The sequence below is a fragment of the Acinetobacter entericus genome (assembly GCF_026168575.1).
In the GTDB taxonomy this organism is placed as follows: Bacteria; Pseudomonadota; Gammaproteobacteria; order Pseudomonadales; family Moraxellaceae; genus Acinetobacter; species Acinetobacter bouvetii.
The window spans coordinates 1-56,578 of the sequence record NZ_JAPEQW010000022.1; the positions used below are offsets into that span (position 1 = coordinate 1).

The window sequence follows — 56,578 nt, forward strand, 5'->3', positions numbered from 1 at the left end:
ATTTTTATTGGTGAGAATATAGACACTTTAAATGGGTTCTAACAGCTTGAAAATTCCCTGTAAGCATCAATACCTTATCCGAAACCATGACGGGGTTCAGCGCACTATGGTTCATAAACCTCTTAAAGAAATTCTAGAAGAATGGGAACTCTGCAACCGTTGCAGATATGACATTTATGTATTCACTGTAGATGCACTGGGCATCAAATCCACATGAACGATACCAAATAGCGGCCCGCCTGAAAAGGCGGTTTTTTTGCGCAAAAAATTATTGGGAATTTTATAAAAATAAATAAATGAAAAATAATAAGTATTTTATAAAAAATCTATATTTTTTGAAAAGTATACAAATTTTGAAATAATTTAATTAAAATAAATTTGTATACTCATTTGTATACAGTACGAATCCTAAATGCACCAATTCACTACATTACCGTACAACTTAAAAAAGTCAATAAGGTATTGTATTTACAAGGTAATATAGTTAAATGCAAGACTTTCCAATCCAGTCAAAACTAGGTGGATTCTACTTCTTCTACTACGCGATTGTTGGCACATTCATGCCATTTTGGAATTTGTATTTAGAAGGCCAAGGGTTTAACTATCAAGAAATAGGCATTCTTTCTTCAATTGCTATTATTACCCGTTTTTTTGCGCCGTTCATTTGGGGCTGGATAGCTGACAAATCAGGCAAACGCATGCTGCTGGTGCGCTTTGCAACATGGATGGAATGCTGTATTTGGCTATTGATTTTTGTCATTCCAAACAGCTTTCAATCTATCGCCTTTTTGATGCTGATTTTCAGCTTTTTTCAGAATGCGATTTTAGCTCAATTTGAAGGCGTGACTTTATTTTGGTTGGGCGAGAAACGGACTGAGTTTTATGGCAAGGTCAGAAAATGGGGATCAATTGGTTTTATAGCGGGTGTATTTTGCATTGGCGCGCTGCTCGAAATTATTCAAATTTCCTGGCTGCCAATTCTGTTGCTTTGCATAGCGTCATTGGCATTTCTATGGTCTTTTTGCATTAAAGAACCGACTTCTGCGCCTCATTCACAAAAACAGCTGGAGCCTTTATGGCCCATTTTAAAAAGGCCTGCAGTGGCTTGTTTTTTTATCATTGAATTTGTGCTGCTCTTTTCACATGCGCCTTTTTATAGTTTTTACAGCAATTATTTACATCAAATGGGGTATTCAATGGGGCAGATCGGCATGCTTTGGTCCGTTGGTGTGATTGCTGAAATTATCATGTTTACATTTGCCAATGTATTTTTAACCCGGTTTTCATGGCGGGCATTGATATGTTTATGCTTGATTCTAACAGGGTTCCGCTGGGCTATTGTGGGATTATATCCTCATGAATTTGCATGGCAGTTTGTTGGGCAAACCATTCATGCTTTCAGTTTTGGTTTATTTCATATGATTGCAATGCGTATTATTTTTCAAAATTTTTCTGCAGGGCAGCAAGGCCGAGGCCAAGCTTTATATAGCACCATGTGGGGCTTAGGTGTCGCAAGCGGCAGTGTGCTTGCGGGGCATTATTGGAGCCTGCTTTCAGGTCAAGTGGTTTTTATACTGGCAGGCGCTTCCACATTGGCAGGCCTATGTTTTACAGTTGGATTGCCGAAGAAAATTCAGAGGAACTAAAGCTGGCAACTTGATTACGGCCCTGTTTTTTAGCTTGATACAGGGCATTGTCGGCATTATTGATCAGATTCTGCAGGGTTTTCTGTTCTGTAAAATTATGATGCATAATACCGATACTGACGGTAATGTGCAGCGGCGCCTTGGTATGGATGCTAATTGGAGAGTTTTCTGTAATTGCGCGAATGCGTTCGGCAATTACATGAGCTTCTTGCAATTGCACGTTTTGCAGAAAAATTACAAATTCTTCACCGCCGATTCGGGCAAACAAGTCATTATTGCGTAGATTGTGCTGCACAGTTCTTGCGAAATGCTGCAGAACGAGATCACCAGCATAGTGCCCATGCTGATCATTCAGATTTTTAAAATGATCAATATCCAGCATAATAATTGAAAATGGTTGGCGCTTCGCATTTTGCATCAGCAGCTCACTTTGCTGAAAAAAATACCGGCGCGTCATTGCGAGAGTTAGGCTGTCATGGTTGGCTAAATACAGCACCTGTTTGAATAGCTCATGACGGTTTTGACTGATGATGCATAGGATCAGCGGCGCTAAACTTAGCATGAATAAGCCAATCCGCACGGAAATTGACGTGGACAGATATGCGCTGGATGATTCTGACAGATAGAATTGATTCAAGCTGTGGTAGGTTGCCAGCAGTACTGCAAAGTTAATGACTGCTACCGAAAATAGCCTATACGTCAGCGCTGCCCAAATTAAGGCGGCAAGCGGGTAGAGAAGCGCTCCAGGACCCGCTAGAAAATATGTCATAAGCACGCAAATAAAAATCGCAATGAGCGGAAAAATATGACTGAGCGGATATTGCTTATGTCTTCTTTCGTGAAATGCAAGCTTAAGTTCGCTCAGAGTCGGCATGGACAAAATTAAAGGGATAATTAAAATTGCATTAACCAATTCGCCAGTCCACCACATTCCAAAATCTATCCAAAAACGGTCGGCAGACATAAAGGTATTGGGCACATGCGGTATGGTCAATACGGCAAAGGCCGCGCCAGCTAAACAGCCGGCAAATGCGCAAATGGCAAACAAATATAAAAAGGTAAAACCTTTATTATAATTGCGGTAATTGATTTGAAAGTAATTAATAAAAAATAAGGAGACAGAGACGTTGAGTAAGTTTGAAAGAGACAGAAAAAAAGTCAGATCAAAACCATTTCCAGTCAGCAGGTCTGCTGTCATATAGGCAGTAAATGCGCCAATCCAGCCTCCAGCATTATTCAGCTGCGGGAAGCGCAAAAAAATGGCCAATAAAGCAGCATTAGCTGGCCAAAAGAAGGCAAGGAAAGAAAGAGGGCGAGTCAAAATTCCGAGAAGGCAGCACAGAAAAACGGTGATTGCAATAATGGCAAATGCCTTGCCTTGTTGGGCCATGGGCACGGGGAATAATCTGGGTTATACAAGTAGACGCATCTCTTCCTGAAAATAGCCTAAGCTTTTGGAATTATTAGACTAAAGTTTAATCAACTGGATTATTTTAATCGATAAATTGCTGATGAATGTGAAGAAATTATGGAAATTGTGAGTTTCTTTTGAAAAATAATGAAGTACATTATCTAAATCAGCAGAAGGCTGCGCTGCCTGAAAATGATTGTTATAAAATGGTGATAAATGAATGTTTTTTAAAAAAATGTGGTAATTTATAGCACATGGTTTATATGACTGAATAAACGTATGAAAAAAACATATTTAACAGTTTTACTTATGCTGTTTGCTTCTGGCGCAATTGCTGCAGACAATAAAAAATTACCGCAAAATCAAACTGCGGATGATCAGGTTCAAGAAAGTACGGCAACAAATTACCGCGTGACAACACGTCCAGAAATTGTTGGTCTGTGGGGGATGGAAATTCCCAATAACCGCAAATGCCGCGAATATTATAATTTTAAAAGCAATAATGAGGTTGTGATTAAAAGCGGTGCGGAATGGTCAACAGGCATATATGATTATCAGCCTTCACAGGATCAAGGCGTGCAATTGCCTGCGCTTATTTTACAAGTGAAATATGACAATAACGAGGTTGACTGCTCTGGCAATCAGTCTGATCAAACGGGTGAGATTTCACAGTATTTTGTACAATGGCAAAATCCCAGCACAATTAGCTTCTGTTCTAATGAAAAAGCAGAACAGTGCTTCGCAATACTGCGCCGTGTGCTGCCTTAATTAATTTAAAAATTGGAAGAATAAAAAAACCGCTCATTGAGCGGTTTTTTTATTTCATTCAGACTTATGCTTTGTCTTCATGGCCTTCAACTTGTTTCAGCAGATGTTTCTCTAGATAGTGGATGTCCATTGCTTGTTTCGAGAAGTTTTTATCTTCTAAGATCAAATCTTTATGAAGCGGAATATTGGTTTTAATACCCGTTAGGATCATTTCTTCCAGCGCTTGCTTCATGCGGGCAATTGATGTTTCACGGTCTTTGCCGTGAGCAATCAGTTTGGCAATCATTGAGTCGTAGTACGGCGGAATGCTGTAGCCCTGATAAATATGAGAGTCTAAGCGAATGCCTGCACCGCCTGGCGCGTAAAAATGCTCGATTTTACCCGGTGATGGCATAAAGGTGGTTGGATCTTCTGCGTTAATACGGCATTCAATCGCATGGCCTTTACACACCACATCTTCTTGCTGAATATCCAGCCCAAGGCCGCCCGCAATGCGAAGCTGCTGTTCAATAATATCTACACCTGTCACCATTTCAGTGACTGGATGCTCTACCTGAACACGGGTATTCATTTCAATAAAGAAGAATTCACCATCTTCGAATAAAAATTCGAATGTGCCTGCGCCGCGATATTGCATTAATTTACATGCATTTACGCAAGCTTCTAAAATATCTGCGCGCGCTTGTTCCGGCAAACCGGGAGCTGGAGCTTCTTCCAATACTTTTTGATGGCGGCGCTGCAAAGAGCAGTCACGGTCAAAAAGATGGATAGCATGACCATTGCCGTCACCCAGAACCTGAACTTCAACATGGCGTGGCTTCTGCAGGAAACGCTCCATATAGACCGTATCATCGCCAAACCACATTTCTGCATCACGCTGCGCCGCTTGAACAGATTCAAGCAGGGTATCCACACGTTCTACAATCCGCATGCCGCGTCCGCCGCCGCCTGATGCCGCTTTAACAATCAGCGGGAAGCCGATTTCTTTTGCTTCAGCAAGGGCATTGTGAATGGTGACTGCATGGTCGCAGCCTGGAACCGTTGGGACACCGGCTTTTTTCATGGCAATAATGGCAGAAACTTTGTTCCCCATTAAGCGGATGTGTTCTGGGCGCGGGCCGATAAAGATGAAACCTGAATTTTCTACAATTTCAGCAAATTCCGCATTTTCAGATAAAAAGCCATAGCCGGGGTGAATAGCGTCTGCGCCTGTGATTTCCGCTGCGGTAATAATCGCAGGAATATTCAGATAGCTTTCGCTGCTTGCACCAGGTCCAATGCATACGGCTTCATCACAGAAGCGCAAATGCATTAGGTCTTTATCTGCATCGGAATAAATCCCTACGGTTTTTATTCCTAAAGTTTTGCAGGCCCGAGTGATACGCAGCGCGATTTCACCACGGTTTGCAATTAAAACTTTCTGCAACATTATTTTTCCCCGAGGTCTTAGGCGCGGTAGCGGAACAATGGTTGACCGAATTGGATGACATCACCGTTTTTCACTAAAATTTCTTCAACCACGCCGCTTTGAGTTGCTTCAATTGGGTTCATGATTTTCATTGCTTCAATAATGCCAAGTGTTTCACCAGCTGAAACTGTTTGACCTACTTTAACAAAGGTTGCTTCACCTGGGCTTGGCGCGGCATAGAACACACCCACCATTGGTGAAGTTTCTACTGCACCGCGAGGTGTTTTAGCGGCAGGCGCTGCTGCAGCTGCAGGCGGGGGCATTGCAGGAACTGCTGCCGCTACAACTGGACTGCGACGAGTCAAAGCAATCGATTGATCGCCTTCTTTAACTTCTATCGCCTGTAAGTCAGATTCAATCATCAAATCGATGAGTTTCTTGATTTTACGGATATCCATGAGACAGTATTCCTAATTTTAAGATTGTAAAGATGGCTGGATTTTGTCGATAGCATAGTCAAGTGCGGCTGCATAGCCTTTTGCACCTAAACCGCAAATTACGCCAACGGCTTTATCCGACAAATATGAATGATGGCGGAATGCTTCGCGCGCATGCACATTAGATAAGTGAATTTCAATAAACGGGATCGCTACACCCAGCAGGGCATCCCGGACTGCCACAGAAGTGTGTGTCAATGCTGCTGGATTAATAATGATGAATTGCACGCCGTCGATCTGTGCTTGATGAATACGGTCGACAATTGCACCTTCCCAGTTGCTCTGGAACGTATCGAGTGAAATTGATGCATTTTGCGCTTGTGCAATGAGCTGCTGATTTATATCCTCAAGGGTGAGATAGCCATAAACTTCTGGTTCTCGCTTTCCCAGCAAATTTAGATTCGGTCCGTGAATGACCAATATGGTCGAACTCATTCAGCTTGCTCCAATTGAAAGTTGCAAAAATACTTTGCAAGATATCTGCAAAGTTTGCTTATTATGGCATGAAATTCCACATTTCTTTTATAATTTCTTTGAATTGACGTAGAAAGCATATGCCAGAATTGAACAGTATAATGAGAACTTTGCAAAGAATTGGCAATGTTAAAAGATTACATTTTTTAGAATTATCTGTTTTTTTTTATTTTAAACTGAATTGGCGAAAACTGTTCATATCATTTGTGTAAAGGATGCAGATCAGCCCACACTTAAAAGTTCTTTCCAGCAGGTTGTATACCGCGGTGAACGGTGCTCTTGCTTCATTTTCCATGTTTGCATTGCAGAGGAGTATCCCGTTTGAATGCAGTCCGAACCATATCTATTTCGCATTTTTAATAGAGTATGCATCAGTTGATCCCGCTGCTGAATTTTTGCTAACGGCTGCCATAGATCATAAATGTGATGCTTTTTTTCATGCAATGCGCCAAACATGACGGCAACCTTTACATATTGGGTATTTTCTTTAAATAAAACATCAATTTGATGCAAGCATGCGTGGTTAATCATAAGCAGATCATCTGATGCATACTCTAGGCCAACTGCGTGGGAAATACTCTTTTTATAAGGCGGATAAGGGACTTTTTCGTAGAGGGACACATGCAGTGAAGCGCAAAGCTGCTGCTGTTTGGACAGCCTGATGTGCGCTCGGCCCACGTGAAAGATCACTGCTTGTTTAATGATCTCTTTATCTGTTAAGGGTTTAGCGAAACTCCGTGATGAAAGAATTTGTTTAGATGGAATGCCGGAGGCATCCAAGGCAATGCAGGATTGACCTTTTAGCTCACGAATGGTGCGGGCGATCAGGACTGAAAACTGTTTCGCCAGGTGGTGTTCATTGGCAAAAGTTAAATCGTAGCAGCTGAGGATGTTATAGCTGTCGAGTTTTTTGCTGATTTTACGTCCAATTCCCCAGATTTCGGATACCGGTGTTTCCATCATTAAACTTTCGACACTGCATAAATCCATTTGAGTCAGGTTGCAGACTGACTCAAATCCAGAATACGTCTTGGCAAAATGATTGGCAAGTTTGGCTTGCGTTTTACTGCTGCCAATGCCGATGCAGCAGGGAAGCCCAAGCCCTTGCTGAATGGTTTTGATTAGTCCGCGGCAATAATGTTCCAGTTCAAAAAGGCTGCTGTAACTGGTCAAGCGGATAAAGCATTCATCGATAGAGTAAGCTTCTAAGTCATCGGGGTTGAAATGCTGTTCCAAAATCATAAAGAAACGGCGGGACATATCTGCGTAGAGCGCATAGTTGCTGGAAAAAACCTGTACACCGACCTGTAATGCATCTTTCCTGATCTCATGCCAAGGCATTGCCATGCCAATGTTCAGCGCCTTGGCTTCATTGCTGCGCGACACTACACAGCCGTCATTATTGGATAAAACGACGACAGGCTTTCCATTTAGTGAAGGGTTAAAAACCCGCTCACAGCTGACATAGCAGTTGTTGATGTCAATTAAAGCGAAAATTTCGTCAGACATATTGCAATGATTTTGAAAAAGTTACAAATTCAAAATAAAGCTTAAATGGATTTTTACCTGAGATCAAACGGTCTGTAAGAAATCAGATGAAAGGTGTAAATTCTGTGAGTGTTTTGCCTTGAATTGCAGGAGGAATATTTAAGTGAGTGGGTACATATCCGCTTTATTAAAAGGCGGAAAACCGCATTCATTCTGCTGGCAGGGAATGCTAAATCTGTCGAAAAAACAGGCATGTCAAAAGGGGAAAGCAATAAATTCCGGCTGCTGCTGTGTAAAATAATGATTTTTCTTCGGATCACGGTATAGTAAACACTGAAAGAAGCATTAAAGAACAGTTCATGAGAACGCAAACAGATTACATCGTATAAGAGGGTAAGATGAAAAAGATAATGGGCTTAGCCCTTAGCGCAATGCTGATGTCTGGCTGCGCAGCGCTTCCAGAAAGTGAAAATGTAGGAACCCGCGGGCTGCTTCTGTGTGAAGCGAATGAAATATGCCCTGCAGTGCTGGTGAGCTGGAATGAACAGAGAAAAGATGTTCTGGATATGAAAATCAGCCTGAATAGCGTCAGCCATTACTATGCAATCAAGCATGTCAGCTTCAGCAATGGTCAGAAAACATTAGGCTTTGACCCAGCTGCTGCGACAGAACAGGAAATGATTCTCGGCATGTACCGTTCACGCGCTGAAGTGACTGTTCCAGTTAAGCTGATGGCTGATTTAAAAGTGAAAGGTCAAAAACAAGATCAGTCTATTACCATGAGTTTGGAAACAGACAAAGGCACCATTACCCGCTATGTGCTGAAAAATGGTCAAGAATCATTGCTTTTTCAGCAGTTTAAGCAAGTATATTCAGCGTCATAAGCTATAGCTTATTTATATTTTGACTCAAATAGCGTGATTTAAGCGCCAGAATATCTGGTGCTTTTTTATTGCGGCGCAGATTTAGGCGTGTATATGCATAGCCGCTGAAAGTTTAGCGCAGTTTTTTCAGCACGCAGGTGACTACACCCCAAACCAGAAACTGCTCTTCACTTTGAAAGTGGATATCTGGGTATTCAGGGTTTTCGGCCTTAAGCCATATATTCTCTGAGCCATCATCCTGCTTTTCTTTCATTAATCGCTTTACCGTAAACTCATTGTTAATCAACGCTAAGACAATATCGCCATGCTCGGCCGTCAAACTGCGGTCAATTAGGATTTTATCTTCTGCATCAATGCCGGCATTCTTCATGGAAAATGAATTGACCCGCAATACAAAAGTCGTTGCGGGGTTATGTACCAGATATTCATTCAGGTCGATTGATTCTTCTGCATAGTCCTGTGCCGGAGAGGGAAAGCCGGCAGCTACAGACTCCAAAGGCGATGGAATTTGCAGCGCCGTGCGGAATTGAATCGGCATGAATTCGGCTTGAGGACTGCGGTCATCAGCAGGCACAGGTTTGAGCCATTCTTTGATGGCAATAACTTTAGATTCAGGCACGCGCATCACCACCGTTTTTTCCTGATAGTGAGCTTTGCGCCCTGCATTTGTGCGTTTGCCGCCCCGGGCTTCCTGTGTAGAATCTTTCATGAAATTGCTCTGTAGTAAATGGGAGGGGGTATTTTTGAAATTGTTACTTTTTCAAAATTTAGCAGAATACGCAGTGTATAGAAAGCGCTTTATATTCTATTCGCTGAATATCATCCAGCTGCCGGCAGAGATTGATTTTGCTGAGTGAAAAATAGCGTCTGTTTTCACACCGAAAATAACTATCTGACATATTGATCGGATACAATGCATTTTTCAAAGCAAAGATGAAAGCCTGAAAACTATGGATAAAGAGCTGATTGAAGAACAAAAACTGGTATGCGAAGAATTTGGCTCTGCATATCTGCCTGTTAAAGAAACGGATGTTGTTGCCATTGCGCTGCAAACCTTAAAGAAAGAGCCGATTGTCGGTTTGCGTAAATTGCCGGATGAAAATAAAGTGTCTTGGTTTATTTATGGCGGTGAGCTGGGCGATGGTGAAGAGTTCTTTGAAATTATCAGCGTAAAAGAATTGGAAAAAGAATTTCCCGATGCACTTCCATATTTAGCGCTGGATACAGGCTACCGTTTTATGATTGATGCAGATGATTATGAAGATGTTTGGAAAGAAGGCGATGAAGCTTAAGCGGAGCGTTTTCCTCTTCTGCAGCGTGATGATAAGCTTTTCTCATGCAGAAGTACTGACACAGACAGATTATGATCAGCAAATTCAGCACCACACACAGATCATTCAGCAAACAAAAGCTGTTTTAGATGAACCGAATTCTAAAGCGGATGCTAACCAGCAAAGCCAAGCTTTTTGCGACCGCTTAAATGCTTATGAACAGATTGCAAAATTATCGAAAGACAATGCCAATTTAGAAATGGCTTCGATTATGCTGATGGCGTCGCAAAGCTTTTTAGACAAGCAGAAAGCGCGTTTAGGCGGCTCAGGCATGACTACAGAAGTATTTTGTGCTGGAAAAATTAAGCAATAAATCCTTTTGAAAATTCAAATTGTCAGGAAATGACAAGAATTTGGAGAGAAATGATAAGTGGTTCGCATTAATATGGTTATTGTTAGAGAAAATAGTCCGGTATCCCTGGCTGAGCATTTTTCTTTAATACATCAGGTTAATGTTGTTCCTTGGTAGCCACTGAAAAGTGGCTTTTTTTTCTCGACGAATAAGCCTGCGCTGTAATTTCAGCTGTGTTGAGTTAAATTTCATGGCTATATCGAAGCATAATCTAATAGCAGGGTTGCTGATGTTTTTGATCTAAGCATGCTGTTGAAGAAATAGACAAATTAAGCCAGTATGCTAAGATGATACCAGCACCATGTGTTTAATTTTAGGAGTTGTTGAATGACAGCTTATACTTCAGTCATCAAAGCAGGCAAGTATGAGGATGATATGATCCCTAAACTTGCAATACATGCATTCCGTCATGCTTTTGAGCGCGCGTGCGCATCATCTGAAGTGGTATATGCTAAGAATCAGCAACTCATGCGCCGTGCACAAAACGGGCAAGAAACAGCTGTAAAGGATTTGTCACGAGCTTATGTCGCTGCGGATCATTTGCCTAAGGTGCTTAAGCGGAAAAAAAATTAGAGAGAACAATATAGCGTATGCCTCGACAGCCTCGCATCAGGATGTTTGCGGGCCCAAACGGTTCCGGAAAAAGCACTGTAAAAGAATATTTATTGCCCCATCATATTGGGGCATATTTAAATGCGGATGAGCTGGAACAGCAGCTTCACCAAACGCAGCGCATTGATTTAATGGCTTACCATCCCTCATTGAAAGCGCTTTCCCTGCTGGATTTTTTAAAGCAGAAAAAGCGTCCGAAAGCAGGTGAATATAAGCCGCTGCTTTCTAAAGAACCTGTGATGCTGGATGAATGGAACATTCAGTTTGATGCCAGTGAAATTGATTCCTATCTTTGCGCCAGAATTATTGACTATATCCGTCTGACATTTTTGGATTTGAAGGTCAGTTTTACCTTTGAAACGGTGATGTCGCATATTTCTAAAGTTGAGTTTTTACAAGAAGCCAAGCGTAAAGGTTACCGGACGTATTTGTATTTTGTGTCTACCGTTGACCCGATGATCAATATTGCCCGTGTAAAATATAGAGTTCAAACAGGCGGACATGGCGTTCCTGAACAGAAAATTATAGAACGCTACCAGCGCAGTATGGACTTGCTGATGCAGGCTGTAGAAGCTGCAGACCGGACTTATATTTTTGATAATTCTGCAGATGGTCAGATTGCATCCTTTATTGCAGAGATCGAATCGGCAGAAATTCTCAAGATGAACCAAAGCCTAAAAATTCTTCCTAAATGGTTTGCAGAAAAAGTTTTGAAAGATTTTGAAGCTTAGACTCACGATCAAGGATAGAGAAGGTTAATTAAAATTTTAATACTTAAGAAAATCTTAATATAAAAAGTAAAAGTATAAAAATATTCGGGAGTTTATTCAGTTTAATTTTAAAATAATTAGTTTATTTAAATAATCTTTCTTTTAAGGCGCTGTCTGTATCTGATTTTTCAGCATGTTAATGCTGTATTTGAAAGATATGTCCGCGTTTTTTTGTACGGAGATGGATAGTGAATAAGCTAAAAAACGATAAATAAAAAAGAAAAAATGCTTGAATTAAGCTGAAGATAACATATTATAAAAACATATATTGTTTTATGGGAAGTGGGCTGTGCATGATTTCATTTTAGCCTTTATAGGCGGCACGCTATTGGGTGCATCTGCAGTGGGATACTTATATGTGCATGGGCGAATTGCTGGAATCAGCGGTTTAATCGGGCAGCTGTTTAATGTTGGCCAGTTGATGCAGCGTCCAGCAGTCTGGTTCTTATTAGGACTGTTTTCTGTGCCGTTTATCTATGGATTTTTGGTGCAGCCAGAAATTACCCTCAACGCTAGCCCATGGATGATGATCATTGCAGGCATGCTGGTTGGTTTTGGCACGCGCTTAGGTTCTGGCTGCACCAGCGGTCACGGCATTTGCGGGATTAGCCGGCTTTCTAAGCGCTCTTGGGTTGCAACAGCCGTATTTATGGCGGCAGGCATGATGACTGTTTTTGTGATGCGCCATGTACTTGGAGTTTCAGCATGAAAAATTTTCTGGCATTTCTATTCGGCGGTTTATTTGCCGTAGGCCTTATGGTGTCCGGCATGGCGAATCCTGAAAAAGTTTTGAACTTTTTAGATATTACTGGTCAGTGGGACCCCAGCTTGGCCTTTGTGATGGGTGGTGCAATTTGTGTGGCATTTATTCCATTTCAGCGCGCTGTACGGCATCCTGAAATAAAAACAGTCTATGGCGAAAATATTGAATTGCCTCAAAACACCCATTTAGATGCTAAGCTGATTGCAGGCAGCTGCTTATTTGGTATTGGATGGGGCATCGCTGGAATCTGTCCTGCGCCAAGTTTTACGTTAATTGGCTTAGGTCATTATCAGGCGCTGTATTTTATCGGTGCTATGTTTGCTGGCGTTTGGCTGCACCGCATTTGGGCTGGAGGAAGTAAATAATGGCAAAGCCTTGGGTACAAGCCTTTTTTGATGACAAGAGCAATACCTACAGCTATGTAGTGACAGATCCGGAAACTCGGAAATGCGCCGTAATCGATAGTGTGCTGGGCTATGATGCCGCATCGGCAACAACATCAGCTGAACAGGCCGAGCAAATACTGGCATTTATTCAGAAAAATAGCCTAAGCGTAGAATGGATTTTAGAAACGCATGTGCATGCTGATCATTTGACTGCTGCTCAATATATCAAAGCGCAAACAGGCGGAAAGACTGCCATCAGCCATAATATTGCACTGGTGCAGCAGACGTTTAGCGCTATTTATAATTTCGACATGAAGTACTTTAATTCAAATCAGATTTTTGATCATCTATTTGAAGATCATGAAGCTTTTAAAATAGGCGGGATGGATGCTTATAGCATGCCGACACCAGGACATACGCCCGCATGCCTAAGCTATGTGATTGGTGACGCCGTATTTGTCGGAGATACTTTATTTATGCCGGATTATGGCACTGCACGATGTGACTTTCCCAAGGGGAGCGCATCGGTTTTATTCGATTCCGTACATCAGCTGTATACGCTGCCAGAGCAAATGAGAGTATTTTTATGCCATGATTATTTGCCGGAAGGGCGGAAAGAATTCCATTGTGAAACAACTATTCAGGCGCAAAAACAGGGCAATATTCATATTCATGAAGGCATTCAAAAGCAAGATTTTATTGAAATGCGCAACCGCCGTGACGCGTCCTTAAGCATGCCAAAATTAATATTGCCAGCGATTCAAATTAATATGGATGCAGGCCGTATGCCAAGACCTGAAGGAAATGGCATCGCTTATTTGAAGCTGCCGCTCAATTATTTTCATTCATAAAATAGGTAAAAGCTGAGTCCATATGATTGAGCTTTTGTCATTTCATAAAAATAGCCTAAGCAAATTTATAAATTAAATAAAAAGGCAATTGATTAAATTCCATCTTAGAATCATCATAAATCATCTTTAAAAGTACCCAAAACCAGTATGATTCTTAATTATGAACTGCATCAAAATACAGTTTCAGAAAAAAATCCCATCGTATTCATTCACGGTTTATTTGGCAGCTTAAGCAACCTTGGCATGCTGGCGCGCGCATTTATGCAAACTCATACGGTCATTCAGCTGGATGTGCGCAATCATGGAAACTCAGGACATTCTTCAGAAATGAACTATGACCTGATGGCGCAGGACGTGATTGAAACAATTAATGCAGCTGGCCTGCAGCGGGTCAGCTTAGTCGGTCATTCAATGGGCGGTAAAATTGCCATGCGTACTGCCAGTTTTGATCCTGACCGTATTGCGCATTTAGCCGTTTTGGATATTGCGCCATTTGCCTATCAGCAGAACCACCATGAAAAAATTTTTAAAGCACTTTTCGCAGTAGAGCGGGCTGACATTCAGACACGCCATCAAGCCATTGAAATCATGAAACAGTTTGTATCTGAAGACANCATGAAAAAATTTTTAAAGCACTTTTCGCAGTAGAGCGGGCTGACATTCAGACACGCCATCAAGCCATTGAAATCATGAAACAGTTTGTATCTGAAGACATGGTCATTCAATTTTTATTGAAATCTTTTTCTAAAGGCAAATGGCTATTTAATGTTCCCGCTTTATATGCGCATTATGCTGATATTTTAAGCTGGAATGAACAGTCTTCGTGGTCAAAACCCGCATTATTTTTACGAGGAACAGCATCTCCGTATATCGGAAAAGCTGAATATATGGATGCAATTGCGTGTCAATTTCCTTTGGCGGAAGTTAAAGGTATTGAAGGTGCAGGGCATTGGCTGCATGCGGAAAAAACGGCAGAAGTTCTAGATCAGCTGCAGCGGTATATAAATAACTGAAAAGGAATAATTTCTTAAATTGCCTGTTTACGGCGCAGTTGAAAAGCTGCCGGCCTGCAGCTGACCTTCTGATATCAGCTGCTCGGCCATTTCCCTAGTTTTCTTTAAGCCAGGCATACGGTATTCCGTGTGTCCGTAATCTTGAATGGATTTCCAGCGTCCGCCCCAAGTCAAGCCAACGGATTCCGCGACTTGCCCATACAATTGATAACCGCGCATCGCCCAAGGATCCCGCTCTGAAATAACCACTTTTCCATTGCGTTTAAATGCAGCATCTGCGGCTAAGCCAAATTGATGATAGCTTTGATATCCGCGTGCGCGTGTGGTGTGGATATTCAATGCGAGTGAATTTTGACGGTCGGGGCTGCGGTAACCTTCTAAAAGAACCATGTCATAGCCATGCTGTTCCCGCATAATTTTAAAGACCATCAGCAGCCGCTGCTTATAGCGTGGATTAATTTTATTCCACTTGCGGTCGGCAGAGGCAAAATCTGTATGATGATATTCAAATAGGTTTTCATCAGCTGAATTCATTGCAGCAGATGGGGCAATCTGAGATGCTGAAATAACAGCAGTGCTATTTTCTAATGCAATCGCATTATTTACAGCTTCTTGCACCAAGGCATCATCAACTTCTGGCGGAATGTCCAGCATTTGACCATCCAGCATGGCATAGATTTGCGGATCTGCTTCCTTTAAATAGTCGGCTTCAATGGTAGAAGCGGTAATGGGCCGAGTAAATGCATACAGTAAAATACTGGAAAACAAAAAGAGTCCTGCTATTAAAATCCACCATTGCTGCAAATGCCAGTGAGACTGAATTTGGTCTGGCGATGCGGCTGCATTCAGCTGATGTGCAATTTTTTTTGCATTAAACAGTTTATTTTTGCTGGCTAAAAAGACATTGCTAAAGGCTTGAAGAAGCCAATGCCTGAATTCGTAAGATATCAATAGCGCCATGGCAAAGGTCAGCATAAAAAAACTGCAGGCGATAATAGCAATCATTGCGCTGCTGTTCGGTCTTTTACCGGCGAAAGTGTTTTTGTCACTGTCATTTGAAGTGAGCCGCGAGGGCTGGGGATTTCGGGGTCACTGGCTACCGTTTGCTTTGCGGGTGCCGGTGTATTTTTTTCTGGCGGCGGTGCTTTTACCGCCAACTTGCTTTTTACTGCGGGTAAAGCATTGGATTTTATTGCCGGCTTCACTTTTTGAACAGTTTTAGCGGCCTGAGGCGGGTGGAGTTCTGCTTGTGCAAAGGGGGAATGATGCTGAACTGCGGGTTTTTCATGCTTAAATGCATTCAGTAAATCACCGTCATAAATTTGGCTGGCTTCTTCTTCATCTGAATGTGGATTTTCTTGTGCAAGTTTATGACTTGGTGAAGAAATAGAAGGACGGTGCTGAGTGACAGATTCTCCTTGCCGAAGATTTTCCTGAGAAATCAGCGCATCATTGGCTTTATGATTAAAATTTATAAACATCAGCCCTGTGGCGCCAATAAGAGCCATGCCGGCAAAGAAGCCGCAAACAGCATAAACAGCGGGATGAAGCGGTTTCTTTTGAGTAGACTGCAGTATGCGTAGATTATTTTTTTTCTCGTTTGCCATTTTATATAGTTCTTATGGTAAATGAATGATGATATAAGCTGGTTCTGCTGGCGCTGTAATCACATTTTGGAACTTTGCAAAAGACTGATTCCCTTGGCTGGAAAGCATAAAATGCAGAGAGGCAAAAGAGCTGAATGCAAAAACCAGCCAAAAAATTAGAATCCAGAAGAATGGCAGTTCACGGTGAATAATATGCTTGATTTGATCGGGCAGCGCGGCAAATGGTGAGAATGAAGCTTTTTTGCCTTTCAAATAGTCAATTTCATCACCCACACGTGAAGCAAGGAGATTCAGGCTTTCAATCGACTCTAAGCGGTATTTGCCATGAAATCCTAACAGCATGCAATAGTGATAGGCTTCAAGCGCGGCCAGACGCTCTTTTCCTTTACTGCGTATCTCATCCATTTTTTCAAAAAAACGGTATCCTGCAAGCTGTGAACCGAATAAGCTCAGCTGCAAAGGGCACATCATCCAGTTGTTCTGCAAGTCAAAAAAACGGGCATTCTGCTGCGTTACAATGGTTTCATCCAATAAGGCGCAATATGCATATTTAGCATCCTGAATATCCTCATTGCTGAATTGCAATTTGCGCGCCTGACTTTCAAAACGGTGCAGCAAAGTTAAAATTTTATCTCTGAAACTGTCAGCATTGGATGGCACATACTGATTTTTTAGTAAAAAAACAATATAAAAACCGTCATGCATTAAATCAACCAGATTGGCTGTGCTGGCTATTTTTGTTTCAATCGCAGCGGGGGCCATCCCGATGCCAATGTGGCCATCATCAAACAATGAAGGTGCATTATTCTGTATATTCATCATAAATTACCCATTCATGACTGCAATTAATTCAATTGAAATATCTTGGAAGCCGCTCGGAATATAGACACAGATGGTTTCTGAATCCAGCATCCGCTGGTACAGATCATTGTTTGGCTCTATCTCAAAATAGCTGACCCCGGATCGGACGGGAATTGCCGTCGGCACTTGCATTAAATGCTGTAATGGAATGGCAGGCAGCGCGGCGACAACACGCTGTTCAACATCAACGGTATTGCCGACTTTAAAACGCAATGGAACATAGGAAATGAGGTCATGTGCCGGCATCACACCGCTGGAAACTGCCAGATAAAAACGGGTGTCGCGGGTGATTTTGTCTGATTCCAAACTGCCAATCCAATAGGATGGACGAGCTTCTTTCAAGGCAATGCTGATGTAGCGGTTGGAAATAATGGTATCCAGCAAATCACGTAGAATCAGGTCTAAACTGCTGAAGCTTTCTTCTAAGTGATCATGCTGATACTGCGGCAATTGATCTACTTCATAGGCGGTTGAAAAGGTCAGTAAAGAACCGCTCAAACGGAGCAATTCAAAAAAAAGCCGTTCAGGATGAATATGCGGATACTGCAGTAAATGGTTTAAGGCCGCATGAGCTGTATTCAGGGCATTCACCAGCCAAAAAGAAACGATATCACCTGAGCGGAATTCAATCAGTTTCTGCTCGTTTTCTCGATTGTTCGCCTGAATGGCTTTAATCTTAGCCTTAATGACATTTAATGTGCGTTTCAGACTGGAAATGAGCGACTCGCTGGATTCGATATGCAAGATAGGCGGAATAAATTTGGCATCCAGTACAAAACTGCCTGAACTTTGGCGCTTAATCCGTCCAATAGGCAGATACAAAAAGCCATCCAGCTGATGCGGCTCATGATCCAGTTCAAAAAGCTTGAATTCAGCACGGCGCCGCAGCATTGTAATTTCAGCGCTGCTCGCATCGGTAAATAAATCATGCGTTTCAATTAAATGTGAATGATATCTGCTGGATTGGCTATTTTCAGACTCAAAGCTGACGTTCTTTCTATTTGGCTGCAAGATAGGTAAAGCTAAGTAAATCTGCATTTCGCCTTTTAGGTTCAGCACATCCAGCATAATCGGCTCAGGCAGCAAATCTTGGGCTGGCGCCTGGTAAATTTCCCCATCTTGCCAAATCATTTCGATTTGGCTTAAAGCTAAAATATGGGTGCCAAGCTGAGATTCATCAAATTGAAAAGACCGGATGCCGTAAGCAAAAGGAATGGTTGCGCGAACCGTTTGGTTTAACCGCTGTTCATGATAGGCATCCTGCAGCTGAAAATGCTGCGGACGCAAGAATAGGCCTTCGCCCCATAATATTTTTTCTGCTTTAAACATTTCAATTACCAATTACTGTCTGTTTCATTATTTGAGTCATGGGTATTTGCCTGCACACCCAGAAGTTCGTGTACGGTTTCTAAAGGTTTTTCATTTTTTAGAACCTGAGCCAGCCATTCATGCAGCGGCATATGGCTCCACTTAATGGTTTTTTGCAGCAGATAGCTCACAGGGCTATGCGGTTCATTGGCTTGAAAATAGTCTGCAATTTCCTGCAGCACGAGCATGGCCTGTGCACGGTTTGCCAAATGATTTTGCAGCTGCGGCTGAAAGGACTGCTGATGATTCATATGCTGGACAGCGTGGTTTGCAGAAAAGTCAGCATGATTTACCGGTTCTGATGCTGTGTTGGCAGATTCAGCAGATGAACTGTAAAAAGCATCCGCTTTATAAATTTTTTTTATGGTCATATGGATTGTTTCAATTTGAGAATCGATGGATGCAAAACTTGGTGCATCTAGCCCCATTAAGCTGTCCAACGTCTCTTTCAGCAGCTGCCATTGATTGATAATGTCCAAAAACTGCTGAAAATTCTGATATTGAACCGATTTAGAAGTATTGAATAAAGCCTGCTCAAATTGCTCTAGATAATTTGCAGTTTCTTCATTGAGCTCATCCTTAGCATTCATTTTGAGTCTTTGATTTTGATGATGCCGCATACTGTCATAATCTGAAAGGGTATATGCTGCTGGCGTGCTGACAACAGAAATGCCTTTCAATAAAGCCGGAAGCAGATTGATAAATCCTTGAAGCAAGCCGATACGCTGATCTAAATCACCATCTTCAATTTCAGGATGCAATAGGTCCCAATAAACATTCAAGCTCCGATGTGTCAGTTCAAGCGCTTTGGCAATGCCATCAAAGCCATACAGATGGGGCCACGCTTCCAAAAGCCAGGTCAACAGGCGGAGATCTTTGGTTTTCTCGGTCAATAATTCTGTTGATTTGGCATGAATAAAAGCCCAATCGGCCTTCTTTTGCTCAGAAACCCAGTCGCCTTGTTCGAGTAAAGGGTCATCTTTAGTTTTCGCTTTTTTAATCGCATGAAACTCATTGGAAAAAGAGCAATCTATGCCGCAGGGGCGGCTCTCTGAAATGGGCTGCAATAAATGGTCGAGTTCTAAACTCATATTCTGCCTTTCTTGTTAAAATTAAGTTTCTAATGCTTTTGATTTTTTTGTTTTCTGCTTTTTAGCCATTTGATTTTTAGGATCAAGTGCATAATGAATTTCATCATTTTTGACACTGATTTCAATCAAACGCGGAACTTTTTGCTCACTCATTGCCATTAAAATTTCTGTCGCCAGTGCGGGAAGAACAGATGAGTTTAAAATGTTGTCAACATTTCTGGCGCCACTGTCTATTTCAGTACAGCGGTTCAGCAGCAATTCAATGAGGTCATCTTTATAAATAATTTCGGTTTGATACTGTTTTTTAATTCGGGCGGTAATTTTGCCCAGTTTTTGCTGAATAATTCGAATCAGTAAATCATCATGGAGCGGGAAATAAGGCACAATGCGCATGCGTCCTAAAAAAGCCGGTTTAAACTGCTTGTACAATGCGGGTTTAAGCTGATCAATCAGTTCTTCCGCAGCCGGCCATTTATCAACTGGCGTATTCAGGCAAGCCTGCATAATAGAGCCTGAACCCGCATTCGAGGTCAAAAGAATCGTGGTGTTTTTAAAATCGATCAGGCGTCCTTCACCATCCTCCAATACGCCTTTATCAAAAACTTGATAGAACAGTTCCTGCACATCATTGTGGGCTTTTTCAATTTCATCTAAAAGTACAACGCTGTATGGATTGCGGCGAACAGCTTCAGTTAAAACTCCGCCTTGCCCATAACCCACATAGCCGGGGGGAGCCCCTTTTAATGAAGATACGGTGTGAGCCTCTTGATACTCAGACATATTGATCGTGATTAAGTGGGATTCACCGCCATACAATTCATTAGCCAATGCCAAGGCAGTTTCAGTTTTACCGACGCCGCTAGGGCCTGCCAGCATAAACACTCCCTGCGGTTTATTGGGGTCCTCTAATTTGGCTTTTGAGGTTTTTATGCCTTGCGCCAATTGATGCAAGGCATACTCCTGTCCCATTACACGCTGGCCAAGCTTTTCCTCTAAACAGAGAATGTGCTTAATTTCATCGTTAACCATTTTCCCGACGGGAATACCAGTCCAGTCCGAGATAATCTCATTAATAATGTGCGCATTTACCCGTTCAAAAACTAAAGGGGATTGGCCTTGCAAATCAGCCAGCTGCTGGCGCAATACAGCGACCTCGCCATTATGGTTCTGTTCGGAATCTTGCTGTAAACGATGAATTTGCTGGACTAAACCCAGCTCTTGCTTCCATCTGAATTCCGTTTGGGCAATTTCTTCATTTAAGCTGGTGATGGTTTTTGCCAATTTGTCTAACCGTTCATGATGAATCGGCATATTTTTATTTTCTTGAATTAAAATGTTTTGCTGCAGTTTCAGGTTATGTAGCTGCGCGTAAAGCTGATCCAGCTGAACAGGGACTGCATTTTGCGTCAGTGCAACGCGGGCTGCTGCAGTATCCAAAACACTGATGGCTTTATCAGGCAGTTGCCGGCCAGTAATATAGCGGTGTGAAGCATGCACAGCATTGACAATCGCTTCATCATCAATTTGCAGATTAAAATGATCTGCCATGATTGGAATCATCGCGCGCAGCATATCTATGGTGACTGCTTCAGTTGGCTCTTCAACTTTTACGACCTGAAAACGGCGGCTCAAGGCTGCATCTTTTTCAAAATATTGTTTATATTCTACCCAAGTAGTCGCGGCAATGGTGCGCAATTCACCCCGCGCTAAAGCCGGTTTCAGCAAATTAGCTGCATCATTTTGTCCAGCTTGACCGCCTGCGCCAATCAGAGTATGCGCTTCATCAATAAATAATATAATGGGATGGCTTGAGGATTGAACCTCCTGAATCACTTGTTTTAAACGATTTTCAAATTCACCTTTAACGCTGGCGCCGGCCTGCAGCAGCCCCATGTCCAATGTATGCAGCTGAACATTTTTAAGCGCATCGGGCACTTGATTTTGAGAAATTTTAAGGGCCAAGCCTTCGACAACGGCAGTTTTGCCGACGCCAGGCTCACCGGTTAAAATAGGATTATTTTGGCGGCGTCGCATTAAAATATCCAGCATTAAGCGGATTTCAAATTCACGGCCAATGACTGGATCTATACTGCCATTTTTAGCTTTTTCAGTTAAATTAATAGTGTATTGGTCCAAAGCTGGCGTTTTGATAGCAGTGGCGGCATCAGGATCGGCTGTGGAAGGCCCTTTTTTTTGCTGCTGCGGCTGATGCTGGTTTTCACTGCTGCTTTGACATAAATCTATAAATGTATGCTTTATGGTATCAATGGGGAACAGATCAAAAAGCGATGATGCGCGGGCAGCAATTTGATATAAGTCCTGAGCCGTCAGCAGGGCTATGATTAAATGGCCACTGCGTATTATTGGATCCTGTTCAGCGGAAGCCAGCAGCCAGGCTTGTTCCAGCAAGCGGACAATCGACTTGGCAAAAATTGGTGTCCGGGTATTGCCTTTTGGCAATAGGGCGATGCTTTCCGTTAAGTCGCGGACGAGATCATCTTTCGGAATATTATATTTATTGATTAAAATTTGAATGTCATTGCCGTTTTTTTGCAGTAGCTCTAATAAAAAATGTTCAATTTCAATTTCATAATTTTGCTGTGATATGCAGGTATTGGCTGATTTTTCAAGTGATAAGCGTGATTGTGCTGATAATTTTGTAATTAAAATTTTTAAATTATTCATAGATATCTCTGTCTTTTTAATAACACGCAGCTTATTGGAATAAGTCTATTTACGGGCTAATTTTAATTAAATAATAATATTATTTTTTAAATCAATGCTTTAAGTTGTTTTTTATAATAAAGCGGTCGGCCTATTCTACATATTTTAAAAAAAAAGAAAAATTAATTTGCACTTTTTTCCAAAAAAAATCAAAAAATGACACTTTTTGTTAGATAAATAAAATTTTGTATTGACTTTTAGTGACTGTTTTTTGTTAAATCTGCTCCGTAAAACTAAAAATGATTAGAAAAAGGAAGAATCACAAATTAATAATAAGTGATGAACCTTGCTGATAACGACTAAATTTAGAGAATAATAAATGCGTATTTTGACCAAAGGCATGCTTTTCGTGCCGATGATTGTTGCTGTCTGTATTGCACAAGTAAGCTATGCCAAGAAAGAAGATTCACTTGAATTGAATAAATCCTGCGTCAAGTTGTATCCGCTGGCGGCTGGAGATACAGATGCTGATTTAATCAGTCTCTATACTCAAATGTGTGATAAAACTAATAGAAAGAATCAAGCGCTGCTTTCAGGGCTGCAGATTCAGATAGCGCAGAAATATCAAGCACAAGGCTATAATTTAAAAGCCCTTCAAGCTGTTGCTCAATTGCGTAATCAAAATATCAGTACGCCAGAAATGACAGATGCTGAATTTTTAGCCGGGACGGCAATTTCGCAAAATGCATTAAATCATATGCGCACAGTAGAGCTTCGTTCATTATCTGAAGAAGCGTATCTGCCGGCAAAAATATTAGTTGATACAATCCGTTTTGCCCAGCCTGTGGTGCAAAACAGAGAAACTGCGTTTTCAGAAAATGCCTATAATAAAAAGAAATCAAATAAAAAAGCGCCACCGAAAATAGCAGCAGTAAAAAAAACCAAAGCGGAAGCTCCGAAAAGCGCAGCAGCTAAGGCGCCTAAAACCAATAGAACAACAGCACCTGTGGTGAAAGAATCTGCCGAAAAAGCTTTAAATTCATCACCATTTGAAACATTTAATAAAAAATAAAAAGGAAAAGAAGATGGCCAAGCGTGAAAGTGTACAGAAAAAATTGCAGCGGATCAGACCTCCGCGAGTGCAGCTGACTTATGATGTTGAAGTAGGAGATGGCAGAGAGATCAAAGAGTTGCCATTTGTTGTAGGGGTTTTGGGAGACTTTTCCGCGGCCTCTGAATTAGAAAAAATCAAACTGAAAGATAAAAAGTTCATTAATGTTGATTTGGATAATATTGATGAAGTGATTGAATCTTTAGCGCCGCGGGCAAATTTTCAAGTCGATAATACATTGACGGAAGAAGGCGGGAAAATATCAGTCGATTTAACGTTTAAATCAATGGATGATTTCCGCCCTGAAAATGTCGTGCAGCAGGTTGATCCTTTAAAAAAATTGGTTGCCGCGCGTGAACGCTTGACCGATTTGCGCAATAAAATTTCCAATAACGAACGTCTGGAAGATCTGCTGGATGATGTACTGCAGAATACTGATCAAGTGCGTAAATTGAGTTTGGAGGCTGAAAATGAGTAATTCAAATTTGGCTGCCGCATCCAATCTTACAGTGAAAGAAGATTATACGTTACTGGACTCAATCGTTGAGCAAAGCCGCATAGCGCGTACAGACGATGAACATGACCGTGCGAAAAGCCTCATTGGCGAGCTGGCGAAAGAAGTCATGGCAGGGACCATTACCATTTCTGAAAATATGGCTTTATCTATCGATAAGCGCATTGCAGAGATTGATGCACTGATTTCAAAGCAGCTGAGCCAAATCATGCATCATGCGGATTTTCAAAAAGTAGAATCAACATGGCGCGGGTTATATTATTTTTGCCAAGAAACACCTTCTAATTCTTTAATTAAAATCCGGATGCTCAATACAACAAAAAAAGAATTGATTAAAGATTTTCAAGGTGCGGCAGATTTCGACCAAAGCACGCTGTTCAAGAAGATTTATGAAGAAGAGTATGGCTCATTTGGCGGTGCGCCCTATGCAACGCTCATTGGTGATTTTGACTTTGACCGGACGCCTGCAGATATGTATCTGCTGGAGCAAATTTCACATGTGGCCGCTGCTGCGCATGCGCCATTTATTTCAGCAGCCAGCCCAGAAATGTTCGGTTTAGAGATATTTACGGATATAGACCGTCCGCGTGATGTCTCAAAAATTTTTGAAACGGCTGAATATGTGCAGTGGCGGTCTTTCCGTGAAAGCGATGATGCGCGCTATGTGGCATTAACCATGCCGCGCGTGCTAGGGCGTTTGCCGTATCATCCTAAAGAAGGCACGGCGACTGAAGGCTTTAACTATGTAGAAGAAGTCTCAGGAGAAAACCATAATGAATATTTATGGATGAATGCGGCATATGCTTTTTCGACCCGTTTGACCAATGCGTTTGATATGCACGGCTGGTGTGCGGCAATTCGCGGTGTTGAAGGCGGCGGCTTAGTGGAAGGCTTGCCTGTGCATACATTTAAAACCCATGATGGCGAAGTTGTCTTTAAATGTCCGACAGAAATTGCCATTACAGACCGTCGTGAAAAGGAACTGAGCGACTTAGGTTTTGTGCCCTTGGTGCATTGTAAAAATACTGATTATGCAGCATTTTTTGGCGCGCAATCTGCACAGAAAGCTAAAAAATATGACAGCGATACGGCCAATGCCAACTCAGCTTTATCCAGTCAAATCCAATACATCATGGCTGTTTCGCGCATTGCGCATTATTTAAAAGCGATGATGCGCGATAAAGTAGGAAGTTTTGCATCTGCGGGAAATGTCGAAGCTTTTCTGAATAACTGGCTTTCTCAATATGTACTGCTGGATGACGGCGCTTCGCAGGAAGCTAAAGCTCAATATCCGCTGCGTGAAGCGTCTGTAAAAGTTGTAGAAAACCCAGCAGCGCCTGGACACTACAAGTCTGTGGTCTTTTTAAGGCCGCATTTCCAGTTGGATGAGTTATCAGTGTCTTTGAGACTTGTTACTGAGCTGCCTCAGTCCTCAAATTAATTTGAGGCAACATAATAATAACTTGAAATTAAAATCAGGAAAAATATAACAATGAAAGATATATACGTACAGTTTCGCGGAAAATATAAAGTCGATGGCGAATCTCGGGATTCTGAACATAAAAATTGGCTGGAAGTAAATTCTTGGTCACATAATATCCGCCAGCCTAAATCAGCAACATCTTCAAGCGTCGGCGGCCATACGGCAGAGCGTGTTGAACATTCAGATATGATTTTTGTAAAAGATTTGGATGCTACCAGCCCAAAGCTTTGGGAAGCATGTTCTGCAGGCTATACATTTGATGAAGTGCAGATTGACTTTTACCGCGCAAATGGCGACAAGCGCATAAAATATCTTCAAATTAAACTGAAGCATGTTTTGGTTTCAAGCGTAACGCCGAATGTAAATGATGAAGGCGTGCCGCATGAGGCATTTGGCCTGAAATATGCCGCTGTTGAATGGACATACAATCAGCAGGATATTAACGGCACGCAAAAAGGCGCTGTAACGAAGAAATGGTCGCTTTCAAATAATACCGCTTCTTACGCTGCATAATTAAAATTAAGATGGAGGCTGATCCTTTTTGGCCTCTATTCTTTGATTTAAAATATTAAAAATAAAAATATGAACTTAGACCAGCTTTATCCTTATGGCTTTAAAACCACTTTATTTGACCGCCTGCTGCCGAATGAGCTGTACGGGCAGCAAGGCTTGTCTCTGCAGCAGCTACGCGAATCGGTAGCGTTGGATTTGGAAGATTTGCTGAATAGCCGTACCGCTAAATTAAGTCCTGAAATTGATGATTTTCCATTAGCAAAACAGTCTATTTTACAGTTTGGCATTATTGATTTTGTCGGGTTATCGACATCAAATCCGTTAGACCGGGACAAGATATGCCAGTCCATTGAACAGTCTATTGCTGCGCATGAGCCCAGACTGAAACAGATTAAAGTCGAAATGCTGATGGAAGGGCATAATATGGGAGCGCTGTGCTTAAGCATTCAGGCTTTTTTAAATATTCACCCTTTATATGAACCCGTCATTTTTGATGCTTTATTAAAACCGACAACACAACAATATGTTATTTTGACTAAAACTTAAGTAGGTTTGCTGTGATTGAAGAGCTGTTACCGTATTATGAAAAGCAACTGCAGGAATTTGGCCAGCAATCTCGTGAATTTGCGCATAAATACCCAAAAATTGCGCAGCGTTTATCGTTAAACCAAGAACAGATTGATGATCCGCATATTGAGAGGCTGATACAAGCCTTTGCGCTAATTGCTGCAAGAATTGATAAAAAATTGACAGACAGCTATGACCTGTTTACGCGTTCAATTTTTGAGGTTATGTTTCCTCAGTATCTCAAACCTTTTCCCGCCAGTTCGGTCATTTCACTTGAAGACAGCAGCAAAATCAAACAGCTGACGGAAGTGCATCATATTCCTCGCGGGACAGCCCTAAAATCTAAAAGCATCCGCGGTGTACAATCTGAGTTTTCGTCGGTGCAGGACGTCCGTCTGCTGCCTATTGCAGTTAAACAGCTGCAGTTTAAAGCGCATCCCACAGCGCATATGCACTTAAACCAAAATGCGACGATTAGTTTAGGTTTTGAAGTCTTCAACCAAAAACATGCGCTATTAAAGATGGAAAAAATTCCGATCTTTTTGGATGCAATTTCTAATTTCCCTTTACAGGTATTGGACAGCATTTTTCAAAAAACTACGATCTTTTCCATTAAAGCCGGTCAGCAAACTTTTGACATCGCAAATCCGTTTACATTAGGCGGCTTTCAAGAGCAGGAAGGCATTCTGCCTGTTGATCAGCATACTCATCAGGCTTACCGGCTATTGATGGAATATTTTTGCTGCCCGGAAAAATACAGTTTTTTGACATTAAATTTAGATTTTTTACAGTTTTTGAATGCTTCTCAAAGTGAGTTTGAAGTGCAGATGCACTTTAAGCTTAATTTGAATGATCAGGCTGTCTTGCGGAACTATACAGAATTAAATGCTGCAAATTTCAAATTATTTTGCACACCCGTTGTGAATCTATTTAAAAAGCAGGCTGAACCGCAAAAAATTGACCATAAGCGTATGGAGTATCCCTTAATTACGGATGCCCATCATCCTAAATATTATCAGGCATATTCCATTTTAAGAATGAACATGATCCGTGAAAAAAGTAGCCAAGATCAGGTGCTTCATCCTATTTTACCTTTTTTTGCAATGAGTCATTACCATCAGGAACAGGTGAATTTCTTTTATAGCTTGAATTGGTCATTGCAGAAGAATAAGCACCAGGAATTATCTTATTCGGTGCTTTCAAAGCATTTGGAACCTCACCGCACACAGTCTGACTTTATTAGTATTGAACTGCTTTGCTCGAATGGAGATTTAGCTTATGAAAGCTACAATAAAGAGCACAATATTTTAACCTTAAACGACAGCAGTCTGGCGCGCCGGGCAGTGATGCTGAAAAGGCCAAATAAGCCCTATTATTTTGAGCAGAATAAGCAAGAACAGTGGCGTATTATTTCTCATTTTTCACTGAATACCCTGTCATTGATGAAAGGTGATGCTGTTGCTCATCTTAAAGAATTGCTTGAATTATATAATTTGCCAAAATCGCGTGAAAATCAAATCATTATTGAGGCCATTCAAGCGCTGGATTTTAAGTTGACACAAAAATTGGTGAATAGTCATCCTTATCCATTATTTGTCCGTGGCATCAAAGTCAAAATAGGCATTCAGGCTGAGGTATTCCGCGGCCACAGCCTCTATATTTTCAGCCAGCTATTGGCGCAAGTCTTTAATTTAAAAGTACAAATGAACAGCTATGTGGATGTAGCTGTTTATGATATTCAATCTCAGCAGGAGCTATACCAATGCGTGCAGAACGTTGGTGGCAAAATGCTTCTGTAATTGAAGATTTGCTGGAAAATCCGGCATCATTCGAGTTTATTCAAGCGGCCCGTTTGTTGAGGCATATGCCATATTTGCAGAAAGACCGGCATTGGGCGTCAGATTTCCGATTTAACAGCTCGCTGACACTGAATTTCCCGCAAAGTGAAATTGAAGCGCTGCATATTGATGGTGAACAAGTGCATATGACCAATCTGGTAGTCGGGCTAACGGGCATACAAGGTTCTCTGCCATACAGTTATACCAATAAAATTAAATTAAGCAGCCGCCAGCAGACCGCTGAGGCGCATCAATTTTTAAATTTATTTAATCATAAACTGACCGCGCAATATATTGATGCCAGCCTCAATTACAACCTGCCTATGCGGTATGAAATTGATAATGAAAATAATTACTTAGATATTATTCATGCTTTAAATGGCTATATTAAAGGCCATCATGGGCAAACCGGGCTGGGAGATTATTTTGCAGAATTTTCAGGACTGATGCAGGGGCAAACCAATGCAGTGTATGCGCTGAAAACGATTTTAAGCTGTGTTTTTGATGCAAACTTTGAAGTTCAGGAATATATTCCCGTCAAATTCAGTTTAGCGGATGAACAAAAAACAATGCTGGGCGGGGCACTCTCAAGCTGTTTGGGCATCAATACTTTTTGCGGTGAAACTGTGCGTCAAATAGACGACAAGATCGAACTGACGATTGGCCCGTTAAGCCAGCAGGATTATTTAAGCTTTCTGCCTCGGCGCCCAATGAGTGAAAAACTGAAACAAATCATCAACACATGGTGCAGCCCTGCGCTGAAGGTTGATGTGCGCCTGATCTTAAAAGAAGAACATATTCTGCCTGCCTGTTTAGGCTTGAACACTGTGGCTGGCTTAGCACAGGGAACATTTCTGAGCCCAAATTCATTCATGGACAATGCTGAAACCTGTTATGCATTAATAGGGGATATACAATGATTAAAATAATAATAACGGCTTTTGCTGGCTTAGCTCTTGTCATCAATACATGTGTTATTTATTACTGGCGCGATACTGCTTTTGATCCGGCCAATTCAGATTTAATAAGCTATCTCGTAATTCTACCGATGCTTATCACTGCGCTTGTTCTATCACCTTATTTTATCTTTAAGGCGATTCAGCGCTACAAAGCAAAGAAAGAAGAGAAATTGCAGCAGGCTGCTGATTTTGAACTGCAGTCTGCTGAAAATATCAGCAGGGAGAAAAAGGAAAAATCCAATCAAAGCAGGCAGTTTGCTCTCAATATTTATTCATCAGCTGCACGGCATAGTTTTGGTGAAAATGAATCGATTCTTGCACAGTATAAGCAATTTAGAAGCCCTGAACTGGATGCAGATTTGCTTAATGCTTATGGCTTGCCCGTTTTATCTTTACGGATTCAAGATTTAGATGATGCAGTTGACGCGGAAGATGATGATTCAATGCAGTTATCCCGGCGCGAGAAAAGAGTCCGCCAGCTGATTATGCATCAACTGGAACAGCATGCAGATACTCTATCGTCCACAGCCGAACATTTAAAAAACTCTGCCATGTTTTATGACAGTGAAATAGCATATCAATACCGGATGCATCCCGCATGGACTGGAGAGTATCAGGCAGAGGATGATTTTGAGGAAGATGCAGGAGGAATGGCTGAACCCATTTCCAGGTTGAATAAGCTTTGCATTCATATTCTGCTGCCTGAAAGCATGATTCATCATTGGAATGATGAATCATGCGCACGTATGCAGCATCTGCTGGCAGAACAGTTCTCGATTTTGCGTGCGCAAATTGAAATTAAACAGCACTTTTTCAGTCATCAAACTTCTTATGCTGAGTGGTTAACGCTTTTAGAACAAATCGCACAGCAGGAGTATGTTTTCAATCTCATTATTGGCGCTGACTCTGAGATTGATCAGGATTGGCTAGATGAAAAGTATTGGCAATCGGAACAGTATATTGCCTCTGAATATGCGTCCAGCTGGTGTATTGCTGGTTTAAATACTGAAATCAGCGGGTTGATACCGCAAAAAACGCTCAAAATTATGCTGGATGAAGCCAGTATTGAAAGCTTCTTGCTGAAAAACCAGCTTCAAAGCCATCAGCAGTATCAGCAGGACGAACCTTTCATGCTGATTTTAGATGATGCGCTGAATATCAAAACCTCAAAACAGCTGCAGCGGAAATTTGCCAATTCTTTGATTGAACCGCACCATTTTTTATATACGCATTCCAGTCTTGGGAATACTCAGCAGCTGGCAAAAATTTTCAGCTTCATGCTGGGCATGCATTTGGCTGAAGAGTTAATCAGCATGGTTTTCAGCATTGAGCTAGATCACGCATATTCATTTTTTGAAGCGTATCAAGAAGAACAAACTGATAAAGAATTGCTTCATTCACCGTAATAAAACCAATAAGAGAAACACGTGAATACATTATTTTATACCTTGCTGGGCTATGTCTGGCAGTATGTAACCAATCCTAAAGTAATTATGGCGCTTTCATTTTTTGTGGCCATTTTAGCCATGCATAATGCCGTACCGGATAAAGTGTTTTGGATTATTGTAACTGTCTATATTTTCAGTCTGATCATTTGGGGCATTTACGAGCTAGTTCAGCATTACCGCCATGGCAAGCAAGGCGAAATACTGTCTGAAGCGATTTCTAAAGATACAGAAGCAGAATACGGAAAAATTAAAAATAAAGAGGAATTGCAGCTGATTAATCAGCAAATGAAGGATTCGATACAGCTCATTCGGAAATCGAAATTAGGGGATAAAAAAGGCAGCGCTGCACTGTATGAGCTGCCTTGGTATATGGTGATTGGCAATCCGGCAGCAGGCAAAAGTTCAGCCATTTACAACTCAGGATTGCGGTTTCCATTTGAAGAAACACATCAAAAAATGGTCTCCGCCGGTTTAAGCGGGACACGAAATTGTGACTGGTTCTTTTCTACCGAAGGTGTTCTGCTGGATACGGCGGGACGCTACTCCGTTTATGCAGAAGATCACTCGGAATGGCTGGGATTTCTCAATATTTTAAAGAAAAACCGCACTAAAGCGCCGATTAATGGCTTGATTGTGATTGTCAGTGTGGCGGAGCTGGTCAGCCAAAGCCCTGAAAAGTCGATTAAATTGGCTAAAAATTTACGCGCTAGAATTCAAGACTTAACCGACCGGCTGGAAATTTTTGCGCCAGTCTATTTAGTGTTCTCAAAAATGGATTTGATTGCTGGATTTACGGAGTTCTTTGACTGCTATGACAGCGATGAGTTTAACCAAGTTTGGGGCGCCACTCTGCCGTACGATCCAAATTCTTCAGAAAATTCTTTAGAGCTGTTTGAAAAGCATTACAGCATTTTATATGACGGCTTAAAAAGTGTCAGCACGACACATTTGAGCCGCAGGCATTCGCAGAACATTTCCCCTAGCGTGATGACCTTTCCTTTAGAATTTAAAAGCTTAAAGCCTGTATTAAAGACTTTTATCGGGACGCTGTTTCAGGAAAATCCTTATCAGTTCAAACCCGTATTCCGCGGCTTTTATTTTACCAGCGCTTTGCAGGAGGGTATGATAGAAAGTCCGATGACTGAACAAATTGCTGAAGATTTTCATCTAATTAAGGGGGATGACAGTGATTATGGCGTACCGACTAATTCAATATCCCAAGATCACGGCTATTTTCTGAAAGGGCTGTTTTCCAGTGTTATTTTAAAGGATAAAAATTTAGTCAAGCAGCATATCAATCCTGCACGCAAGCGCCAGCGGTTTTTATTATTTATTGGCGCTTTATGCGCAGTCGCTATTCTTTTAAGTTTATGGGTCTGGTCATATCGGAATAATCAGCAATTAATTGCGGAGGCCAATGCTGATTTGGCCAAAGTCGTTCAGATGGAAGCGCGTTCAGGCGGTGAACTGTCTACACAGCTGGATGCCTTGCTGATTTTGCAGGGGCATCTGCAGCAGCTGGATCATTTTGAACAAGAGCGCCCTTTAAAATACAGTTTTGGCTTATATCAGGGCAATGATATCCGGGAAAAGCTGAAAACCGAGTATTTAAAAGGTATTCAGCAGATTGTCTTGATGCCTGCACAGCAAAATATGGGGCAATATCTGCAGCGCGTGAAGGCCAATGAAGCCGTGCTGAAAGAAAATCATATTAATGTCCAGCTGAATCAAGCCGTCCGCACGAATCAGCCTTTTTCAGAGCCGGCGGATACGAATCCGCAAGATGCATATAATGCTTTAAAAGCATACTTAATGCTCAGCAATCCGCAATATATGGAGTCAAGCCATTTAAGCGATCAGGTCACACGCTTCTGGCGTTCATGGCTGGATGCGAACCGCGGTTCATTGCCGCGCAATGAAATGATTTTGAAGGCGGAACAAGTTTTATGTTACGCGATGACACTGGCCAATGATCCTAAGTTCCCGCGTTTGGAATCTGATGCAAATCTTGTGGAGCAAACCCGTCAAATTTTAACTTCAATTAGCACAGGCATACCGGCGCGCGACCGGGTTTACAATGAAATTAAAATGCGCGGATCTGTACGGTTTCCAGCACTGACGATTAAGCAGATTGTTGGTGAGTCAAGTCAAAACAGTATGCTCGGCAGCTATGCATTGCCAGGGATATTCAGTTATCAGGCTTGGAACGGCTATGTAAAAGAGGCCATAGAACAGGCAGCCAACAGTCCAACGGACAGCAAAGATTGGGTGCTGAATATGACCCAGTCGGATGATTTGACTTTCAGCGGCAGTCCTGAGCAAATCCGCAAGCAGCTGACCGAGCTGTATAAGCAGGAATATATTGCAGAATGGCGGAAATTTTTAAATGGGATTCATTATGCTAAAAATGCGGACTTTAAACAGCAGGCGAAGCATATGGATATCTGGGGCGAGCCTGAAAACTCCCCAATCCGTGCAGTACTGGAACGTACTGCTAAAGAAACCAGCTGGGATAATCCTGCGGTACAGGCTGAATTAGCGGCGCCTAAAACAGGATTTGCGGCTTGGTTTAAGCGTAAAGTGCTTAACCGTGATGACGCAAAACTGGCGCAGCAGAATATGCCAGCTGCTGTTCAAGGCGTGATCGCAAAAGAATTTCAAATGTTCTATCAAATTGTCCGCAAGCGTGACGATCAGCAAAATAAATCATTGCTGGATGAATATATGCTGTCGATGGGACAGGTGCGCAGCAAACTGAATGATTTGCGCAGTGCGGGCGATTTTGGCCCAGCCAGCATGACTTTGGCTAAGCAGACGATCAACGATCAAAATTCGGTATTCAACAGCACTCAAAAGTATGTCGATGAAAAAATGGCTGTTGGGTTAAAAGAATCTGATCAGCAGCTGTTGCATAAACTGCTGATAGCGCCGTTGACGCAGTCCTTTGAGACACTGTTAACACCAGCGCAGGATGAAATGAATAAGCTGTGGATGCTGCAGGCTTATCAGCCCTTTTCAACTAATTTACTCACAAAATATCCGTTTAATCCGAGCGCAACTTTGCAGGCGACCAGCAATGAAATCAATCAGATTTTTGGTGAAAGCGGCAGCATTGCGCGTTTTGTCAAAGAATATCTGGATCCCTTTGTCATCCGCCGCGGCTATACCTTAACCTCTAAAACGTGGCAGGATTTAGGCATTGGCATTAACCCGCAGTTTGCGGCCAATTTCCAAAATTACGTGTCGCCCAGCAATGGAATGGCCACAGGTGAATTGAATCAGCCTGCAGCTGTATCTGCATCTCCCAATCAGTCAAATTTCCAGTTCTATCCATTGGAAAATCAACAGCTGCTGTCTTATACCATTGATATTGATGGACAAAGAATGGTGTTTGAAAATGGTGTACAGCAATGGGTGAATTTTGTATGGCCAAATAAAGGGGCAATACCTGGAGCGAGAATTACCGCAATTGATTTGGAAGGTAAAACCCATACGATTTTCGATGAGCCTGGCGAATATGGCATTAACCGTCTAGTCGAAGGTGCGGAACGCACACAAAAGGGCAACTCTTTTGAAATGGTGTGGAGAAGCAAGCAAGATGCCAATGTATTTGTCAAAGTAAACTTCCGCTTAGTGAGCGGCAGCAATGCCGGCAATATTGGTTCAAACCCAGGCTATAGAGGCATGGCGCTGGCTAATCAAGTGGTCATGAATAAAGCGGTTCGGGTTGTTGCCGCGCAGGAAATGCCGGCTCCTGCATCAGCCGCTGCAGCTGGTTTAACAGCGTCGCTCCAAGCTGGACAAACAGGAGGAACTGCACCATGAAAGCATTAAAGATATATAGGGGCATACCGGAGAAATGCTCATGTATGACGTAAAAACGACGCCGCTTTATTATGGAAAATGCCCAGCGCGCGGTGATTTTTTAAAGTCACGCGGGCAGTACGCTTTGATTCAACTGATTGATCAATGGGTGACTGAAGCGCTGGAAATAGCAATGCGTTCAGAGTATTTTCAAGAGGCTTATTCCAAACTGCCGTCTTTAGATTTTTTTATTGCCAGTCCGCAAGATAAACGGTTTTTGGCCGCGAATTTAATCAGCAGCGAGGATAGTTCAGGCCGGCAGTTTCCGATGGTTCTGTGCCATTTGCTCGAATTAGATGACCCTTTTGACAACATTATCTTTGCACCATACCGCTATAAGCTGACTTTAATAGATTTATATCAGCGCAACCGAATAATGCGGTCAATCCGTGATCCTGATATTTTACTGGATAAGCTGAGCAAGCTTTCAGATGAAATTCAGATTTTCGGCACAGAAGAAACCGCGTCTTTTTATGAGCATCATACTGTGCATTCTTTTGCCAAAATGCTGAATTTAACGCCTTATCAATTGGCGCAAAGCATGATTGGCTTAGGGCTGCTGCTGCAGCCGATTATTCGGCATGGCACCTCACGCTTAAATAAAGTACTGATTTTACCCATCAGCAATATCAGCTATTGCTATGAAATTGCCGCATTTTGGGTCAACTTAATCAGCCGGTTCATCGAAAGCCAAAATGCAGAGCTGCTGATCGGCATCCTGCACAGTGAGTCTCCAAAACTGCTGATTGGCTTTCAAGGCGCTGATATTAGGGCGCTCAGCAGCATTTTCACCCAAGATATCATCAATGATCATTGGGTGTCGCTCATTGATGCACAATGGATTGATCCATATTTAGAGCAGAATGCCGGGCTTGCAGCCTTAGAACAGGCATTAAGCGAGCGACAAATCAGCCTGACACAGGCAATTAAACTGTTCCGACAAACTTTTATAGATGAATAACGATGAATAAATATAAAAAAAAGAGTGGGTTGAGTAAATTCTTGCTCATTGTTTTGCCTATAGTCAGCGTTTTGTCTTATGCGCAGAAGCCTGTTGTGATCGAAGGCGCAGTGCCGAATGAAGCAGCGAAGCAGGAAATTTTGAACAAAGCGTATATGATGTATGGGCATGAAAATGTGGTAGACAAAATACAGGTGCGGACGGTGGCAGCGCCAAATGGCTGGAGCAGCAATGTCAGCAATATGATTGGCGATGATTTGAAAAAAGTGCAGCAGGGACAGTTGTCGGTTCGCGGTACACACGTGAATTTAACCGGGAAAATCACCAATCCTCAGGAGATACAGCAGACATCGGCAAGAATGCAAAGCCTTGTGCCATCAACCTTTAAAGTGAATACACAATTAACTGTAAATGCTGCAGAACAGCAGATCATTGATGCCGCGTTAAAAAACCGAATCATTGAGTTTGAATCCGGCAGTGCCGTTTTAGCGCCATCCGGCATGCAGATCTTGAATGAAATGGCGGTCGCTTTAAATAAGGTTGGCGGTAAAAAAGTCAAAATTATTGGCCATACCGACAGTTCAGGTGACGGCGCTAAAAATTTAGCCTTGAGTCAGGAACGGGCGGTGGCAGTTAAAAATTATTTAGTGAGCAAGAGCATCGCCGCTGACAGCATGAGTGCTGAAGGATTAGGCTCAAATAAGCCTGTCGCGGATAATGCGACGCCTGATGGCCGTAAAAAGAACCGCAGAATTGAATTTGAAGTGCTGTAAAAGATCAATTAAAAAACCGCTTTAAGCGGTTTTTTAATTGAAGGAGCTGTATAAAGTCAATCAAATGTAATTGCAATAAACATACGCTGTGATGATAGGGGCCGGAAATTATTCCGAACCCAGCTGCTGCACATTAATTTTAGTCCATGGCTGCGCTTCTTCCAATTCAAATGCCAGTTCTAAAAGCGTCCGTTCATCCCCTAAATTTGCGGACAATTGCATGCCTATAGGCAGTCCATGGGCTGTGGTTGATCCCATGGGCAGAGAAATTGCGGGCGCGCCGGCAATATTCTGTATCGGCGTGAAGGTGACATAATTTTGAATTCGTGCAAATAGCTCATCAAAAGGCAGCTGCGGTGAGATATAGCCCAGTTTTGGCGTAGTGTGCGCCAGTACAGGAGATAGCAGGACATCAAACTGGGTGAAGATCTGCTGATATTCATGACGGATCTGCTTCAAACGGTGTAAAAACAACGGCGTTTTATAAAAATTCTTTTTATATAGTTTTGATAGCCCGACCGTTAAGTGGTCCAATTCTCCAGGCTGAAAATTTGCACCAAACAGCTGTTTTCCAAATGTTTGCAGCAGAAAAGACAGAAATCCCCAGTACTGGCTGAAGTCATCGACAAAATTTTGTGAAAAAGGCAACTGGAAATACTCAACATCATGCCCCAAACTTTCCAGCAGTTTTGCTGTTTTTTCAAGTGTGGCGCTGGTTTCGGCATCTACAGTGCCAGTAATTGAGCGCTGCGCCACGCCGATGCGCAATTTTCGGTTTGATTTATGTTCAATCAATCCAATTTTCGGCAAATTCACATTATAAAAACTGCGCTCCATGCCTGCAATAAAGTGTGCAGTATCACGCACACTGCGGCTTAGAATGCCTTCTGAAATAATATTGATGGGCAGTTTAGCAGCCGCCTCACTGTCATACGTTCGTCCCCGGGTTGGCTTGAGGCCAATTAAACCGCAGCAGGCGGCAGGAATGCGGATCGAACCGCCGCCATCATTGGCATGTGCAATAGGAACGACACCGGCAGCCACCAAAGCGGCTGAACCGCCTGAAGATGCGCCGCTGGAAAATGCGGTATGCCATGGATTCAGTGTTGCAGAACCGTCTTTATATTCAGTTGTGGCATTTAAGCCAAATTCAGGCATGGTGCTTTTGCCTAAAAAGATAAAACCCTGATCGGCCAGCTGCTGGCTGAATTGAGGCATTTGCGCAATGGGCGGTGTATGAATGGCCCGAGAGCCGTGGTGGGTTGGCAGCCCAGCTAAATCGGTATTGTCCTTCATAAAAAAAGGCACACCTGAAAAAATGCCTTTGTTGGGCAGCTGGCTGCTTTGCAGCGCTTTTTCAAATTGTTCAAATTGAATTGCATTCAATACAGGATTGACTGTTTCAGCACGTTTTATGGCGGCTTGAACAGCTTCTTGAGACGAAATCTCTTTATTTTGAATGAGCTGTGAAATTTTTACTGCATCAAAATCTTCTAAAACATCATTGGTGAAACTATGTACACGTGAGCTGCGCTGTACTTCCATGGTTCAATCCTGATTCTTCTTTTAATGAAATGGAAATTGATAAGATATATTTTGACAACATTAATTGTCAAATTTTATATTTAAAAGCAGATCACAAAGGAAATGTCCACGCAGGTGAAAGGACTGCTGCAAATAATCATTCATCCAGTCGAACTTATGCATAGATTCAATGGCAGTTGATGATATTTCTATCTAATACATAGATATCTGCTTTGTGGTTTTTTGACTGACTATAGACACTTATTTTCAATAACTTTGAGTTGAAAATTAAACATGGCTATGGAGTCAGCAATGTTAAAACAACAAGTGAAGCAGGTATTTGCTTTCAGTCTTCTGGGTATTTCTATTTCTCATACGGTTTGGGCTTTAGAGCCGGGGGCATCGCCGCAAGCACCGGCAGGCAATACCATGGGTATTCCGCTCAGCGCGCCGTTACCGCCAGGCCTGTACTATACAAGTTCGACGAAGCACCTTAATGGTCAGCTTAAGGATGACAATGGCGATAATATGGGGCTGAAACTGAATGCGCCTGCATCAACATCAATTTTTATTTATACGCCTGGGCTGCAGCTGTTAGGCGGTGATTACCGCGCTTGGATGGCGATTCCATTCATTATGGCGGAAGAAGATATCGGCAATCCGATGCTTGGCGATGTTGGCAAGCATTCAAATAACAATATCGCCAATATTGATGTGCATTTTGCCGATATTGCATGGACATTGAATCCTGGGCAATTTGTCAGTGCAGGTTTAGGCGCCATTACTACGACGGGTTCATGGAAACTCGGGGGGACAAATACCAGCGGCGAATATTGGTCGCTTAACCCGCGTGTTGGTTATAGCTTAATGAATCAGAATTGGAACATTTCCCTAGAATCACATTATTTTTATAACTTTGAAAATGACGATACCAAATACGATTCTGGCGATGAGTTCTTCTTTGATGCCACGGTATTGAAAAAACTGGATTCAATCCATCCCGGTTTGCAAATTGGCCCTATCGGCTATGTGCGTGAGCAGGTGACCAGTGATGAAAATAATGGCACGGCATATTATGGAACCATAAATGGCAAAGCGCGCCAGATTGGATTAGGCGTTCAAGTGCTTAAAGACTTCGGCCACGGCTTATTTATAGGCCTCAGCTGGTCTAAAGATATTGAAACTAAAAATGCAGTCAGCAATGATGGTCGTTTTGCTTTGAATATTTCAGTTCCTGTATATATGAAACACAAACCAAAACCTGCAAATGTGCCGTCAGAGCTGTAATTAAAATAATGTGGAAACTGAGAGCCTAAAATAAAAGGTTCTCTGATCAAACACTCATCAAGGAAGAAGCAATATGCTGCAAAATCACACGATATTGATCACTGGCGCGGGCTCAGGCTTGGGGCTGGGCATTGCCAAGTACTGTAAGGCTCAAGGCGCTCAAGTCATTGTGACGGATATTGATCAAGATAAATTGCAGTTGATCGCTTCAGCGTTTGATGAGCAGGATTTATTGCTGCGCTGTGACGTTACTCAGATTGCTGATTTACACGCATGTAAATCAGCCATTCAGGCTAAATATTCAAAATTGGATGCAGTGATTGGCGCCCAAGGAATTTTTGATGGCAACCTGCCGATTCAACGCATGACAGCAGAACATTTAGATCAATTATTTGATGAGATGTTTCATGTCAATGTGAAGGGGTATTTGCTGACGGCACATATTTTTGCCGATTTGCTGAAAGCCAGCAAGGGGGCATTGGTTTTTACCACCTCTACAGCCGCTTATGCCGCGGATGGCGGCGGTGCGGTCTATACGGCGACTAAAGGCGCAATCCGTAGTTTGATTCAGCAATTGGCTTTCGAGTTTGCACCCGAGATCCGTGTCAATGGCGTAGCGCCAGCTGCGATTGGCAACAGTCAATTAAAAGGCCCGAAAGCCTTGAATTTGGATCATCAAAAACAGTCGGATATTCCAAAAGATGCTTTTTTAAATCTATTCCAGTCCATCAGCCTGCTGCAGGATTTGCCGGATGCAGAGGATTATGGGGCAATTTATGCCTTTTTGGCCTCACAGCACAATAAAGTCATGACGGGGCAAACCATCGTGGCGGATCAAGGCTTGCTGAATCGGGCGGTTTTAACTCAAGCGCATTAAATCAGCATTTAATAATCAAACATAAAGCGGCGCTGGCCTAAAACTTCTCAGGCTGGAGAGGTTCCTGCGCTTAAAAATAGGGAAAATGGACTATGCAGATGAATGCATCACCAAGCCATTACCGTACAGGCTGGATTATTCTACTGGCTGTATTGACTGCGATTGCACCATTATCGACAGACATGTATTTGCCTGCTTTGCCAGAAATGGCGAGTGATTTCGGCACATCGACGCTTTTGGTATCCAACTCGCTGCCGGCTTACTTTTTAGGTTTAGCCATCGGCCAGTTAATTTATGGCCCCATCAGTGACAGAATTGGCCGTAGAACACCGCTGATTTTTGGCTTAAGCCTGCACATGGTTGCCAGCATTTTATGTATTTATGCAGACAGCTTAAGCACATTGCTGATTGTCCGTGTGCTGCAGGCGCTTGGCAGTTGTGTGGGATTGGTGCTGGCGCGTGCGGCAATTCGTGATGTTTTAGACACGGCCCATGCCGCCAAAGCCTTTGCAAGCATGATGATTGTCATGGGGATTGCACCGGTCATTGCCCCGACACTTGGCGCATGGCTGCTGATCTTTTTTAGATGGCAGTCTATTTTTGTGGCCTTAACAGCATTGGGTGTTGTCAGTCTAATTTGGGTGCTTTTGCAATTTAAAGAAACTTTGCCTGTAGAACGCCGTTTAAAGTTGTCTTTTATGCAGGCAGGTCAATTGTATGTGCGTATTGCGCAAGACCGCAGTTTTTTATATCCCATGCTGGCTGCTTCAGCTTTGGTATTCTGTTTTGCTATATCAATGCGGCATCGGCAGTATTCATGGACCAATACCATTTCAGCCAACAACAGTTTGCGTATGTATTTGGATTCAATGCGGTAGGGACTGTATTGCTGTCATCTATGAACCATAAGCTGGAAAAGAAATATAGCGTAGCGCAGCGGTTGACATTGGGCGGGGCAGTTCAGGCATTTGGCGTATTTTTATTGCTGATCGCATTTATCTTTTCTGTATTTGAACTGCCTTTAATGCTTGCAGGTTTGTTTTTAGCTGTTGCGGGTATTGGATTAACCGCGCCGAACTCTACAGCTTTAGCCATGTCGCAGCAAGGCCGTCAGGCGGGATCTGCCAGCGCTTTGATGGGCAGTTTGCAATTTGGCTTTGGCCTGCTTAGCGGGATATTGCTGAATGTCCTGCTGTGGGGTGCGCAAATCAATATGTCGCTTTCAATGCTGATCTTTGTCATTTGCTCTAATGCAGCCATTGCACTGGCGCAGCACCATTTAAAATCACAGGTCATTTTGGCGAAATAGAACCACCATAAACAATAAAAACTGCAGCAAGCTTTTCCTTGGTTGCCGCTCGAAAGAGCGGCTTTTTTTTGTATCAATATTATAGAATGAAGCACTATCTATTTCTGCAATATCTAATATCCAGCTTCACAGAACATTGCTTGGGGTGCATTGCGCTATGCTGAAAAAAATCACATATTTCCGATGCATCGACAAGGATGAGCACATGCATATTCAAGCTTTTTTAGATCAGCATGGCTGGTCAAATTTTCAATGGCTTATTTTTGTGATGATGTTTTTTTTCAGTGTAGCTTTAATCGGCGCAGCAATTGGGGGCAATCGTTCTCGGGCCTTTAGCCGATCGATTTGGCCGTAAAACATTACTTTTATTTTCAGTATTTATTTTTTCATGCAGCTGCATGCTCTCCAGCTTTGCCCAGAATTTAACGCAGCTGGAAATTCTGCGGTTTATTGCAGGCTTGGGGGTAGGTGCTGCTTTGCCGAATGCCAAGATGCTGCTGTCAGAATATTGCCCTGCACACAAGCGCGCCTTTATCGTTAATACCATGTACTGCGGCTTTCCAATAGGCGCAGCCACAGGCGGTTTTGCAGTGGCTTACATTGTTCCGCATTTTGGCTGGGAGAGCATGTTGCTGCTGAGCGGTATTTTACCGTTACTGCTGACAATCTGGTGGCATGGCTGCTGCCCGAATCTGTGCGGTATTTGCTGCTGACAGGTGCAGACCAATCGCGGATACAGGATATTTTGCAAAAAATAAATGCATTTGCACTGTAGCAAAGTTTTCGTTTAGAAGCACAAAGTCAGCAACTGTCCGTATTGCAATCTATGCGGATGGTTTTTTTCCAGTCAATATCTTGCAGAAACCTTGAGCCTGTGGCTATGCTTTTTCTGTGGTTTGATGATTTGTGCGGGTACACTGCAAAATACGGCGCAGTCATCTTTACCTGTATTGATTGCCAAGTTCTATCCTGCCGCTGTTTGTACTACCGGGGCTTCCTGGATGTACGTCATAGGCCGCTTTAGTGTAGTTGTAGGCACAACGTGCATGGGGTATTTGGTCAACAATATTGGCTGGAGTCAAATTTTTACGATCCTGGCTATGCCTGCTGCAGTCATGACGCTCTGCATGCTGATAAAAAATATGTCTGAAGCCACTCATGATTCTGCTCGCTTTCCGTTATCACAGCAGGACGCAGAATAAGCAAAAATAGACACTGAACTTTGTTTTGCTATCGCAATTTTGCATAACTGCTTTGAGTGTATTTGGATACAGCGCGCTTTAAAATTTGATTAAGCTCAAATCGGTTAGAAATAAATGCGTTTAAATTAGGATTGGAAATTAAAGGATTAGCCATGAAAATCTTGGTACTTGGCGGCGGTATAGGTGGAATGGCCGCAGCCATTAAACTGAAACAGGCAGGACATATCGTTGAACTGGTGGAAAAGTCAGAAGATTGGAAAGCCTTGGGTACAGGCCTGACATTGTCAGTATTGACACTGCGTGCGCTTTGCGACCTTGGGTTGCAGGATGAAATTGCCGCACAAGGCTTTGTGCATGATGGTGTGGACATTTATGATCAGCAGGGCAATTTTATCCGCACCGTTTTATCTAAACGCGTCATTGCGGATGATTTCCCATCTGAAGGCGCAATTTTACGCCCTGTACTGCATGATATTTTGTCCAAAAAAGTGCAGGAACTAGACATTCCCGTATTTCTGGGCGACAGTGTATCGGAGATCCGCAGCAGTTTAGAGCACGGCAATTTTGTGAAATTTGAAAGCGGCCGTGAACAGCACTATGATTTAGTGGTAGGCGCGGACGGCGTATTTTCTAAATTGCGCAAGCTGCTGATGCCTGAACAGGCTGCCCCTGAATATACAGGGCAAGCTTGCTGGCGCCTGCAATTTGACCGTCCTGCGGACATTGTGCGCGGCCGTATGTTCCAGTCTGAAACAATGAAAGTGGGCTTTAACCCCTGTAGCCCAACGCAAATGTATATGTATATGATGGAATGTGTGCCTAAGGAAAAAGTATGGCGTGAACCTGAAGATTTGCCGCGAATTGCCAAGCAGTTGCTGCAGGAATTTGAGCTGGTATTAAAGCCATATATCGACCGCATTAATGCAGAAACCCCGATTATTTACCGTCCATTAGAACGGGTTATGGTCAATGGCGATTGGCATCGCGGGGCTGCGCTTCTGATCGGTGATGCCGTACATGCAACCACGCCGCATTTAGGTTCAGGTGCAGGCCTAGCAGTTGAAGATGCGATTGTACTTTCGCAAGTGATTGATCAGTTTGGTGATGATTTGGAAAAAGTATTCACTGTTTTTATGCAAAAACGGCTTGAACGCGCCTTGTTTGTTGTGGAAACGTCAGGTGAAATTGGCCGTATGGAAATCGCAGGCGAGTCTATGATGGCGCGCAGCATACTGCTGGCTAAAGGCTTTGAGCAGGTGACGACTGCATATCTATAAAAAAGAAAAAATAGATAAATAAAAAAGCCTGCATCAAGCAGGCTTTTTTATTTATCTATTTATCTAATGCGTACCCATGACAGTTTACGGCTGGCTTTATCGGAATCTGAAGGGCTGCGTAAAATCATCATATGACCTCTTTTAGTCAGTTTACCATTGACTTGATAGCGCTGATTAATTGCTGGGTCAACGACTTCTCCAATTGTAAGCTTGTAAGGATCTTTTAGGTCTTGTTTAAGCCCTTGAAGCAGATGAAAGCCTTTTAAATGACTTAAATCCCGCACAGGCTGATTAGGCGGGTTAAAAGCTTCAATAATATGACCTTGATAAAGATGAGGCTGGGGGGCTGTAATTTTTACTTTGACTAATGTAAAACCACTTTTATCATCAATCACTTTCCATTCCCCAGATAAATTCGTCGCATCGCCGGCAATAAGAGTTTGTGTCATGGCGAATGTAAATAGCACGCCAAAAATCCTTTTAAGCATCATTTGTTGTCTCAACAGTTAAGTTATTCAAAAGCTTCTTAATCACAAGCATTTAAAATTATAAAAAGGTTAAAAATTAAAGACTTGATTTGATTAAAAGATAGACTATAGAGCTCGTAAAATCATGAAACAAGGGCTGGATTGTCAAATATAAGCAGGAATTTAAGATATCAGTTATATCTAAATTGGATGGATTTTAAACAATCCATTGAGGGTGCACATATCTGAGGGACTTGGCTTACATTATTTTAGAGCTGTGAAGATTACGGCCCTAAAAAGCATAAAAAACCAGCCTGCTATTTAGGGGCAGACTGGTCAAAACTTAAATGATTTACGCATTGTTCAGAAGGGAAAATGCAGTAGACAGATCAAACTATGTTAATTGGCTGGCTGAGTTTCATTGCCATTTTTGACTGCCGCAGGAATATTTGTTTCACCAGCCAATACCGCTTTACGGGTTTGGCTGAATAAATAAACCTGTACTGCAACTGCTACACAGCAGGCATAGCCAATCGCTTCAAAACCGATAAATTTCACCAAGGTGCCGCTGATAAACGGCGCTACAGCTGCGCCAACCATCAGCATAGCAGGTGTACCTGCCACCGCACGGCCTGTTGGATCTAAACGCGCGAGCAAGCCAAAAGCAAAAGTATGTACAAACAAGATGGTAAAGGCCATAAATGGGCCAGCCAAAGCAAACACCATATATTCATGAGTATGTGTGGTCAGCAGTGAAAAAATGCCTTGGAAGATCGGACCAAAAGCAATAATAGCCGTCACACTGACACGTTTTTCCAGCAGTGCTGCCAACGGTGCAGGGAAAATAGTCACAATACCGTATATAACCAGCGCCATAGTCACCATATCACGGCTAAAACCTCGCTCTAGACCAATTCGCTCATAGAAACTTAAGGTCATGGCTTGTGTCATTGCCAGTAAAGCCACACCAATCATGCAGAACCAAACAGGTTTGCCTAAAGGCGGCAGGTTTTTAATCTGTTCGTAATTGTCAAAATCGACAGCGCGTGTCGGTTTTGGAAAAAAGAATAGACAGGCAATGCAAGCAATCAGCATGACCGCTGCCAGCACATAAAACATACTTTGACCGCCAAACTGCTGAATAATGCCCGGTGTACCGCCTAAAAAGATCACACCAAAAATACCAATAGCAAGCCCTGCAATGCCAAATACACGGTGCGGGTTAACTGCATGCCCCATCGTACCGTGCGTAACGCTTAATGCTGTGCCTGCTGCCATACCGCCAACCAAATGAAGCCCTGCAAGTATCGGGAAGGAGGTATTCATTGCAGATAAGACAAAGGCCAATGCTGCAATAGCAAAGCCTAAAATTGCTGAAATTTTTACTTGAATTTTATTGAAGCGCGGCGCAAAGAAAATACTTGCGCCTGCTGCACCAATTAAGAATAAAGTTGCTAAGCCCCCAGCTTGCTGCGGGTCAAAGTGATAGTGTGCAATTAAAGTGCCGACCCATACAGGCAGCGCGACTAAATCTACCATCCCTGCACAATGTGCCAGCATCAATGCAAGCATACCGCGCTTGCTTTCGATTTTTACCATGACCTTTCTCCGTGGGGTGTACCTTGCAGGTACAATGAGGCTCGTCACTGAGCATGTTTTTGTATTTAAAAAAATAAGCCCCAGTAAACGAGACTGGGGCTTAGGCTTAAATCGCTTCTTTTAATAGTTCTAATGCTTTGCTGACCACAGCAGTTTGCTGCTCAACTGGTGCGCGCAGCTGTTCTAGGCGGCCAATTTCCATAGAGCTTTGAGTGACTAGGCGGCAGCGTTGTTCGCGGCGCTGCATAAATTGCTCAAATGCTTTTTCGACATTGGATTCAATTGCAAAAATTTCTGCCAGTACCAAAGCATCTTCAATCCCCATACCTGCGCCAGATGCCAGTTGCGGTGTGGTTGGGTGTGCGGAATCGCCAATTAAAAGCACCTTACCCACATACCATGGCCCCGGTAAATCAAAGCATTCTAGCGGACGGAAGTTGATATCTTTATTATCCGCTTCAGTCAGTGATTCGCGGATATCTGCTAAAATGCCGTCATAGCCTTCAAGCAATTGCTTCAAGTTTTTGTAGTTATCTTCTGGTTCTTGCCAGCGCTGTTCACAGCGTTCAAGCAGGAACATATACATATGATCTTGCGATACTGGAGTAAAGCCGACTTTAACTGGACCGCCTAGGAAATAAGTGCGGCGCTCGACCGAAGCAGGGCGTTTTAAAAATAAACGCCAGCAGCTTTGACCGGTATATTCCGCTCTCGGCGCATCTGGGAACAGCATTTGACGGGTTTTAGACAGTACGCCGTCCGAACCCAATACAAAGTCATAGCGGCCCGATGTACCATCGCTGAAAGCAACAGTTACGGCATGCTCGCCTTGATCAAAAGCATCAGCAGTAATGCCTAAACGCATTTCAATGCCAGCATCTTTGACATATTTATGCATAATGGAATGCATGGTCGGGCGCATAATGCCGCCGCTGCCTGCCGTGTCAGCATCTTCCAGCATTGGAGTGGGTAAAATGCGCAGCGGATTGCCTTGCGGGTCGCAGACTTGAATGCCATCGCCAACATAAGCTTGATTGGTCACTTCATCATAAACCCCCAGCTGTTTTAAAGCGCGTAAGGTCGGGCCAGTGATGGTTAAGCCTGCGCCTAAAGCGCCCCAGTTTGGGTTAATGTCGATTAAATCCACTTTCATGCCAATGCGTGAAAGAGTAATAGCAGAAGCCATGCCAGCTGTGCCTGCCCCAATAATGAGGACTTTTTTACCAGCAGATGCAGAGGTTTGTGTCATCTGAGTCTTCCTTGATTCATTCTGATTTCAAAAAATTCGCAACAAGCTGAGTAAAGCTTTTTGCATGCTCGATTTGCGTCCAATGACCGCACTGGCTGAAAATGTGCAATTGACTGTTTTCAATCCAATTCAGCATGGTCATTGAGGTCGAGAGCGGAATCACTTTGTCATCACGGCCATGCACCATTAAAGTCGGCTGCTGAATTTTGCGGATGTCATTTTCTGTATGTGACATCGCTTCAACCCATTGCTGGCGCGGTGCAGGGAACATGCGCTCGTATGCTGCGCGGGTGTCTTCCTTTGTACTGGCGATATAACGCATTTGCACTAAGTCATCACCCACCAAATTTTGGTTGTAGGCAAAAATTTTCATGATTGCCTGCATATTTTCAAATGAAGGCGTATAGCCCCATACCGCATCCAATCCTGCGGTTAGCTCAAAGGGCACACCCACACTGCCCATCAAAATCAATTTATTGACGCGTTCTGGGTGGTAGATCGCCAGCGCCAAAGCCATGGAGCCACCAAAAGAGTTGCCAATCACATTGACCTTTTCTAAGCCTAAATTGTCCATAAACGAAACAATTTGTTTAAGCCAATTGTCACGGTTAAAACGCATGCCTTCAGGAAATTGGGTATAGCCAAAACCAGCAAAGTCAGGTGCAATTAAACGGAAATCATTTTGCAGTGCTTGAATGGTTAAGCGCCAGTTGGCCCATGCGCTGACACCGGGACCAGAACCATGCAAGAGCAAAATCGGTTCGCCTTGCCCAACATCATGGTAATTGGTGAGGATGTCACCGCATTGAATGCTGTGGCCAATTTCAGGGTTGGTCATTGTGTTCATATTCATTCCTTGAAAATCTGTAAAATAGGCTTCTTTCATCGGTCTTTTACTTTCTCCTTTTGGGAGAAATACAAAGAGGGTATGGACGTAAAAGAAGCGCCTTTAAAAAATTTAAGCGCGTTTCCACAGCAGCAGCGCAGTACGGGCTTCCGAGGTATTTTCCTCTAGACGCGCGGTCAGGCTAAGCTGGCCGTGTTCATCAAATTTGAAGTGACGCTTTTGCTGTCCGCCCACCCAATTTGGAAATAGGCTCAAATCCACCAAATGGGTGACGACACCATCTGCCAAGGTGTAACGGCCTGCATAAGAAAGCATGCTGTTATATGCGCCAGCCTTTTCTGCATCAGAGGCGTTCCATTGACCGCCTGTAATGAAATTTCCGCGGTTGGCTTTGGTGATTTGGCAGCTCATATAGCCGTCTTCGGTATATTGAATCACGCCTTGCGGGCCTTCACCCATGGGAAAAACTACGCGGCCATCGTCATAATTTTGTTCAAAAGTCACCAGCTCCCAGCGACCTGTTAAATTTTGCTGTGTCATGTATATTTCCTATTTATTCATCATTTATTTTCAGGTCTTGCCCAAGCAGGAACTGCGCAACCACTTGGTTATGAATTTCAGGGCTTTCAAATTGCGCCCAGTGACCGGTGTCTTTGGCACAGTAAAACTGACCTTGCTGTACTTGTTTGGCTATATGCTGACCCAAAGCGGGCGGAGTGCGGTTGGCATCGCCCCAGTACACTAAAGTTGGCTGTGTAATTTGATGTGCTAATGCATCGGTCACAGCATATTTTTGAATGGTGCTGCCAGACAGATATTCGGTAATAAACAGCTTTTGCACAGCAGCCAATTTTGGCTGTTGATATAGCACTTGGCGCACTTGAATCGCTTCATCTGTTAAACGTTCAGGGTTGGCCAAAATACGCGCCATGCGGGTACGCACATTTTCAAAAGTCGGCTGTTCTAAAACTTCAATTGAGCTGGCGAGGTTGCTGGCCCAAATCGGTTCGACATAGCCGTCAATGGCACCTTCATTTGGCTTGTAACCCATGGTTGTTGTTAGTACTAAACGCTTAACTTTTTCAGGATGTTGAATGGCCAGTTGCATAGCCACCCAACCACCCATGGACTGACCTTCAAAATGCGCAGCTTCAATATTCAGCACATTCATCACATCTAAAATTTGGTCAATCAAATGTGGAATGACTTCATGATCAAAGCCTTCAGTTTGTGAGCGGCCATGCCATAAAAAATCCATCGCAATCACATGAAAATGTTCTGAAAGCGCTGGAATATTGCGGGCATAATTTTCTAAATGTCCGCCTGTGCCATGCAGTAAAAATAGAGCAGGGGCATTCGGGTTGCCCGCCTGTAAAATACGGGTGCGGTATTTGCCTTGCACAATATGAATATCGCTATGAATGAGCTGTACCCAATAGTGATCAGCTGCATTTTCGACATGGTTTTCTGTGGTGTTTTGCACGCTGGCATTCATCGTTCAATCCTTCTCTCTATTGCTAAAATTGTCCATGACTCATGGTTTAGTCATTCAGTGCTTCAGCTTTACTTTGAGAGATCGGGCCTTTGAGCGTGCCGTCAGATTTTTCTAGACCAAATGTCCATTCGGTAAAGATATGCGCTTCTGCTGCAAAGTCAGTGCATTCCCAGTCTTGATTGACAATGTCCTCATCCGCAGCATATTCCCAAGCGCCGCCAAATGGCGTAAGGAAATACCAAAAGCAGGCAGATGAGACGCGGTGACGGCCTGGGCCTGCAAATGTGGTCCAGCCTTGATTGTCGATATGCTGACCGCCAAAAATTACTTCATGAATATCGCGCACTTTAAATGCTAAGTGATTGAATCGAGTACCCGGCTGTTTGCCATTCATAAAGAATAAATGGTGATGATTACCTTCTTTTGAGCAGCGGATAAACACGCCGCGGTCTGCATAGCGGTCAGAGACCAAGAAGCCTAAACGGTTTAAATAAAACTTTACGGCATCGCCCGCATTGTCCACACCAATGGCTAAATGACTGATTTCATAAGGCTGTGCTTTTTCATAGCGAGGTGCGCGGCTGTTAATGCGCTTAGGCTGACTTGGCGAGTTGAATTGGGTATCGCTGAATGGAATATAACTGCGTTTTGCAAGGCGAAAAGCTAAACGAATGCCTAAGTCATCTTGGCTGTGGACTGTACCATCAGCATCAATGGTGACATCACGGTCAGTACGCAGTTCGGCTGCAATAGCATCTAAGCCTGCCTGATCTGCAACGCCCCAAACTATTTCACACATGCCGCTTGGGTTGCCAATAGGTGTACGTTCAGGGTGAGCTGAATCTGCCTGAAAAATTTCAACTTGTGAACCGTCTGTGGTTTCAAACAGATAGCTGTTGTCCTGTACCGCAGAAACTTGCTTTAAACCCCAGTCATCGGCAAAGCGCAGTGCGTCTTGCAGGTTTTCTACGCCAAAGCGCAGGCAATCCAAACCTTTAATATGAAAATCTTTATCTGTAGACATCATGTACTCCCTATGCGAAAACCATCAAGTTGTTCATCCTTGAGGATCACTTTAGAGTGCGATGGCATGTGAAAAAAGCATTTAACTCATAAAGCAGTTATGCGTTTTTTAGATAACTGCTTTAGATTTTAAAACCTAGCAGGCATGTCGGGAAATTCAGTATGGTTGCCAAAATAGAAAGATTTGGAGCAATCGACATGAAGTCACTTCCGTTATTTCATTATCAAACGCAGGGTAAAGCTGGCGCAGATTGGATTACTTTTATCCCCGGCATTGGCAATGACTTAAGCTTTTGGGCAGCGCATGCTGAAATTTTGGCAGAAGATTTTCAAGTTTTAACTTTTGATCCGTGGGGACATAACCTCAGCCCTGAACCGCCAGAACATTGCAGTTTTCAAGATGTAGTCGATGGTGTAATTGCACTATGGAATCATCTCGGCATTCAGCAAAGCGCTGTTGTAGGCCTCGGTTTCGGCGGTTCGGTGTCTTTATCTTTGGGTTTGAAATATCCAGAACGCATGAGCCAAATTGCAGCATGCTGCTGCCGTCCACGCCAGCCTGATGACCGTCATGCGTTTTGGCGTGACCGCTGTGCCAAAGCGCGTGCCAATGGCCTAGTAAAATTGGGCGATGTCACGGTAGACCGTTGGTTAAGTGAAGAATTTAGAGCGGCACGTCCAGATGTCGATGCACAGCTGCGCGCAATGATTAAACGCACTTCGGTTGAAGGTTACTGCGCTTATGTGAATGCTTTCATTGAAATGGATTTTTCACAGGAACTCGGCAACATTCAAACGCCTGTTTTATTACTGGCGGCAGAGCATGATCATGGCGGCGGGCCAGTGGAAGATATGCAAATCATGGCGGCGCAGCTGCCAAATGCGGAATTAAAAATTATTCAAAACAGCGGGCATATTTGTAATTTTGAAGCCCCAGAACAAGTCACGCAGCACCTCAAACAATTTTTTAAAGCTGGTGCAATTCAAGGAGAGAAAAGCGCATGATTAAACGAGTGGTCATTATTGGTGGCGGTCATGCTGGAAGCAGCTGCGCTAAAGCACTGCGCCATCAGCAATTTAACGGTGAAATTGTTTTGATTAGCAATGAATCAGAACTGCCATATCACCGTCCGCCATTGTCCAAAAGCTTTATTAAAGATGAAGCGGAAATGGAGCTTTCTAAGCTGTGTCTGCAGCCCGAGAATTTTTATGAGAAGTATCAAATTGATTTAAGGCTGAATACCGCAGTTAGTGAGATTGATCCAGAAGAAAAACTGGTCAAGCTCTATCATGGCGACATGCTGCATTATGACTATTTGGTCTTAGCGACAGGCACACGCCCGCGCCAATTGCCATTGCCAGGTTTAGAACTTGATGGTGTGATGAGCCTGCGTACCTTGGCAGATGCACGAAAACTGCGTGACTCACTGGCGAAAGTACGCAATGTGGTGATTATTGGCGGCGGTTTTATTGGATTGGAATTGGCGTCTACTGCTCGTACACTGGGCAAAGATGTAACCGTACTAGAGCATACACCGCGCGTTTTAGGCCGTTCAGTTGCGCCTTTGGTATCGGATTATATTGCTAATATTCATCGTGAAAACGGCATCAAAATAGAAACTGGTGTGTTCATTAATGAATTTGTTGGAGAACAGGGTAAAGTCACAGGTGTGAAATGCGCACATGGCGTGATTCCTGCCGAGTTAGTTTTGGTGGGTGTCGGTGCAATTCCAAATACTGAATTGGCAGAGCAGGCAGGCATTCAATGTGAAAATGGCATTGTGGTGAATAGTGCAATGCAAACCAATTTTGCAGATATTTTTGCGATTGGCGACTGTGCAAATCATCAAAATGCCTTTGCTGGTGAACGCCGCATACGCCTTGAGTCGGTACAAAATGCCAATGACCAAGCATTGACTGTTGCAAACATGATTTTATCGCAAAAAGCGGAATATAAAACTGTACCGTGGTTTTGGACAGATCAGGGTGATATTCGCCTGCAAATGACAGGTTTATCTTTTGATACCAGTGATTATGTGATTCGCGGCGACATGAAAAGCGGGCGTTTTTCTGTGTTTCATTATGCGAAAGATAAACTTGTGGCTATTGATTCGGTGAACCAACCTGTAGATCATATGATTGCACGGAAATTGCTGGAAGCAGGCATAACGCCTTCCAAGGTTCAAGCAGCTGATTTGAACACCAATTTAAAGAGTTTATTGGCTGTTTAAGGATATAAAAATCAGCGCACTACTGAACCAGCTTGAATGCTGGTTTAGTCATATAGGGATATTACAATGCAATCAATATTGGATTCGAAGTGGCTGGTGTTTATTAAAGTAGCGGAGTTGGGCAGTTTGTCTAAAGCTGCGCATGCGTTTAATGTGCCGCAATCCATGATCAGCCGCCATATTGCACAGTTGGAAGAGCAGTGCGGTACACGTCTGTTTAACCGTACTGGGCGCGGTGTGGTGCTGACTGAGCTGGGCTATGAGCTGCTGCCGCGGATTATTAATCTTGCGATTGAATGCGGTGCGATTGAGGATGATATCCGTACCTATGGCGGAGAGCCAATTGGTGAAGTGCGTGTGGGTTTATTGCCCGCCTTGGTGCGTCAGCTTTCAGGTGCTTTGTACCGTCATATTAAGGAAAACCATCCACGGATTGATTTGCATTTAAGTGAAGGCTCGAATGTGCATTTGGAAGAAATGATTGAGGAAGGCCGTATAGATATGGCTTTACTACTGCGCGAGGGTGAAGTTGCGAAGCAGGAAGAAGCAGTGATTGCAGAGTTTGGCCTAATGCTGGTCGGTCAAAGTAATGATCCTTTGGTACAGCAGCCGACCATTAAGCTTAGAGATTTGCAGGATTTACCTTTAATTGTGCCGAGCCGTCCGCATCCTTTACGTGCGCGTTTAGATTTGCTGGCACGGCAGATGGAATGCAAGTTTGATTGTATTGTAGAAGCGGATTCGAACCGTTTACAGCACGAATTAGTCGCCGCTGGTGGCGGTTATGCGATTTCTTCAGGTTTATTTGGCTTGGAAAATCAGCAGCGTTTGTCTGCCAGTTTGATTGTAGAGCCTGAGTTGCACCGCAGTGTGGTGCTGGCGCATACCATACGCAGACCGAATACACGGGCTGCACGGGTGGTGCAGCAGTGGTTTGAGAAACAAGCACCGCAGATTTTGAAAGGGATGATTGTGAATCGGTGATGGTGTCTGTAAAAGTTAACTTCGTATAAGAGATTCTATGTTAAATCACTATGAAGATACTTACTCATTAAATATTTATTTAATTGAAATAAAATAACAAAAAAGTTTTTAATTTAAATATAATCAAGTACTTTTTTAAAATTCAACATGGAAGAAAATGTCTTTTTTTGATGAAATATTTTTAGATAATGATCCTATTAAAATTAATAATATTAATGAATTGTATGATTCATTAGATGCAAAAAGTTCTCATAGCTCACTACGTGTTATACAACAAGAGTGTATTGATATTTTAGACGCTAAATTAGAAGAAAAGGGTATTATTCTTAAACTTAGTACTGGTTCTGGAAAAACAACAATTGGTTTACTCTATCTAAAATATTATGCCCAAAAATATAATGAACCTGTTCTGTTTTTGGTCCCAACTTTACAACTAGCAGAGCAAGTCATATCGGAAGCTACAAAATTAGGCATACAATCAACTCTCTATTCAAAAGGACATAGAACGGTAAGTCCAGAAGCTATGTGTGGTGATGAAATTATCGTCTCGACATATGAAAAATTATTTAATGGACTTAGTACTTTTAAGACATATGGAATACAACCTTGTGCAGTTGTTTTTGATGATGCCCATACTGGTATGGATATAATTAAAAAACAATTTTCTATTATTTCATCGGGGGAAATTTATACTGGATTATTATCTATTATAAAAGAATCATGCAAAAAACACTTAGGTATACAATGGCTTGAATTTGAAACAGATGGTAAAACTTTTGAAGTTCCTTATTGGATATGGCAATCAAAAATCGAAGAAATTTCTAAGTTATTAAATACATATAAAGATCATATAGATTTAAAATTTAATTATCCTCTTATTAAAAATGAGTTAACTTTTTGTAGGTGTATATTTAGTCAAGCAAATTTTGAAATTTCACCAAATATTTTAAATATTAAAAATATAACTCCATATTATGAGTCTAAGCACAAACTGTTTATGTCTGCGACTTTTTCTGACTCGGATAATTTTATTAGATTTTTAGGTTTAGAAAAGGATATTGTTCAGAATATAGTTGCACCTACATCTGATAAAGGTACAGGTGAACGGATGATCCTTGTACCATCTATTATCTCGCCAGATTTAGATAAAAATAAAGTAGTTAATCTTTGTGCTGATTTAAGTAAGCAGACAACAGTCTTTGTTCTGACATCATCGATAAATCAAGCAAAAGTTTGGACGGATGAAGGGGCAATTTTTCTAAATAGTGAAAATATTAATGAAGCTTTATTTGATTTAAGTTCAAAAACGAATAAATCAGGATTTTATGTGATGGCACAAAGATTTGAAGGGTTAGATCTTGCAGATGACTTGTGTCGAATATTAGTGATAGATGATATACCTTTTGGAGAAAGTATCATTGATAACTATGATAGTGAATGTTTAGGTAATATAACTGGATTTGGTGGAAAAAATATATTCAGACTAGAACAAGGTATGGGAAGAGCTGTACGTTCTCATGTTGATTACTCTGTAATACTATTAGTTGGCAGTGACTTAAGCTCTTTTATTGCTCATAAAGATTGTAGAACAGCATTGAGTCCAGAGACTAATTGTCAGTTAGATTTAGGTATTAGAGTTAGTAAACAGATTGCTAAAGATCAAAAAGACCCGATTGAAAATATTAAAAAGGCTATTGCTAGTTGCTTGAGTAGGGATCTAGCTTGGAAAAATGGTTATCAATCTGAAATGAAGAAGGTTAAAAAAACTGAATTTGTATATGATGAAAAATTACTAGATTTAGCTTATGCAGAGCGTAAGTTTTATGAAAATTCCTACATTAATCAATTTTATAGTTCAAAAGACATATTTAACAACACTATTAACGCTTTATCTGATTCTAAATATAAGGGGAAAATGTTGGAAAACTTTGCTCGCATTGTAAATTTTACTGATGGATCGGAAAGTATGCAAATTCAGAATAAGGCCATACAATTATACCCTCGAGCTATTCGACCATTAACAGTGTACCCAAGAAAACTTTTTAAAGAGCCAACAAGTTCCGCAATAAATATTGAAAAAATTATAAAAGATTACAATAATTTAGAAGGTATTCTAATACAGCTACAAAAAATGAAATCTGATTTTGGATTTAATGAAGTTAGAAGTAATAAAATAGAAAAAAATTTTAGAATATTAGGACACTTTTTAGGGGCTGATTCAATCAATCCTGAAGATGAATATAAAGAAGGTCCTGATGTATGTTGGTACCTAGATAATAGTGTATACGTGATAGAGATAAAACATAATCAGGTTGAATCATTACATAAAAAAGATTCTGGTCAATTGAGTGATAGTTGTGAGTGGGCAAAGAAAAATTATCCACCTATGGCAAATATTATCCCAACTACTTTAACTAATGTTACATTTTTTGATAAAGATGCTCACTATCCAACAGGTACTGTTATTATCAATGAATTAAGAACATTAGATTTTTTGGACACTATAATAAAGTTCTATGAACATATTATAAGAGAATCTAAAAATACAGCACAAGAAATAACAAGTGAATTAAATCATTATGGCTTGGATAATAATTCCATCTTTCAAAAATATTTAAAAAAATTTGAATCTATTATGAAAAAAAAATAATAGACTCTATCCTGTCTTAAGATTTACACTATTATGTTAATTAGATAGAAAATCTAAAATTAACATAATAAACGTTATATGGAATTTTATTTTATATAATTCATGGGTTTATCTTGTATCTAAAAAGCCCAACTCAGCTGAGTTGGGCTTTTTTGTTGATTTCTCATGTTTTACGCTCACTAATTGAGCAATTTTCCGTAAGTTTATATAGAAAAACTTTATGTTTTTTCAGCTCAGAAAGAGGTGGTTCCACTTGTTTGAACAACTAAAAGCGTATTTAT

At 42.2% G+C, this 56,578-nt stretch carries 51 protein-coding genes and 2 pseudogenes; 33 read left to right on the forward strand and 20 right to left on the reverse strand.

The features are described from left to right. The first annotated feature begins 488 nt into the window (after positions 1 to 488). Entirely contained in the window at positions 489 to 1,646 is a 1,158-nt protein-coding gene (locus tag OKC24_RS14855; RefSeq protein ID WP_131275742.1) for an MFS transporter, read from the forward strand. On the opposite strand, the gene OKC24_RS14860 is transcribed toward OKC24_RS14855, so the two are convergent. After that, positions 1,609 to 3,036, reverse strand: a complete 1,428-nt coding sequence (locus tag OKC24_RS14860; protein ID WP_265465921.1) for a GGDEF domain-containing protein — start codon at positions 3,034 to 3,036, stop codon at positions 1,609 to 1,611. The two genes, OKC24_RS14855 and OKC24_RS14860, sit on opposite strands and share 38 nt — an antisense overlap. Positions 3,037 to 3,336: 300 nt before the next feature. Here OKC24_RS14860 and OKC24_RS14865 point away from each other — a divergent pair, with 300 nt between their 5' ends. Continuing rightward, a complete protein-coding gene (locus OKC24_RS14865) occupies positions 3,337 to 3,825 on the forward strand; it encodes a hypothetical protein (RefSeq protein WP_131275741.1) in 489 nt (162 codons plus the stop codon). Between the two features lie 64 nt (positions 3,826 to 3,889). Here the strand turns inward: OKC24_RS14865 and accC are convergent, their stop codons facing one another. The 4 genes from accC to OKC24_RS14885 all read right to left on the reverse strand — a co-directional run bounded on the left by accC (position 3,890) and on the right by OKC24_RS14885 (position 7,713). Beyond that, positions 3,890 to 5,254, reverse strand: a complete 1,365-nt coding sequence (gene accC / locus OKC24_RS14870) for an acetyl-CoA carboxylase biotin carboxylase subunit (protein WP_130145728.1) — start codon at positions 5,252 to 5,254, stop codon at positions 3,890 to 3,892. Positions 5,255 to 5,271: 17 nt separating this feature from the next. Beyond that, entirely contained in the window at positions 5,272 to 5,691 is a 420-nt protein-coding gene (gene accB, locus OKC24_RS14875) for an acetyl-CoA carboxylase biotin carboxyl carrier protein (RefSeq protein WP_131275740.1), read from the reverse strand. A gap of 18 nt (positions 5,692 to 5,709) precedes the next feature. After that, positions 5,710 to 6,165, reverse strand: coding sequence for a type II 3-dehydroquinate dehydratase (gene aroQ, locus OKC24_RS14880; RefSeq protein ID WP_005010082.1), 456 nt, complete (start codon positions 6,163 to 6,165; stop codon positions 5,710 to 5,712). A gap of 261 nt (positions 6,166 to 6,426) precedes the next feature. Next, the gene (locus OKC24_RS14885) at positions 6,427 to 7,713 is read right to left on the reverse strand and encodes a Y-family DNA polymerase (protein ID WP_131275739.1); all 1,287 of its coding nucleotides are present in this window, start codon (positions 7,711 to 7,713) and stop codon (positions 6,427 to 6,429) included. 377 nt (positions 7,714 to 8,090) lie between these two features. Between OKC24_RS14885 and OKC24_RS14890 the strand changes: the two genes are divergently transcribed. After that, positions 8,091 to 8,576 carry a hypothetical protein gene (locus OKC24_RS14890; RefSeq protein WP_130145732.1) on the forward strand — a complete coding sequence of 162 codons (486 nt, stop codon included), beginning with the start codon at positions 8,091 to 8,093 and terminating at the stop codon, positions 8,574 to 8,576. A gap of 112 nt (positions 8,577 to 8,688) precedes the next feature. Here the strand turns inward: OKC24_RS14890 and OKC24_RS14895 are convergent, their stop codons facing one another. Beyond that, a complete protein-coding gene (locus OKC24_RS14895) occupies positions 8,689 to 9,285 on the reverse strand; it encodes a LexA family protein (RefSeq protein WP_130145734.1) in 597 nt (198 codons plus the stop codon). Between the two features lie 241 nt (positions 9,286 to 9,526). Here OKC24_RS14895 and OKC24_RS14900 point away from each other — a divergent pair, with 241 nt between their 5' ends. The 8 genes and pseudogenes from OKC24_RS14900 (at position 9,527) to OKC24_RS20120 (ending at position 14,654) form a co-directional block, all read left to right on the forward strand. Next, on the forward strand, positions 9,527 to 9,868 hold the full coding sequence (locus tag OKC24_RS14900; protein WP_005010072.1) for an immunity protein Imm33 domain-containing protein: 342 nt from the start codon (positions 9,527 to 9,529) through the stop codon (positions 9,866 to 9,868). A gap of 28 nt (positions 9,869 to 9,896) precedes the next feature. Next, on the forward strand, positions 9,897 to 10,220 hold the full coding sequence (locus tag OKC24_RS14905; RefSeq protein WP_228257587.1) for a hypothetical protein: 324 nt from the start codon (positions 9,897 to 9,899) through the stop codon (positions 10,218 to 10,220). Between the two features lie 366 nt (positions 10,221 to 10,586). Next, entirely contained in the window at positions 10,587 to 10,832 is a 246-nt protein-coding gene (locus OKC24_RS14910) for a hypothetical protein (protein ID WP_130145738.1), read from the forward strand. Positions 10,833 to 10,873: 41 nt separating this feature from the next. Next, positions 10,874 to 11,602, forward strand: a complete 729-nt coding sequence (locus tag OKC24_RS14915; protein ID WP_018572534.1) for an ATPase — start codon at positions 10,874 to 10,876, stop codon at positions 11,600 to 11,602. 328 nt (positions 11,603 to 11,930) lie between these two features. Then, a complete protein-coding gene (locus OKC24_RS14920; protein WP_131275738.1) occupies positions 11,931 to 12,350 on the forward strand; it encodes a YeeE/YedE family protein in 420 nt (139 codons plus the stop codon). Next, on the forward strand, positions 12,347 to 12,769 hold the full coding sequence (locus tag OKC24_RS14925; RefSeq protein WP_130145742.1) for a DUF6691 family protein: 423 nt from the start codon (positions 12,347 to 12,349) through the stop codon (positions 12,767 to 12,769). Before OKC24_RS14920 ends, OKC24_RS14925 begins: the two co-directional genes overlap by 4 nt. Next, positions 12,769 to 13,641, forward strand: a complete 873-nt coding sequence (locus OKC24_RS14930; protein ID WP_130145744.1) for an MBL fold metallo-hydrolase — start codon at positions 12,769 to 12,771, stop codon at positions 13,639 to 13,641. Before OKC24_RS14925 ends, OKC24_RS14930 begins: the two co-directional genes overlap by 1 nt. A gap of 147 nt (positions 13,642 to 13,788) precedes the next feature. Next, a pseudogene (locus OKC24_RS20120) lies at positions 13,789 to 14,654 on the forward strand (alpha/beta fold hydrolase). 27 nt (positions 14,655 to 14,681) lie between these two features. On the opposite strand, the gene OKC24_RS14945 reads toward OKC24_RS20120, so the two are convergent. From OKC24_RS14945 to tssH, 6 genes are read right to left on the reverse strand one after another with little or no spacing between them, the layout of a single operon-like run. Beyond that, the gene (locus tag OKC24_RS14945; protein ID WP_131275736.1) at positions 14,682 to 15,659 is read right to left on the reverse strand and encodes a M15 family metallopeptidase; all 978 of its coding nucleotides are present in this window, start codon (positions 15,657 to 15,659) and stop codon (positions 14,682 to 14,684) included. Next, positions 15,656 to 16,261 (reverse strand): hypothetical protein, encoded by a 606-nt coding sequence (locus tag OKC24_RS14950; protein ID WP_130145750.1) that lies wholly within the window; start codon positions 16,259 to 16,261, stop codon positions 15,656 to 15,658. Before OKC24_RS14950 ends, OKC24_RS14945 begins: the two co-directional genes overlap by 4 nt. Before the next feature lie 12 nt (positions 16,262 to 16,273). After that, complete coding sequence (gene icmH, locus OKC24_RS14955) at positions 16,274 to 17,080, reverse strand: type IVB secretion system protein IcmH/DotU (protein ID WP_131275797.1); 807 nt, start codon at positions 17,078 to 17,080, stop codon at positions 16,274 to 16,276. A gap of 6 nt (positions 17,081 to 17,086) precedes the next feature. Next, positions 17,087 to 18,451, reverse strand: a complete 1,365-nt coding sequence (gene tssK, locus OKC24_RS14960) for a type VI secretion system baseplate subunit TssK (RefSeq protein WP_265465888.1) — start codon at positions 18,449 to 18,451, stop codon at positions 17,087 to 17,089. Positions 18,452 to 18,456: 5 nt separating this feature from the next. After that, positions 18,457 to 19,581 (reverse strand): type VI secretion system protein TssA, encoded by a 1,125-nt coding sequence (gene tssA / locus OKC24_RS14965; RefSeq protein WP_131275734.1) that lies wholly within the window; start codon positions 19,579 to 19,581, stop codon positions 18,457 to 18,459. A gap of 21 nt (positions 19,582 to 19,602) precedes the next feature. Beyond that, complete coding sequence (gene tssH, locus OKC24_RS14970) at positions 19,603 to 22,266, reverse strand: type VI secretion system ATPase TssH (RefSeq protein ID WP_131275733.1); 2,664 nt, start codon at positions 22,264 to 22,266, stop codon at positions 19,603 to 19,605. A gap of 358 nt (positions 22,267 to 22,624) precedes the next feature. Between tssH and OKC24_RS14975 the strand changes: the two genes are divergently transcribed. From OKC24_RS14975 to OKC24_RS15025, 11 genes are all read left to right on the forward strand, one after another. Beyond that, positions 22,625 to 23,317: a hypothetical protein gene (locus OKC24_RS14975; RefSeq protein ID WP_131275732.1), complete on the forward strand. Its 693-nt coding sequence runs from the start codon at positions 22,625 to 22,627 to the stop codon at positions 23,315 to 23,317. Between the two features lie 13 nt (positions 23,318 to 23,330). Continuing rightward, positions 23,331 to 23,834, forward strand: a complete 504-nt coding sequence (tssB, locus tag OKC24_RS14980; protein ID WP_131275731.1) for a type VI secretion system contractile sheath small subunit — start codon at positions 23,331 to 23,333, stop codon at positions 23,832 to 23,834. Further along, complete coding sequence (tssC, locus tag OKC24_RS14985; protein ID WP_131275730.1) at positions 23,827 to 25,311, forward strand: type VI secretion system contractile sheath large subunit; 1,485 nt, start codon at positions 23,827 to 23,829, stop codon at positions 25,309 to 25,311. The genes tssB and tssC overlap by 8 nt, the downstream gene beginning before the upstream one ends. A 51-nt stretch (positions 25,312 to 25,362) precedes the next feature. After that, complete coding sequence (locus OKC24_RS14990) at positions 25,363 to 25,866, forward strand: Hcp family type VI secretion system effector (RefSeq protein WP_005010014.1); 504 nt, start codon at positions 25,363 to 25,365, stop codon at positions 25,864 to 25,866. 69 nt (positions 25,867 to 25,935) lie between these two features. Beyond that, on the forward strand, positions 25,936 to 26,412 hold the full coding sequence (gene tssE / locus OKC24_RS14995; RefSeq protein WP_131275729.1) for a type VI secretion system baseplate subunit TssE: 477 nt from the start codon (positions 25,936 to 25,938) through the stop codon (positions 26,410 to 26,412). Positions 26,413 to 26,423: 11 nt separating this feature from the next. Beyond that, the gene (gene tssF, locus OKC24_RS15000; protein ID WP_131275728.1) at positions 26,424 to 28,232 is read left to right on the forward strand and encodes a type VI secretion system baseplate subunit TssF; all 1,809 of its coding nucleotides are present in this window, start codon (positions 26,424 to 26,426) and stop codon (positions 28,230 to 28,232) included. Beyond that, complete coding sequence (tssG, locus tag OKC24_RS15005) at positions 28,196 to 29,191, forward strand: type VI secretion system baseplate subunit TssG (protein WP_131275727.1); 996 nt, start codon at positions 28,196 to 28,198, stop codon at positions 29,189 to 29,191. The genes tssF and tssG overlap by 37 nt, the downstream gene beginning before the upstream one ends. Next, positions 29,188 to 30,636 (forward strand): hypothetical protein, encoded by a 1,449-nt coding sequence (locus tag OKC24_RS15010; RefSeq protein WP_131275726.1) that lies wholly within the window; start codon positions 29,188 to 29,190, stop codon positions 30,634 to 30,636. Before tssG ends, OKC24_RS15010 begins: the two co-directional genes overlap by 4 nt. A gap of 21 nt (positions 30,637 to 30,657) precedes the next feature. Then, the gene (gene tssM / locus OKC24_RS15015) at positions 30,658 to 34,503 is read left to right on the forward strand and encodes a type VI secretion system membrane subunit TssM (RefSeq protein ID WP_265465901.1); all 3,846 of its coding nucleotides are present in this window, start codon (positions 30,658 to 30,660) and stop codon (positions 34,501 to 34,503) included. Between the two features lie 40 nt (positions 34,504 to 34,543). Then, positions 34,544 to 35,503, forward strand: a complete 960-nt coding sequence (gene tagF, locus OKC24_RS15020) for a type VI secretion system-associated protein TagF (protein WP_130145772.1) — start codon at positions 34,544 to 34,546, stop codon at positions 35,501 to 35,503. 2 nt (positions 35,504 to 35,505) lie between these two features. Continuing rightward, entirely contained in the window at positions 35,506 to 36,276 is a 771-nt protein-coding gene (locus tag OKC24_RS15025; protein WP_130145774.1) for an OmpA family protein, read from the forward strand. 108 nt (positions 36,277 to 36,384) lie between these two features. On the opposite strand, the gene OKC24_RS15030 is transcribed toward OKC24_RS15025, so the two are convergent. After that, the gene (locus OKC24_RS15030; RefSeq protein ID WP_130145776.1) at positions 36,385 to 37,821 is read right to left on the reverse strand and encodes an amidase; all 1,437 of its coding nucleotides are present in this window, start codon (positions 37,819 to 37,821) and stop codon (positions 36,385 to 36,387) included. A gap of 291 nt (positions 37,822 to 38,112) precedes the next feature. Here OKC24_RS15030 and OKC24_RS15035 point away from each other — a divergent pair, with 291 nt between their 5' ends. The 7 genes and pseudogenes from OKC24_RS15035 to OKC24_RS15065 all read left to right on the forward strand — a co-directional run bounded on the left by OKC24_RS15035 (position 38,113) and on the right by OKC24_RS15065 (position 43,752). After that, positions 38,113 to 39,087 carry a SphA family protein gene (locus tag OKC24_RS15035; protein ID WP_131275724.1) on the forward strand — a complete coding sequence of 325 codons (975 nt, stop codon included), beginning with the start codon at positions 38,113 to 38,115 and terminating at the stop codon, positions 39,085 to 39,087. A 73-nt stretch (positions 39,088 to 39,160) separates the two neighbouring features. Continuing rightward, complete coding sequence (locus OKC24_RS15040) at positions 39,161 to 39,964, forward strand: SDR family oxidoreductase (RefSeq protein ID WP_265465905.1); 804 nt, start codon at positions 39,161 to 39,163, stop codon at positions 39,962 to 39,964. A gap of 92 nt (positions 39,965 to 40,056) precedes the next feature. Then, positions 40,057 to 41,273 (forward strand): annotated as a pseudogene (locus OKC24_RS15045) (multidrug effflux MFS transporter). Positions 41,274 to 41,478: 205 nt separating this feature from the next. Further along, positions 41,479 to 41,628 carry a hypothetical protein gene (locus OKC24_RS15050; RefSeq protein WP_165499107.1) on the forward strand — a complete coding sequence of 50 codons (150 nt, stop codon included), beginning with the start codon at positions 41,479 to 41,481 and terminating at the stop codon, positions 41,626 to 41,628. Further along, positions 41,582 to 41,986, forward strand: coding sequence for an MFS transporter (locus OKC24_RS15055; RefSeq protein WP_131275722.1), 405 nt, complete (start codon positions 41,582 to 41,584; stop codon positions 41,984 to 41,986). The genes OKC24_RS15050 and OKC24_RS15055 overlap by 47 nt, the downstream gene beginning before the upstream one ends. Positions 41,987 to 42,172: 186 nt before the next feature. Beyond that, the gene (locus OKC24_RS15060) at positions 42,173 to 42,475 is read left to right on the forward strand and encodes an MFS transporter (RefSeq protein WP_265465909.1); all 303 of its coding nucleotides are present in this window, start codon (positions 42,173 to 42,175) and stop codon (positions 42,473 to 42,475) included. 152 nt (positions 42,476 to 42,627) lie between these two features. Further along, positions 42,628 to 43,752, forward strand: a complete 1,125-nt coding sequence (locus tag OKC24_RS15065; protein WP_131275720.1) for an FAD-dependent monooxygenase — start codon at positions 42,628 to 42,630, stop codon at positions 43,750 to 43,752. Positions 43,753 to 43,811: 59 nt separating this feature from the next. On the opposite strand, the gene OKC24_RS15070 is transcribed toward OKC24_RS15065, so the two are convergent. The 7 genes from OKC24_RS15070 to OKC24_RS15100 form a co-directional block, all read right to left on the reverse strand. After that, positions 43,812 to 44,243, reverse strand: a complete 432-nt coding sequence (locus OKC24_RS15070) for a DUF2147 domain-containing protein (protein WP_131275719.1) — start codon at positions 44,241 to 44,243, stop codon at positions 43,812 to 43,814. Between the two features lie 375 nt (positions 44,244 to 44,618). Further along, positions 44,619 to 45,818, reverse strand: coding sequence for an MFS transporter (locus OKC24_RS15075; RefSeq protein WP_131275718.1), 1,200 nt, complete (start codon positions 45,816 to 45,818; stop codon positions 44,619 to 44,621). A 106-nt stretch (positions 45,819 to 45,924) separates the two neighbouring features. Continuing rightward, positions 45,925 to 47,067, reverse strand: a complete 1,143-nt coding sequence (locus OKC24_RS15080; protein WP_131275717.1) for an FAD-dependent monooxygenase — start codon at positions 47,065 to 47,067, stop codon at positions 45,925 to 45,927. A gap of 16 nt (positions 47,068 to 47,083) precedes the next feature. Further along, on the reverse strand, positions 47,084 to 47,914 hold the full coding sequence (locus OKC24_RS15085; protein ID WP_131275716.1) for an alpha/beta fold hydrolase: 831 nt from the start codon (positions 47,912 to 47,914) through the stop codon (positions 47,084 to 47,086). Between the two features lie 111 nt (positions 47,915 to 48,025). Beyond that, entirely contained in the window at positions 48,026 to 48,454 is a 429-nt protein-coding gene (locus tag OKC24_RS15090) for a lipocalin-like domain-containing protein (RefSeq protein WP_131275715.1), read from the reverse strand. Between the two features lie 13 nt (positions 48,455 to 48,467). Then, complete coding sequence (locus OKC24_RS15095) at positions 48,468 to 49,409, reverse strand: alpha/beta fold hydrolase (protein WP_265465916.1); 942 nt, start codon at positions 49,407 to 49,409, stop codon at positions 48,468 to 48,470. Between the two features lie 46 nt (positions 49,410 to 49,455). Further along, on the reverse strand, positions 49,456 to 50,433 hold the full coding sequence (locus OKC24_RS15100) for a VOC family protein (protein WP_131275713.1): 978 nt from the start codon (positions 50,431 to 50,433) through the stop codon (positions 49,456 to 49,458). A gap of 197 nt (positions 50,434 to 50,630) precedes the next feature. On the opposite strand from OKC24_RS15100, the gene OKC24_RS15105 reads away from it, so the two are divergent. From OKC24_RS15105 to OKC24_RS15120, 4 genes are all read left to right on the forward strand, one after another. Then, positions 50,631 to 51,437 (forward strand): alpha/beta fold hydrolase, encoded by an 807-nt coding sequence (locus OKC24_RS15105; protein ID WP_131275712.1) that lies wholly within the window; start codon positions 50,631 to 50,633, stop codon positions 51,435 to 51,437. After that, complete coding sequence (locus OKC24_RS15110; protein ID WP_131275711.1) at positions 51,434 to 52,663, forward strand: NAD(P)/FAD-dependent oxidoreductase; 1,230 nt, start codon at positions 51,434 to 51,436, stop codon at positions 52,661 to 52,663. Before OKC24_RS15105 ends, OKC24_RS15110 begins: the two co-directional genes overlap by 4 nt. A gap of 66 nt (positions 52,664 to 52,729) precedes the next feature. After that, the gene (locus OKC24_RS15115) at positions 52,730 to 53,647 is read left to right on the forward strand and encodes a LysR family transcriptional regulator (protein WP_131275710.1); all 918 of its coding nucleotides are present in this window, start codon (positions 52,730 to 52,732) and stop codon (positions 53,645 to 53,647) included. 157 nt (positions 53,648 to 53,804) lie between these two features. Further along, positions 53,805 to 56,297 carry a DEAD/DEAH box helicase family protein gene (locus OKC24_RS15120; RefSeq protein ID WP_265465919.1) on the forward strand — a complete coding sequence of 831 codons (2,493 nt, stop codon included), beginning with the start codon at positions 53,805 to 53,807 and terminating at the stop codon, positions 56,295 to 56,297. The last annotated feature ends 281 nt before the right edge of the window (positions 56,298 to 56,578 follow it).

What these genes read in the sequence shown, in the direction of transcription:
- OKC24_RS14855 (WP_131275742.1), top strand. Translation starts at nt 489, where the DNA reads ATGCAAGACTTTCCAATCCAGTCAAAACTAGGTGGATTCTACTTCTTC.
- OKC24_RS14860 (WP_265465921.1), bottom strand. Translation starts at nt 3,036, where the DNA reads ATGGCCCAACAAGGCAAGGCATTTGCCATTATTGCAATCACCGTTTTT.
- OKC24_RS14865 (WP_131275741.1), top strand. Translation starts at nt 3,337, where the DNA reads ATGAAAAAAACATATTTAACAGTTTTACTTATGCTGTTTGCTTCTGGC.
- accC (WP_130145728.1), bottom strand. Translation starts at nt 5,254, where the DNA reads ATGTTGCAGAAAGTTTTAATTGCAAACCGTGGTGAAATCGCGCTGCGT.
- accB (WP_131275740.1), bottom strand. Translation starts at nt 5,691, where the DNA reads ATGGATATCCGTAAAATCAAGAAACTCATCGATTTGATGATTGAATCT.
- aroQ (WP_005010082.1), bottom strand. Translation starts at nt 6,165, where the DNA reads ATGAGTTCGACCATATTGGTCATTCACGGACCGAATCTAAATTTGCTG.
- OKC24_RS14885 (WP_131275739.1), bottom strand. Translation starts at nt 7,713, where the DNA reads ATGTCTGACGAAATTTTCGCTTTAATTGACATCAACAACTGCTATGTC.
- OKC24_RS14890 (WP_130145732.1), top strand. Translation starts at nt 8,091, where the DNA reads ATGAAAAAGATAATGGGCTTAGCCCTTAGCGCAATGCTGATGTCTGGC.
- OKC24_RS14895 (WP_130145734.1), bottom strand. Translation starts at nt 9,285, where the DNA reads ATGAAAGATTCTACACAGGAAGCCCGGGGCGGCAAACGCACAAATGCA.
- OKC24_RS14900 (WP_005010072.1), top strand. Translation starts at nt 9,527, where the DNA reads ATGGATAAAGAGCTGATTGAAGAACAAAAACTGGTATGCGAAGAATTT.
- OKC24_RS14905 (WP_228257587.1), top strand. Translation starts at nt 9,897, where the DNA reads ATGATAAGCTTTTCTCATGCAGAAGTACTGACACAGACAGATTATGAT.
- OKC24_RS14910 (WP_130145738.1), top strand. Translation starts at nt 10,587, where the DNA reads ATGACAGCTTATACTTCAGTCATCAAAGCAGGCAAGTATGAGGATGAT.
- OKC24_RS14915 (WP_018572534.1), top strand. Translation starts at nt 10,874, where the DNA reads ATGTTTGCGGGCCCAAACGGTTCCGGAAAAAGCACTGTAAAAGAATAT.
- OKC24_RS14925 (WP_130145742.1), top strand. Translation starts at nt 12,347, where the DNA reads ATGAAAAATTTTCTGGCATTTCTATTCGGCGGTTTATTTGCCGTAGGC.
- OKC24_RS14930 (WP_130145744.1), top strand. Translation starts at nt 12,769, where the DNA reads ATGGCAAAGCCTTGGGTACAAGCCTTTTTTGATGACAAGAGCAATACC.
- OKC24_RS14945 (WP_131275736.1), bottom strand. Translation starts at nt 15,659, where the DNA reads ATGATTGCTATTATCGCCTGCAGTTTTTTTATGCTGACCTTTGCCATG.
- OKC24_RS14950 (WP_130145750.1), bottom strand. Translation starts at nt 16,261, where the DNA reads ATGGCAAACGAGAAAAAAAATAATCTACGCATACTGCAGTCTACTCAA.
- icmH (WP_131275797.1), bottom strand. Translation starts at nt 17,080, where the DNA reads ATGAATATACAGAATAATGCACCTTCATTGTTTGATGATGGCCACATT.
- tssK (WP_265465888.1), bottom strand. Translation starts at nt 18,451, where the DNA reads ATGTTTAAAGCAGAAAAAATATTATGGGGCGAAGGCCTATTCTTGCGT.
- tssA (WP_131275734.1), bottom strand. Translation starts at nt 19,581, where the DNA reads ATGAGTTTAGAACTCGACCATTTATTGCAGCCCATTTCAGAGAGCCGC.
- tssH (WP_131275733.1), bottom strand. Translation starts at nt 22,266, where the DNA reads ATGAATAATTTAAAAATTTTAATTACAAAATTATCAGCACAATCACGC.
- OKC24_RS14975 (WP_131275732.1), top strand. Translation starts at nt 22,625, where the DNA reads ATGCGTATTTTGACCAAAGGCATGCTTTTCGTGCCGATGATTGTTGCT.
- tssB (WP_131275731.1), top strand. Translation starts at nt 23,331, where the DNA reads ATGGCCAAGCGTGAAAGTGTACAGAAAAAATTGCAGCGGATCAGACCT.
- tssC (WP_131275730.1), top strand. Translation starts at nt 23,827, where the DNA reads ATGAGTAATTCAAATTTGGCTGCCGCATCCAATCTTACAGTGAAAGAA.
- OKC24_RS14990 (WP_005010014.1), top strand. Translation starts at nt 25,363, where the DNA reads ATGAAAGATATATACGTACAGTTTCGCGGAAAATATAAAGTCGATGGC.
- tssE (WP_131275729.1), top strand. Translation starts at nt 25,936, where the DNA reads ATGAACTTAGACCAGCTTTATCCTTATGGCTTTAAAACCACTTTATTT.
- tssG (WP_131275727.1), top strand. Translation starts at nt 28,196, where the DNA reads ATGCGTGCAGAACGTTGGTGGCAAAATGCTTCTGTAATTGAAGATTTG.
- OKC24_RS15010 (WP_131275726.1), top strand. Translation starts at nt 29,188, where the DNA reads ATGATTAAAATAATAATAACGGCTTTTGCTGGCTTAGCTCTTGTCATC.
- tagF (WP_130145772.1), top strand. Translation starts at nt 34,544, where the DNA reads ATGTATGACGTAAAAACGACGCCGCTTTATTATGGAAAATGCCCAGCG.
- OKC24_RS15025 (WP_130145774.1), top strand. Translation starts at nt 35,506, where the DNA reads ATGAATAAATATAAAAAAAAGAGTGGGTTGAGTAAATTCTTGCTCATT.
- OKC24_RS15030 (WP_130145776.1), bottom strand. Translation starts at nt 37,821, where the DNA reads ATGGAAGTACAGCGCAGCTCACGTGTACATAGTTTCACCAATGATGTT.
- OKC24_RS15035 (WP_131275724.1), top strand. Translation starts at nt 38,113, where the DNA reads ATGTTAAAACAACAAGTGAAGCAGGTATTTGCTTTCAGTCTTCTGGGT.
- OKC24_RS15040 (WP_265465905.1), top strand. Translation starts at nt 39,161, where the DNA reads ATGCTGCAAAATCACACGATATTGATCACTGGCGCGGGCTCAGGCTTG.
- OKC24_RS15050 (WP_165499107.1), top strand. Translation starts at nt 41,479, where the DNA reads ATGCATATTCAAGCTTTTTTAGATCAGCATGGCTGGTCAAATTTTCAA.
- OKC24_RS15060 (WP_265465909.1), top strand. Translation starts at nt 42,173, where the DNA reads ATGATTTGTGCGGGTACACTGCAAAATACGGCGCAGTCATCTTTACCT.
- OKC24_RS15065 (WP_131275720.1), top strand. Translation starts at nt 42,628, where the DNA reads ATGAAAATCTTGGTACTTGGCGGCGGTATAGGTGGAATGGCCGCAGCC.
- OKC24_RS15070 (WP_131275719.1), bottom strand. Translation starts at nt 44,243, where the DNA reads ATGATGCTTAAAAGGATTTTTGGCGTGCTATTTACATTCGCCATGACA.
- OKC24_RS15075 (WP_131275718.1), bottom strand. Translation starts at nt 45,818, where the DNA reads ATGGTAAAAATCGAAAGCAAGCGCGGTATGCTTGCATTGATGCTGGCA.
- OKC24_RS15080 (WP_131275717.1), bottom strand. Translation starts at nt 47,067, where the DNA reads ATGACACAAACCTCTGCATCTGCTGGTAAAAAAGTCCTCATTATTGGG.
- OKC24_RS15085 (WP_131275716.1), bottom strand. Translation starts at nt 47,914, where the DNA reads ATGAACACAATGACCAACCCTGAAATTGGCCACAGCATTCAATGCGGT.
- OKC24_RS15090 (WP_131275715.1), bottom strand. Translation starts at nt 48,454, where the DNA reads ATGACACAGCAAAATTTAACAGGTCGCTGGGAGCTGGTGACTTTTGAA.
- OKC24_RS15095 (WP_265465916.1), bottom strand. Translation starts at nt 49,409, where the DNA reads ATGAATGCCAGCGTGCAAAACACCACAGAAAACCATGTCGAAAATGCA.
- OKC24_RS15100 (WP_131275713.1), bottom strand. Translation starts at nt 50,433, where the DNA reads ATGTCTACAGATAAAGATTTTCATATTAAAGGTTTGGATTGCCTGCGC.
- OKC24_RS15105 (WP_131275712.1), top strand. Translation starts at nt 50,631, where the DNA reads ATGAAGTCACTTCCGTTATTTCATTATCAAACGCAGGGTAAAGCTGGC.
- OKC24_RS15110 (WP_131275711.1), top strand. Translation starts at nt 51,434, where the DNA reads ATGATTAAACGAGTGGTCATTATTGGTGGCGGTCATGCTGGAAGCAGC.
- OKC24_RS15115 (WP_131275710.1), top strand. Translation starts at nt 52,730, where the DNA reads ATGCAATCAATATTGGATTCGAAGTGGCTGGTGTTTATTAAAGTAGCG.
- OKC24_RS15120 (WP_265465919.1), top strand. Translation starts at nt 53,805, where the DNA reads ATGTCTTTTTTTGATGAAATATTTTTAGATAATGATCCTATTAAAATT.